The 57,671-nt window shown below is 69.1% G+C and carries 45 protein-coding genes (1 of these 45 running past the window's edge); 31 read left to right on the forward strand and 14 right to left on the reverse strand.

Annotated elements, in window-relative coordinates:
- From KXR53_RS31685 to KXR53_RS31695, 3 genes are all read left to right on the forward strand, one after another.
- Positions 1 to 225 (forward strand): cupin domain-containing protein (locus KXR53_RS31685; RefSeq protein WP_437379609.1); only part of this gene is annotated, 225 nt, incomplete at its 5' end.
- Between the two features lie 165 nt (positions 226 to 390).
- On the forward strand, positions 391 to 7,800 hold the full coding sequence (locus tag KXR53_RS31690) for an SDR family NAD(P)-dependent oxidoreductase (protein WP_437379610.1): 7,410 nt from the start codon (positions 391 to 393) through the stop codon (positions 7,798 to 7,800).
- A 7-nt stretch (positions 7,801 to 7,807) separates the two neighbouring features.
- A complete protein-coding gene (locus KXR53_RS31695) occupies positions 7,808 to 9,208 on the forward strand; it encodes an aminotransferase class I/II-fold pyridoxal phosphate-dependent enzyme (protein WP_437379611.1) in 1,401 nt (466 codons plus the stop codon).
- Here the strand turns inward: KXR53_RS31695 and KXR53_RS31700 are convergent.
- The 4 genes from KXR53_RS31700 to KXR53_RS31715 are packed head-to-tail and all read right to left on the reverse strand — an operon-like array spanning position 9,162 to position 14,767.
- A complete protein-coding gene (locus tag KXR53_RS31700; RefSeq protein WP_437379612.1) occupies positions 9,162 to 9,950 on the reverse strand; it encodes an SDR family NAD(P)-dependent oxidoreductase in 789 nt (262 codons plus the stop codon). The two genes, KXR53_RS31695 and KXR53_RS31700, sit on opposite strands and share 47 nt — an antisense overlap.
- Positions 9,947 to 11,239, reverse strand: coding sequence for a capsule biosynthesis protein (locus tag KXR53_RS31705; RefSeq protein ID WP_437379613.1), 1,293 nt, complete (start codon positions 11,237 to 11,239; stop codon positions 9,947 to 9,949). Before KXR53_RS31705 ends, KXR53_RS31700 begins: the two co-directional genes overlap by 4 nt.
- Positions 11,240 to 11,250: 11 nt before the next feature.
- A complete protein-coding gene (locus KXR53_RS31710; RefSeq protein ID WP_437379614.1) occupies positions 11,251 to 13,575 on the reverse strand; it encodes a polysaccharide pyruvyl transferase family protein in 2,325 nt (774 codons plus the stop codon).
- Positions 13,576 to 13,633: 58 nt separating this feature from the next.
- Positions 13,634 to 14,767 (reverse strand): polysaccharide pyruvyl transferase family protein, encoded by a 1,134-nt coding sequence (locus KXR53_RS31715; protein ID WP_437379615.1) that lies wholly within the window; start codon positions 14,765 to 14,767, stop codon positions 13,634 to 13,636.
- 346 nt (positions 14,768 to 15,113) lie between these two features.
- On the opposite strand from KXR53_RS31715, the gene KXR53_RS31720 reads away from it, so the two are divergent.
- Positions 15,114 to 16,289 (forward strand): hypothetical protein, encoded by a 1,176-nt coding sequence (locus tag KXR53_RS31720; RefSeq protein WP_437379616.1) that lies wholly within the window; start codon positions 15,114 to 15,116, stop codon positions 16,287 to 16,289.
- Positions 16,290 to 16,435: 146 nt separating this feature from the next.
- Here the strand turns inward: KXR53_RS31720 and KXR53_RS31725 are convergent, their stop codons facing one another.
- A complete protein-coding gene (locus KXR53_RS31725; RefSeq protein WP_437379617.1) occupies positions 16,436 to 17,101 on the reverse strand; it encodes a MucR family transcriptional regulator in 666 nt (221 codons plus the stop codon).
- A gap of 773 nt (positions 17,102 to 17,874) precedes the next feature.
- Here KXR53_RS31725 and KXR53_RS31730 point away from each other — a divergent pair.
- Positions 17,875 to 18,402, forward strand: a complete 528-nt coding sequence (locus KXR53_RS31730; RefSeq protein ID WP_437379618.1) for a MucR family transcriptional regulator — start codon at positions 17,875 to 17,877, stop codon at positions 18,400 to 18,402.
- A gap of 155 nt (positions 18,403 to 18,557) precedes the next feature.
- Positions 18,558 to 19,094, forward strand: a complete 537-nt coding sequence (locus KXR53_RS31735) for a hypothetical protein (RefSeq protein WP_437379619.1) — start codon at positions 18,558 to 18,560, stop codon at positions 19,092 to 19,094.
- 51 nt (positions 19,095 to 19,145) lie between these two features.
- Here KXR53_RS31735 and KXR53_RS31740 read toward each other — a convergent pair whose 3' ends face one another.
- On the reverse strand, positions 19,146 to 19,649 hold the full coding sequence (locus tag KXR53_RS31740) for a sigma-70 family RNA polymerase sigma factor (RefSeq protein ID WP_437379620.1): 504 nt from the start codon (positions 19,647 to 19,649) through the stop codon (positions 19,146 to 19,148).
- 603 nt (positions 19,650 to 20,252) lie between these two features.
- Between KXR53_RS31740 and KXR53_RS31745 the strand changes: the two genes are divergently transcribed.
- From KXR53_RS31745 to KXR53_RS31765, 5 genes are all read left to right on the forward strand, one after another.
- On the forward strand, positions 20,253 to 21,524 hold the full coding sequence (locus KXR53_RS31745) for an ABC transporter substrate-binding protein (RefSeq protein ID WP_437379621.1): 1,272 nt from the start codon (positions 20,253 to 20,255) through the stop codon (positions 21,522 to 21,524).
- Between the two features lie 65 nt (positions 21,525 to 21,589).
- Positions 21,590 to 22,507, forward strand: coding sequence for a carbohydrate ABC transporter permease (locus KXR53_RS31750; RefSeq protein WP_437379622.1), 918 nt, complete (start codon positions 21,590 to 21,592; stop codon positions 22,505 to 22,507).
- Between the two features lie 10 nt (positions 22,508 to 22,517).
- Positions 22,518 to 23,393, forward strand: a complete 876-nt coding sequence (locus KXR53_RS31755) for a carbohydrate ABC transporter permease (protein WP_437379653.1) — start codon at positions 22,518 to 22,520, stop codon at positions 23,391 to 23,393.
- 7 nt (positions 23,394 to 23,400) lie between these two features.
- Positions 23,401 to 24,513 (forward strand): ABC transporter ATP-binding protein, encoded by a 1,113-nt coding sequence (locus KXR53_RS31760; RefSeq protein ID WP_437379623.1) that lies wholly within the window; start codon positions 23,401 to 23,403, stop codon positions 24,511 to 24,513.
- The gene (locus KXR53_RS31765; RefSeq protein WP_437379624.1) at positions 24,510 to 25,532 is read left to right on the forward strand and encodes a Gfo/Idh/MocA family oxidoreductase; all 1,023 of its coding nucleotides are present in this window, start codon (positions 24,510 to 24,512) and stop codon (positions 25,530 to 25,532) included. Before KXR53_RS31760 ends, KXR53_RS31765 begins: the two co-directional genes overlap by 4 nt.
- A 176-nt stretch (positions 25,533 to 25,708) precedes the next feature.
- On the opposite strand, the gene KXR53_RS31770 is transcribed toward KXR53_RS31765, so the two are convergent.
- The gene (locus KXR53_RS31770) at positions 25,709 to 26,722 is read right to left on the reverse strand and encodes a LacI family DNA-binding transcriptional regulator (RefSeq protein ID WP_437379625.1); all 1,014 of its coding nucleotides are present in this window, start codon (positions 26,720 to 26,722) and stop codon (positions 25,709 to 25,711) included.
- A gap of 121 nt (positions 26,723 to 26,843) precedes the next feature.
- Between KXR53_RS31770 and KXR53_RS31775 the strand changes: the two genes are divergently transcribed.
- Positions 26,844 to 27,719, forward strand: coding sequence for a phytanoyl-CoA dioxygenase family protein (locus tag KXR53_RS31775; RefSeq protein ID WP_437379626.1), 876 nt, complete (start codon positions 26,844 to 26,846; stop codon positions 27,717 to 27,719).
- Positions 27,720 to 27,800: 81 nt separating this feature from the next.
- A complete protein-coding gene (locus KXR53_RS31780) occupies positions 27,801 to 29,174 on the forward strand; it encodes an MFS transporter (RefSeq protein ID WP_437379627.1) in 1,374 nt (457 codons plus the stop codon).
- Positions 29,175 to 29,176: 2 nt separating this feature from the next.
- Here KXR53_RS31780 and KXR53_RS31785 read toward each other — a convergent pair whose 3' ends face one another.
- Entirely contained in the window at positions 29,177 to 29,563 is a 387-nt protein-coding gene (locus tag KXR53_RS31785; RefSeq protein ID WP_437379628.1) for a RidA family protein, read from the reverse strand.
- Positions 29,564 to 29,698: 135 nt separating this feature from the next.
- Between KXR53_RS31785 and mtnK the strand changes: the two genes are divergently transcribed.
- The 4 genes from mtnK to KXR53_RS31805 all read left to right on the forward strand — a co-directional run bounded on the left by mtnK (position 29,699) and on the right by KXR53_RS31805 (position 34,946).
- Positions 29,699 to 30,991 (forward strand): S-methyl-5-thioribose kinase, encoded by a 1,293-nt coding sequence (gene mtnK, locus KXR53_RS31790; RefSeq protein ID WP_437379629.1) that lies wholly within the window; start codon positions 29,699 to 29,701, stop codon positions 30,989 to 30,991.
- A gap of 3 nt (positions 30,992 to 30,994) precedes the next feature.
- A complete protein-coding gene (gene mtnA / locus KXR53_RS31795; RefSeq protein WP_437379630.1) occupies positions 30,995 to 32,092 on the forward strand; it encodes an S-methyl-5-thioribose-1-phosphate isomerase in 1,098 nt (365 codons plus the stop codon).
- A gap of 140 nt (positions 32,093 to 32,232) precedes the next feature.
- Positions 32,233 to 33,348, forward strand: a complete 1,116-nt coding sequence (locus KXR53_RS31800) for an HlyD family secretion protein (protein WP_437379631.1) — start codon at positions 32,233 to 32,235, stop codon at positions 33,346 to 33,348.
- On the forward strand, positions 33,345 to 34,946 hold the full coding sequence (locus tag KXR53_RS31805; RefSeq protein WP_437379632.1) for a DHA2 family efflux MFS transporter permease subunit: 1,602 nt from the start codon (positions 33,345 to 33,347) through the stop codon (positions 34,944 to 34,946). Before KXR53_RS31800 ends, KXR53_RS31805 begins: the two co-directional genes overlap by 4 nt.
- Here KXR53_RS31805 and KXR53_RS31810 read toward each other — a convergent pair.
- On the reverse strand, positions 34,924 to 35,601 hold the full coding sequence (locus KXR53_RS31810) for a TetR/AcrR family transcriptional regulator (protein WP_437379633.1): 678 nt from the start codon (positions 35,599 to 35,601) through the stop codon (positions 34,924 to 34,926). The genes KXR53_RS31805 and KXR53_RS31810 overlap by 23 nt on opposite strands.
- A gap of 162 nt (positions 35,602 to 35,763) precedes the next feature.
- Between KXR53_RS31810 and KXR53_RS31815 the strand changes: the two genes are divergently transcribed.
- The 9 genes from KXR53_RS31815 to KXR53_RS31855 all read left to right on the forward strand — a co-directional run bounded on the left by KXR53_RS31815 (position 35,764) and on the right by KXR53_RS31855 (position 46,465).
- Positions 35,764 to 37,359, forward strand: coding sequence for an ABC transporter substrate-binding protein (locus KXR53_RS31815; protein ID WP_437379634.1), 1,596 nt, complete (start codon positions 35,764 to 35,766; stop codon positions 37,357 to 37,359).
- 33 nt (positions 37,360 to 37,392) lie between these two features.
- A complete protein-coding gene (locus KXR53_RS31820; protein WP_437379635.1) occupies positions 37,393 to 38,991 on the forward strand; it encodes an ABC transporter substrate-binding protein in 1,599 nt (532 codons plus the stop codon).
- A 245-nt stretch (positions 38,992 to 39,236) separates the two neighbouring features.
- On the forward strand, positions 39,237 to 40,835 hold the full coding sequence (locus tag KXR53_RS31825) for an ABC transporter substrate-binding protein (protein WP_437379636.1): 1,599 nt from the start codon (positions 39,237 to 39,239) through the stop codon (positions 40,833 to 40,835).
- A 77-nt stretch (positions 40,836 to 40,912) separates the two neighbouring features.
- Complete coding sequence (locus tag KXR53_RS31830) at positions 40,913 to 41,923, forward strand: ABC transporter permease subunit (protein WP_437379637.1); 1,011 nt, start codon at positions 40,913 to 40,915, stop codon at positions 41,921 to 41,923.
- A 4-nt stretch (positions 41,924 to 41,927) separates the two neighbouring features.
- Complete coding sequence (locus KXR53_RS31835) at positions 41,928 to 42,878, forward strand: ABC transporter permease subunit (RefSeq protein ID WP_437379638.1); 951 nt, start codon at positions 41,928 to 41,930, stop codon at positions 42,876 to 42,878.
- 141 nt (positions 42,879 to 43,019) lie between these two features.
- Positions 43,020 to 43,991 (forward strand): ABC transporter ATP-binding protein, encoded by a 972-nt coding sequence (locus KXR53_RS31840; RefSeq protein ID WP_437379639.1) that lies wholly within the window; start codon positions 43,020 to 43,022, stop codon positions 43,989 to 43,991.
- Positions 43,988 to 44,956 carry a peptide ABC transporter ATP-binding protein gene (locus KXR53_RS31845; protein WP_437379640.1) on the forward strand — a complete coding sequence of 323 codons (969 nt, stop codon included), beginning with the start codon at positions 43,988 to 43,990 and terminating at the stop codon, positions 44,954 to 44,956. The genes KXR53_RS31840 and KXR53_RS31845 overlap by 4 nt, the downstream gene beginning before the upstream one ends.
- A 208-nt stretch (positions 44,957 to 45,164) precedes the next feature.
- Positions 45,165 to 45,947, forward strand: a complete 783-nt coding sequence (locus KXR53_RS31850; protein ID WP_437379641.1) for a hypothetical protein — start codon at positions 45,165 to 45,167, stop codon at positions 45,945 to 45,947.
- Positions 45,948 to 45,955: 8 nt separating this feature from the next.
- A complete protein-coding gene (locus tag KXR53_RS31855) occupies positions 45,956 to 46,465 on the forward strand; it encodes a hypothetical protein (RefSeq protein ID WP_437379642.1) in 510 nt (169 codons plus the stop codon).
- An 85-nt stretch (positions 46,466 to 46,550) separates the two neighbouring features.
- Here the strand turns inward: KXR53_RS31855 and KXR53_RS31860 are convergent, their stop codons facing one another.
- Positions 46,551 to 46,754: a hypothetical protein gene (locus tag KXR53_RS31860; RefSeq protein WP_437379643.1), complete on the reverse strand. Its 204-nt coding sequence runs from the start codon at positions 46,752 to 46,754 to the stop codon at positions 46,551 to 46,553.
- Positions 46,755 to 46,904: 150 nt separating this feature from the next.
- Positions 46,905 to 47,846: a hypothetical protein gene (locus KXR53_RS31865; protein WP_437379644.1), complete on the reverse strand. Its 942-nt coding sequence runs from the start codon at positions 47,844 to 47,846 to the stop codon at positions 46,905 to 46,907.
- Between the two features lie 360 nt (positions 47,847 to 48,206).
- On the opposite strand from KXR53_RS31865, the gene KXR53_RS31870 reads away from it, so the two are divergent.
- From KXR53_RS31870 to KXR53_RS31890, 5 genes are all read left to right on the forward strand, one after another.
- On the forward strand, positions 48,207 to 49,259 hold the full coding sequence (locus tag KXR53_RS31870) for an ankyrin repeat domain-containing protein (protein ID WP_437379645.1): 1,053 nt from the start codon (positions 48,207 to 48,209) through the stop codon (positions 49,257 to 49,259).
- Positions 49,260 to 49,783: 524 nt separating this feature from the next.
- A complete protein-coding gene (locus KXR53_RS31875; protein WP_437379646.1) occupies positions 49,784 to 50,557 on the forward strand; it encodes an ion transporter in 774 nt (257 codons plus the stop codon).
- Positions 50,558 to 50,952: 395 nt separating this feature from the next.
- A complete protein-coding gene (locus tag KXR53_RS31880) occupies positions 50,953 to 51,183 on the forward strand; it encodes a hypothetical protein (protein WP_437379647.1) in 231 nt (76 codons plus the stop codon).
- Positions 51,184 to 51,369: 186 nt separating this feature from the next.
- Positions 51,370 to 52,350, forward strand: a complete 981-nt coding sequence (locus KXR53_RS31885) for a Tim44 domain-containing protein (protein WP_437379648.1) — start codon at positions 51,370 to 51,372, stop codon at positions 52,348 to 52,350.
- A 234-nt stretch (positions 52,351 to 52,584) separates the two neighbouring features.
- The gene (locus KXR53_RS31890) at positions 52,585 to 54,204 is read left to right on the forward strand and encodes a PBSX family phage terminase large subunit (protein WP_437379649.1); all 1,620 of its coding nucleotides are present in this window, start codon (positions 52,585 to 52,587) and stop codon (positions 54,202 to 54,204) included.
- Positions 54,205 to 54,510: 306 nt separating this feature from the next.
- Here the strand turns inward: KXR53_RS31890 and KXR53_RS31895 are convergent, their stop codons facing one another.
- From KXR53_RS31895 to KXR53_RS31905, 3 genes are all read right to left on the reverse strand, one after another.
- Positions 54,511 to 55,497, reverse strand: coding sequence for a calcium-binding protein (locus KXR53_RS31895; RefSeq protein WP_437379650.1), 987 nt, complete (start codon positions 55,495 to 55,497; stop codon positions 54,511 to 54,513).
- Positions 55,498 to 56,105: 608 nt separating this feature from the next.
- On the reverse strand, positions 56,106 to 57,314 hold the full coding sequence (locus KXR53_RS31900) for a class I SAM-dependent methyltransferase (protein WP_437379651.1): 1,209 nt from the start codon (positions 57,312 to 57,314) through the stop codon (positions 56,106 to 56,108).
- 309 nt (positions 57,315 to 57,623) lie between these two features.
- Positions 57,624 to 57,671, reverse strand: the final stretch of a protein-coding gene (locus KXR53_RS31905; RefSeq protein ID WP_437379652.1) for an AEC family transporter. It continues 897 nt past the right edge of the window; only the last 48 of its 945 coding nucleotides appear in the window; the start codon falls outside the window, past its right edge; it ends in the stop codon at positions 57,624 to 57,626.

The raw sequence follows: 57,671 nt of genomic DNA on the forward strand, positions 1-57,671 counted from the left end.
TCCGAGCACTGGGTCGTGCTCTCCGGCACCGCCCGCGTCACCATGGAGGGCCAGTCCCGCATCCTGCGCGAGAACGAGGCCGTCTACCTGCCGATCGGCACCGACCACAAGCTCGAGAACCCCGGCAAGATCGACCTCGAGCTCATCGAGGTCCGCACCGGTCCCTATCTCGGCGAAGACGACGTCGTCCGGTTGGAAGCGGCCGACGAGCTGCTGTTCGGATGATTCCGCTCCAGCACACCTGCCCCCGCGCAATCGTAGATTTAAAATCTATGATTGCCGGGAACAGGCGGCCGATTGAAGGTTTCGTAATTCGATTCCTGCGGTAGAGTGGTTGCCGCTGCGTTCCGCTGCCCGCCCGCCATGCCGAATCGCTGAAAGAAGACCGACATGCCAGCAGGCTCTTCGAGACTCCAGGACCAGACCGTCGCGGTGATCGGCATGGCCTGCCGCCTGCCCGGCGCGGCCGGCCTCGATGAATTCTGGTCGCTGCTGCTCCAGGAACGTTGCAGTGTCTCCACCATCGGCGGCGACCGCTGGGCGGTCGAACGGTTCTACCATCCCCGCCGGGGCGAGCCGGGCCGCAGCTACACCCTCTCCGCCGGGCTGATCGAGGCGCCGAACGGCTTCGACGCCGCCGCCTTCCGGATCGCGCCGCGCGAGGCGGAGCAGATGGACCCGCAGCAGCGGCTGCTGCTGGAGCTGGTGTGGGAGGCGCTGGAGGATGCGGGCCTGCCGCCCTCCACGCTGGCGGGCCAGCCGGTCGGTGTCTTCGTCGGCTCCTCCTCGGTCGACGCCTATACCCGGATCGTGGGGGATGCGAGCGGCATCGACACCCATTTCATGACCGGCAACACCGCCTCGATCATCGCCAACCGGATCTCCTACATCTACGATCTGCACGGCCCGAGCCTGACCATCGACACCGCCTGCTCCTCCTCGCTGGTGGCGCTCGACGCGGCGGTCCGCGCGCTGGCCCGGGGCGAGATCGACACCGCAGTGGTCGCCGGGGTGAACATTCTCGGTGCGCCGCAGGCCTTCTACGGCTTCTCCCGCGCCGGCATGCTGTCGCCGACCGGGCTGTGCCGGCCCTTCGCCGCCGCCGCCGACGGCTATGTCCGTTCCGAGGGCGGCGCCGTGCTGGTGCTGAGCCGCCTCGACGCCGCCCTGTCGCGCGGACGCCCGCCGCGGGTCATCATCGGCCCGACCGGCGTCAATTCCGACGGCCGCACCGTCGGCCTGTCCCTGCCCTCCACCGAGGCTCAGCGCCGGCTGCTGGAGCGGGTCTACGGCGAGGCCGGCATCGACCCGAACGACCTGGCCTTCGTCGAGGCGCACGGCACCGGCACCCGGGTCGGCGATCCGGCCGAGGCCGAGGCGATCGGCCGCGCCCTGGGTCAGCGGCGGGACGCGCCCCTGCCGGTCGGTTCGGTCAAGTCGAATGTCGGCCATCTCGAGCCGGCCTCGGGCCTGGCCGGCATGGTCAAGGCGATCCTGGCGATCGAGCACCGGCTGCTGCCGGCGACGCTGCATCTCGACACCATCAACCCGGATATCCCGTTCGATGCCCTGAACCTGGTGCCGGCGCAGCGGGCGATCGCGCTGGTCCCGGGGCGCGGCCCGATCATGGCCGGCGTCTCCTCCTTCGGCTTCGGCGGCACCAACGCCCATGCGGTGCTGCGGGCGCCGCGCCCGGACGAGATGCCGGCCCCCACGCCCGAGGCCCCCGCCCGCGCCCTGCTGCTGTCGGCCCATGGCGAGGAGGCGCTGCGCAGCCTGGCCGGACGCTACGCCGAGGCGCTGGAACGGCCGGAGGCGGCGCCGGCGCGGATCGCCCGCCACGCGGCCCATGAGCGGGAACTGCTGGCGCATCGCGTCGCCCTGCCGCTCGGCGACGACACCGCGGCCCAGCTGCGGCGCTTCGCCGAGGGCGACCGGACGGCGCAGGTGCTGTCGGCCCGCAGCGACGGCGCGGCCGGGCCGGTCTGCTTCGCCTTCTCCGGCAACGGCTCGCAATTCGCCGGCATGGGGCTGCGGGCTTATCGCGCCAGCCGCCCGTTCCGCGAGGCCCTGCACGAGGTCGATGCGCGCTACGCCGCCCTGGCCGGCTGGTCGCTGGCCGAGGCGCTGCAGGACCCGGCACTGGAGGAGCGGCTGCACGCCACCTCCACCGCCCAGCCGCTGCTGTTCGCGGTGCAGGTCGCGCTGACCGAGGCGCTGGCCGCCGAAGGGCTGGCGCCGGCCATGGTGATCGGCCACAGCGTCGGCGAGGTGGCGGCGGCGCTGGCCGCCGGCATGGTGACGCTGGACCAGGCGATCCGCATCATCCATTGGCGCAGCCATTGCCAGGAGCAGCTGCGCGGCCTGGGCACCATGGCGGTGCTGATGCTGTCGCGCGACGAGGCCGAGCAGGCCCTGGCCGAGGCCGGTCTCGACGGCGTCGTCGTGGCCGCGATCAACAGCCCGGTCTGCGTCACCGTCTCCGGCCCGAAGGACCAGATCGAGGCACTGCTGAAGCTGGCCCGGCAGCGCCGGGTGGCGGCGCAGCGCGTCGGGGTCGACTACCCGTTCCATTCCCCGCTGACGGCGCCGATCGAGGCGCCGCTGCGCGCGGCGCTGGCCGACACGGTCTCGGCCGACGGCCGGATCCCGTTCATCTCCGCCGTCACCGGCGGGGCGCTGGCCGGCGCCGCGCTGGACGCCGAGTACTGGTGGCGCAACATCCGCCAGCCGGTCGATTTCGCCGCGGCGGCGCGGACGGCGCTGGAGCTCGGCGCCGGAATCTTCGTCGAGATCGGCCCCCGGCCGGTGCTGACCGGCCATCTGCGCGACATCGCCAAGGCGGCGGAACGCGAGGCCGCCATCCTGCCGACGCTCGACAATCGGCCCGACAAGCAGGCGATCGAGGACGGACAGGACCCGGTCCAGCGCAGCGTGCTGCAGGTACTGCTGCGCGGCGGCGCCGTCGACCGGCGGCCACTGTTCGGCGACCGGCCCGCCGGGCGGCGCCAGCCCCTGCCCCATTATCCCTGGCAGCGCCGCGACCTGCGCCAGGCCCCGACCACAGAGCGCATCGACATCTCCCTGTCGCGGCCGGCACATCCGCTGCTGGGCACCCGTCTCGGCGACGGCACCTCGGAGTGGCACGGCCTGCTCGACCCCGATCTGCTGCCCTACCTGGCCGAGCACAAGGTGGCGGGCGAGGTGGTGGTGCCCGGCGCGGCGCTGCTGGAGATGGCAGTCGCCGCTGGCCGGCAATGGTTCGGGGTCGACGCCATCGAGGTCGAGGATTTCGACATCCTGCAGGCCCTGGTGATCGCCGAGGCGACGACGCGTGAGGCTTGGCTGCGGCTGGCGCCGAGCACCGGCGCGGTCGAGATCCTGAGCCGGCAGCGCCTGGCGGAGGAGGAATGGACGCTGCACGCCCGCGGCCGGGTCGGCCCGAGCCCGGTCACCGCCGCCCCGGACGGCGACTCCAGCAAGGCCGGCGAGGCCCTGCGCGCGATCGACCCCGAAGCGATCTACGCCGCGGCGGGGTCGGCCGGGCTGGACTACGGCCCCAGCTTCCGCCGCGTGGCTGCCATCGCCACCGACGACGACCGGACGATCACGGTCGAGCTGGCGCCGGAGGCCGCGAATAACGGCCTCTACACCGTGCCCCACGCGCTGCACCCGACCACGCTGGATGCCGCCTTCCACGGGCTGTTCGCGCTCTATGGCGGGCTCGGCGGCGGCGACGGCGGCGCCTTCCTGCCGGTCCGCTTCGCCGCGCTGCGGGTCTACGACTCCGTACCCGTCACCCGGGCCCGGCTGGATCTGCGCCGCGCCACCGCCCGGTCGATCCTGGTCGACATCGCGCTCGAGGATGCGGCGGGCATGGTCGTGGCCGAGCTGCGCGGCGCCCGCTTCCAGCGCAGCGCGCTGCGCCTGTCGGCCGGGGACGAGCTGCTGTACCGCTCGGTCCGGCAGCCCTGGGACGACAGCGGCGCCGGCGTGACCGCGGCCGATCTCGACCAGGCCGCGGCCGGGCTGCTCGGCCGGCACGAGACCGGCGACGACTGGCTGCTGCTGACCGCCTGGGCGCGGTCGATGGCGCATCGCGCGGTGCGGGCCGTGGCGGGGTCCTCCCGCTTCACCGTCGACCGCCTGTGCCGCAGCGGGCGGCTGGCCGCCGCCGCGGTGCCGCGCTTCGAGGCGCTGCTGAAGATCCTGTCGGAATTCGGCCTGGCGACGGGGCAGGAGGGCACCTGGCATCTGACCTCCGCCCGCCTGCCGGCGCCGCCGGCGATCCTGCGCTCGATCCTGGCCAGCCATCCGCAGCGCGGCGCCGAGACGGTGATGGCCGCCCGGCTGTCGCGCGACCTGGTCGCCGCGTTGCGGACCGGGCAGACCTTGCGCTTCTCCAAGGGCGTCGAGGCGCATGCCCGCGCGGCCTCGCCGCTGCTGCCGCTGGCGGCGGAGCTGATCGGCCGCTTGGCCGCCGGCCGCGCGGCGCCGCCGGCGTTGCTGCTGGTCGACCCGGAGGGCGAGCTGGTGCCGCTGCTGCTGCCGCTGATCCGCGGCGGCGCCCTGACCGTCGCGGTCACCGGGCCTGAGCCGAAGGCGCTGGCCGCCCTCGCCGCGCGCAGCCCGCGCCTCGCCGGCCTGCGGATCCTGGACGATCAGGCCGCCGTCCCGCCGGGTCGCTTCGATCTCGCCCTGTCGGCCGGCGCCGCGCCGGCGGGAGACCAGGCAAAGCTGGGTCAGCAGATCGCCGAGCTGCTGCGCCCCGGCGCCCCGGTCGTCACCATCGACACCATCCCCGACGTGGTCACCGCCCTGCTGCTCGACGGCATGGAGGACGGCGCCGCGGCGGCCCCGGACGGGTTGGCCGGCCCGCTGGAGCAGGCCGGCTTCCGGCCGGCGTCACGGCATCGCGCCGGCACGCCGGCGGCGGCGGCGCAGCTGGTGGTCTGGGATCGGCCGGCCGGCGCGGCCGCCGAGATCCCCGCCGCCACCGCCCGGTCGATCCTGATCCGCCCGCCTGTGGCCGGCACCGACACCGAGCTGATCGGCGATCTCGCCGACCAGCTGCGCCGGGCCGGCCATCCGGTCCGCATCGATGCGGCCGCGGTGCCGGCGGAGGGCGACACCGTGCTGCTGCCCCTGATGCTGGATGCGGCGCGCGACCCGGTCGCCTTCCTCACCAGCGCCATCCTGGCGGTGCGGGCGGAGGCCGAGACCCTGCCGGCCGGCAAGATCACCCTCTGGCTCGTCGTCCGTTGCGGCAAGGTGAACGGCAAGGCCGATGGCGGCCGCAGCCTGGCCGAGGCGCTGGCGGCGGCCGGCCGCACCCTGGCCAACGAGTATTCCGGCATCGCCGTCCGTTTCGCCACGCTGGCCCCGGCCATGGCGGACGACGCCGCCACGGCGGCGCTGGCCCGGCTGATCGGATCGGCCACCACCGAGACCGAATTCGAGATCGCCCGCGACGGCATCTTCGTCAGCCGGGTGGAGCCGGTGCGGCCGGTACCGCAGGAGACCCCGGCGCAGGATCGCGCCGCCCGCCTCGCCCTGGCCGCCCCGGGCAGCCTGGGCCGCATCGGCTGGACCGCGGCCGAGCGCCGGGCCCCGGCGCCGGACGAGATCGAGATCGAGGTCGCGGCCAGCGGGCTGAATTTCCGCGACGTGATGTTCTCGCTGGGCCTGCTGCCGGACGACTATCTCGAGGACGGCTTCGCCGGCCCGACCCTGGGCTTCGAATGCGCCGGTATCGTCTGCCGCGTCGGCGAGGCCGTCACCGGCCTGCAGGAGGGCGACCGGGTGATGGCCTTCGCCCCGGCCGCCTTCGCCACCCATGTCACGGTGCCGGCCCAGGTGGCGATGCGGGTGCCGGACGGGATCGACCTGGCGGCTGCGGCGACCATGCCGGTCGCCTTCATCACCGCCTGGTACGCGCTGGTCCACCAGGCCCGGCTGGGCCGCGGCGAAAGCGTGCTGATCCACGGAGCCGCCGGCGGCGTCGGCCTGGCGGCGCTGCAGATCGCCAAGCTGCGCGGCGCCACCGTGGTCGCCACGGCCGGCAACGAGGACAAGCGTGCCCTGGCGCAGTTGCTGGGCGCCGACCTGGTGCTGGATTCCCGCTCGCTCGCCTTCGCCGACGAGATCCGCTGGCGCATGGGCGGCGTCGATGTGGTGCTGAACTCGCTGTCCGGCGACGCCATGCGCCGCAGCCTGCGGGCGCTGAAGCCCTTTGGCCGCTTCATCGAGCTGGGCAAGCGCGACTTCGTCGCCGACACCGCGGTGGGGCTGCGCGCCTTCGCCCGCAACGTCTCCTATTTCGGCGTCGATGCCGACCAGCTGCTGAATGCCCAGCCGGGCCTGACCCGGCGCCTGCTGCGCGACCTGGACCGGCTGTTCGGCCAGAGCCGCCTCACCCCGCTGCCGCACCGGGTGTTCCCGGCCGAGCAGGCGGAGGAGGCGTTCCGGCTGATGCAGGGCGCCGGTCATATCGGCAAGATCGTGATCACGCCGCCGCGCGAGATCCCGGCGGCGCCGGCGGCGGAGGCCCGGTTCCAGGCGCAGGACACCGGCTTCCACCTGGTCACCGGCGGCACCGGCGGCTTCGGCTTCGCCGCGGCGCTGTGGCTCGCGGAACACGGGGCGAAGACGGTCGTCGTCGCCTCCCGCCGCGGCGCGCTGGGCCCGGCCGAGACGGCCGAGGCCGAGCGGCTGGCGGCGCGGGGCATCAGCATCGTGGCGGAGCGGCTGGACGTCACCGACCGGGCGGCCTGCGAGAAGCTGCTGGCGACGCTGGAGCGCCGGCACGGCCCGCTGCGCGGCATCATCCATGCGGCGATGGTGCTGGATGACGGGCTGCTGCGCGACCTCGACGCGGCGCGGATCGAGCGGGTGCTGGCGCCCAAGATCAAGGGCGCGATCCATCTCGACCTGGTCAGCCGCACCCGCACGCCGGACTATTTCGTGCTGTTCTCCTCCGCCACCACCCTGATCGGCAATCCCGGCCAGGCCAACTACGTCGCCGCCAACGCCTATCTGGAGGCGCTGGCGCGCACCCGCCGGGCCCAGGGCCTGCCGGCCCTCGCCGTGGCCTGGGGCGCGATCGCCGATGCCGGGGTGCTGGCCCGCGACACCGCCAAGGGCGACGCGCTGAAGCGGCGGATCGGCCGGTCCTCGCTGAAGGCCGCCGAGGCGCTGGAGCAGCTGGGCCGGCTGCTGGCCCGGTCGGCGGAGACGCCGGAAGAGGCCGTGGTCGCCTGCGCCCGGATCGACTGGCAGGCCGCGACCCGCGAGTTGCCGATCCTGGCCACGCCGCGGCTGGCGTCGATGGCCGACGGCCGGCGGGCCGAGGCGGCGGAGGCCGAGGTCGATCTGGCCGTCCTGATCGCCGGGCGGACCGACGCCGAGGCGCAACAGGTGGTGACCGAGACCATGCTGGCCGAGATCGGGCGGATCCTGCGCATGCCGCCGGCCGATATCGACGCCGACCGGCCCTTCGCCGAGCTGGGCATGGATTCGCTGATGGGCCTCGAGCTGGATGCGGCGATGCAGAGCCGCTACGGCATCGACCTGCCCTTCCTGTCGATCGGCGCCGGCCTGACCATGAACGAGCTGAGCGGCCGCATCGTCGCCAAGCTGCGCGGCGGCGCGCCGGCCGCCGCCCCCGAGGCGCTGCCCGCCAGCGAGGAGGTGCAACTGATCGCCAAGCATGTCGAGATCGATGCCGAGGCGGAGACCGCGGTGCTGGTGCGTGAGGCCGTGCGCGAACGGGCCAAGACCACCCGACGAGTTCTGGGATGAAGTTGTGATGAGTAAGAGCCGTCTGTCCAACGCCGCGCTGCGCTCGCTGATCGACGAGGTGCGCGACAAGGCCGCGGCGCCGGTCGAGGTGCCGGCGGCGCCGGCGCAGCGCCAGTACGACACCGCCTTCGAGACTCTGCCGGGCTACGAGGCGCTGCGGATGCAGCGCGCCGCGGCCGATATGCTGGGCATCCCGAGCCCGTTCTTCCGCACCCACGAGAAGCGCGCCGGGGCGGTGTCGCGGATCGCCGGGCGCGAGGTGATCAACTTCGCCTCCTACGACTATCTCGGGCTGAACGGCCATCCGGCCGTGGCCGCGGCGGCGAAGGCGGCGGTCGACGAGTTCGGCACATCGGTCTCGGCCAGTCGCCTCGTGGCCGGCGAGCGGCCGTTCCACACGGCGCTGGAGCGGCGCCTGGCCGAGGTTCACGGCGTCGAGGACGCGATCGCCTTCGTCAGCGGCCACGCCACCAACGTCGCCGTGATCGGCCAGATCACCGGTCCGGCCGACCTGATCCTGCACGATGCGCTGATCCACAACAGCGTGATCACCGGCGCCCAGCTGTCCGGGGCGCAGCGGCGGGCCTTCCCGCACAACGACCTGGACACGCTGGAATCGATCCTGACCGCCGAGCGCGACCGCTGGCAGCGCGTGCTGATCGTGGTCGAGGGGCTGTATTCGATGGACGGCGACACCATCGACCTGCCCCGGCTGGTGGAGATCAAGCAGCGCTTCGGCGCCTGGCTGATGGTCGACGAGGCGCACGCCCTCGGCGTGCTGGGCCCGACCGGGCGCGGCGTCGCCGAGGCCGCCGGCGTCGACCCGCGGCAGGTCGACATCTGGATGGGCACGATGTCCAAGACGCTGGCCTCCTGCGGCGGCTACATCGCCGGGTCGCGCGCCCTGGTCGAGTACCTGAAGCTGATGGCGTCGGGCTTCGTCTACAGCGTCGGCATGCCGGCGCCGGCGACCATGGCGGCCCTGACCGCGCTGGAGCTGATGATCGCCGACACGGATGGGCGGGTGGCCCGGCTGCAGGCCAATTCCCGCCATTTCCTGGACCGCGCCCGCGCCGCCGGCCTCGACACCGGCCTGGCCCAGGGCCATGCGATCGTCCCGATCATCCTCGGGGATTCGCTGCAGGCGGTGCTTCTGTCGAACCGGCTGCTCGAGCGCGGCGTCAACGTCTCGCCGATCGTGCATCCGGCGGTGCCGGAGAAATCGGCCCGGCTGCGCTGCTTCGTCACCTCCGAGCATGACCGCGACCAGATCGACCGCGCCGTCGCCATCATCGCCGAGGAGCGCGAGCAGCTGCGGCACGAAGCGCCTGTGGCCGCGAAGCTGGGCGCCGTCGCCGAGTCTAAAGAGCGTGCGCGTCGATCTCGAAGCGCAGGAAGCGGTCGATGAAGGCGGCGCGGATCGGGCGCGGCGCCAGCCGGCCCAGGCGGATCAGCCAGACCAGCGGCCAGGGGAAAGCCACCCAGGCGCGGCCATGGGCGACGCGGCCGGCGATGTGCTTCGCCGCCCGCTCGGCGCTCCACTGGAGCGGGCGGGGGCCGCGGTAGCGGTCGCTCATCCCGGTGGCGATGAAGCCGGGGCAGACGATGGTCACCCGGATCCCGTCCGGGCGCAGCCAGGCCAACAGCGCCTCGCCCCAGGCGACGAGCCCGGCCTTGGAGGCGGAATAGGCCGGCTGGTCGGCCAGCGGCATCAGCGCCGCCAGCGAGGCTATCAGGACGATGCGGCCGTCCCGGCGCCGGCGCATCGGCTCGATCAGCGGCGACACCGTCGCGATCGCGCCTTCAAGGTTGATGCGCAGCTGCGCCGTGACCGAGGCCTCCGGCTCGCAGCCGCGGCCCGGGGCCAGCCCGGCCTCGACCCCGGCATTGGCGATCACCACCGCCACCGGATGGCGGGCGTCGAAGCCGCGCAGGAAGTCGCCGAGCCGGGCGCCGTCGCGCACATCGATCTCGGCCGTCTCCACCACTGCGCCGCGGCACCGGCAGGATTCGGCGACCTCGGCCAGCCGCGCGGGGTTGCGGCCGATCAGGGCCAACGCCACGCCCGGCACCGCATAGTGCCGGGCCAAAGCCGCGCCGAGCCCGTGCGACGCCCCGGTCACCACCACAGCTCTCGGCACAGCCGTCATGCCGTCTCCCCGATCCGCGCGGCCGCATCCTGCAGCGGCCGGACCGTGCCGTCGAGGATGCGGCGGCAGGCGCCGTCGACCGCGAGATCGATGCCCCGCAGCGAGAAGAAGCTGCCGCGGATCTGGGTCCGCGCCACCACGACGCGGCGGAACGCCTCCAAGAGGTCGCGTCGCGGCGGCTGCCCTTCGGCCCAGAAGCGGTCGAGCCCACCCTGGAAGCCGAGGCCCGGCAGGTCGAACACGGCGGTGCCGAGCGCCTTCACCGGCTTGCCGCGCTCCATCGCGATCAGGCCGACCGTGGAATTGACCACGACCACGCCGCGGGCGCCGTCGACCAGCTGCTGCAGGTCGCCGCCGTCGATGAAGTCGACCCGGTCGGCGACGCCGTGCGCCGCGGCCAGCTCCGCGATCCGCCGGCGCTTGAGGACGGGGCGTATGTCGAGCGGGTGCAGCTTCACCACCAGGCGGCTGTCGCGATCGGCGCAGCGGGCGAAGGAGGCGATGGTCTCGGCCGCGGCCTCCAGCGTGTCGCGGAAGCGGGAATGGGTGCGGATCTGGAAATCGGTGTCGAGCTGCAGCGGATGCAGCCAGTAGCGGCCCGCCTGGTTCCGCAGGCGAAGCATCGTCCGTTCCGCCTGCCGGCGGGCCCAGGGAAAGCGGAGGAAGCGGCCCAGCCAGCCGGCATATTCCACCAGCGGGTGGTCGAGGGCGTGGTGCTGGTAGTGCGGGAAGGCCGGCATCAGTGTGACCAGCCCGGCGGTCCACAGCACGTCCCACACCGCCCGGTGCAGGAAGTAGGACGGCACCGGCCCGGCCTCGGGGGCCGGCTCCAGCGACTGGGCCATGGCCAGGATCGTGGCCGGGCTGCGGGGCAGGTCGGAATGGCCGTTCACGCCCCAGGGCTCGCAGGTGATCCAGCCGGGGCGCAGGTAGCCCTCCTCGAGCAGATGCAGCCGCAGGCCGCGCCGGCGGGCCAGCTCCACCGCCACGGCATGGTGCGGCCGGCAGTCGCCGAACAGCACCAGATCGGTGACCTGCTCGGATTCCATGAGATCGGCCAGGAAGCCGTGCCACTCCGGCAGGCGGCCGCGGAAGGCGATGGCGGGGCGGCGCCAGAAGACGACGTCGCCGCCGCAGATATCGACCTTGACGATACGGGCGCCGGCGGCCTGCAGCGCCGCGGCCAGGCGCCGGTGGAACGGCGATGCGGGGCCCTGCAGGAACAGGACCACGCGCGGCGACGCGCCGCCGCGCGCGGCGGCGGACGGGCGTTGCGGCCGCCCGTCCATGCTCACCACCCTCAGAACGGGATGCGGGCGTAGACGTCGCCCGACACCGGCCACAGCTTGTCGTCGAAGGACACCGCCTGCGCCACCGGGAAGGCCTCGAACAGGTCGCGGCCGTCGTAGCGCAGCGGCTGCCAGGTCTCGTCGATCCAGGTGATCACGTCTTCCCACGGCGTCTCCAGGCTGCGGTCGCGGCAGAAGGCGATGACGCCCGACTTGCCGACGCCGGAGTAGAAGTCGCGGATGCGGTGGTCGATCCGGTTCTCCGGATCGTCGACGTCGAGCAGCAGCCGGCCGCCCTCATAGGTGCCGAACCAGCCGCAGGGGATGCCGTAGGTCTCGGCGATCACCATGCCGTGCAGGCTGGTCGAGATGATGCGCCGGCAGGACACGATCTCCTCCACCTTGGCGGCGAAGGCATCCACCTTCGGCGCGGTGTAGGTGTTGATCAGCCGGATCGAGCCCGCCAAGCTGGGCGGGATGTTGTAGCGCTTCAGCGCCTCCTTCACCCCGGCCTGCGGGTCCATCGCGGCGAGCTCGGAGATGTGCAGGATCACACCGAGCTCGTGCGTCTTCTTGACGTGGTTCATCGGCATGATCCGCGGCAGGAACCAGACCGGGTCGCCGAACACGTCGGGCACCTTGATGCCCTGGCCGCGCAGCACCTGCGCGGTCTTGCGGCCGCGCACGCCATGCACCACGAATTCGGTGTTCTGCGGCCGGATGTACTGCCGGATCGAGCGGTCGACCGGGTTCAGCGTCGCGTCCATCCCGGTGCCCCAGAAGTGCAGCACGCCGTTCTTCTGGGCATGGCCGATGGTGCCGACCGCCACCATCCGCTCCGACGCGTCGTCGAAGGCGGCGCGGCGCACCGGCAGCCCAGCGATGGCGGCGACCACCACGGCGCTGAGCGCGTCGCCGAGATTGGCGTGCGGATGCTCGCTGGTGGAGGCGACCCAGGACAGCGGGATCGACAGCCGCTTGGCGTTGAAGCGCAGCAGGGTCTCCATCCGGTCGCGCGACACGGCGTCGGTCTTCGCCACCGCCGGGGCGGCGACCGGGGTCGGCACCGGGGCGGGCTCGGCGACGGGCTCCGGCGCCCGGGCGATGGCGGCGGATCCGGCGGTCATCGGCGGGGCGGAGGCGGCAGGCGCCACGGACTTCGCCGGCGCCGGAGGCGGGGAAACGGTCATGGCGGAAACAACCTTCAGGGCAGGGGCCGGCTTCGCGACCGGAGCCGCGACCGGAGCCGCGGCCGGGGCCTCGGCCTTGGCCGCACCGGCCCGGGCCAGGGCGACGCGCTTGCGGTCCTCGCGGCGCAGCTCGTCCACGGAATGCTGCAGCACGAGGCCGGACAGCACCGGATGGTCCCACACGGTGCCGCCGGCCGGCGCCGCCAGCGGCTTGACGTCGAGCGGGAAGGCGTTGATCAGCGCGTCCTCATCGATCGACACCGGCTCCCACACGTCGTCGATGGTGTCGATCACGTCCTGCCAGTCGGTCGCGATCCCGCGCGGCTGGGCGTAGGCCCAGATCTTCTCCTTGCCGATGCCGGTGTAGAGATCGACGATCCTGAGATCCGTCGTCCCCTCCGGATCGAGCTCGGTCAGCGTCAGGCCGGCCTCGTTGCCCTGCGGCGAGAAGTACAGGCAGGGGATGCCGTAGCTTTCGGCGATCACCATGCCGTGCAGGCTGGTCGATACGATCCTCTTGCAGGCCAGGATCTCGTCGACCTTGTCCTTGAGCCCGCCGATGCCGATCGGCGTCACCGTGCTGATCAGATGCACCCGGTCGGCGAATTCGGGCGGCAGCTCGAAGCGCTTGTAGTCGACCCTTGGCCGCGCCTCGGCGAAGGAGCGGTCTGCCAGCTCCGACAGATGCAGGATGACGCCGAGATCCCACTTCTTCTCGACCTTCGGCTTGTAGAAGCGCGGCAGCAGCCAGACCGGATCGCCATAGACGCCGCCCTTGGGCTTGCCGCCGAGCAGCCTGGCCGAGACTGGCCCGCGACTGGCCGGCACGTGGAACACGGACTCCGGCGGCAGCGTGAGCGGGATTCGCTCGGCCACGGGGGCCGACGGATTCTTCCAGTTCGAACTGCCGGTGCCCCAGAACCAGACTTCGCCGCCCTCGAACCCATGGCCGATCGTGCCGACCGCGGCGAGACGCGCCGATTTCGACCGGGTCGGGACGCGGGCGATGTCCAGGCCGGACACCAGGGCCACCATGACCGGACTGAGCGCATCACCGAAGTTCAGATAGTCCATCTCCTTGGTCGAGCCGGCCCAGGAGAGCGGGATCTGTCCCGCGTCGCGCGTGGCCCGCAACAAGCTGTTCATCATGCGCCTCGTCCACTTCGATAGGGTCGGTTTCGGATCGCCCAACCGGGCTTCGGCCTCACGCCCGGTCCGCCAGGGGCCGCCGCAGCAGCGCCGCCATGCGCTGCAGCGGCCCGCCGGCCGCCCGGCTTTCGGCGGCAGGCCGGATCACCGTCTGCGGCCGGTGCTGCAGCGGCAGGCGCTGCAGCACCGGATGCTCGAACACGGTCTCGCCCCGCCGCGGCTGCAGCGGGTTCAGGTCCAGCGGGAACGCTTCCAGGAGCGGCGCCGTGTCGAACTCCGGGCGCTGCCAGGCCTGGTCGATCGCCGCCATCAGCGCCGGCCAGTCGGTACGCTCGCGGCGCGGCTGGCCATAGACCGGAATGGCGGTGCGGCCGAGCCCGCGATAGAGGTCGACGATCCTGAGATCGAGCGTGCCGTCGGGATCGAGCTCGGCCATCCTCAGGCCGCGCGGCGCCCGGGGCGAGAAGTACAGGCAGGGAATGCCGTAGCTTTCGGCGAAGACCATGCCGTGCAGGCTGGTCGAGACGATCCGTTCGCATTCCAGGATCTCGTCCAACCGGGCCCGCATCCCGCCCAGGCTGATCGGCGTCACCGTGTGGATCAACCGGACGTCGCCGGCCAGCTCCGCCGGTACCTGGTAACGGATGTGCTCCGCCTTCGGCCGGACCTCGAAGGACCGGTCCTGCAGATCGGCCAGGTGAATGATGACGCCGAGCTTCCACTTCTTCCGGCGCGGCCCGGGATAGAATTGCGGCAGCAGCCAGACCGGATCGCCGTAGACCGCCGGGCCGACGGCGTTCTCCTCGCCCAGGATCCGGCGCGACACCGGCCCGCGCGTCGCCGTGACGTGCAGCCGCGTGCCGGGCAGCGGCGCCACCGCGACGCGCTCCTCCGCCGGAGCGGACGGGTTGCGCCAGCGCGAGCTGCCGGTGCCCCAGACCACGATTTCGCCGTCCTTCAGGCTGTGGCCAATGGTGCCGACCGCCGCCATCCGCAGGCGCGGCGATTCATGCGCGACATGCTCGACCGGCCGCCCCGACAGCAGCGACACCATCACCGCGCTCAGGGCGTCGCCGAGATTGACGTAGTCCTGCTCGCGCGTCGCGGCCACCCAGGTCAGCGGTACGATCTCCCGCTGCCTGACCGATGCGGCCAAAGCGCGAATGGTCTCGTTGCTCGGCACAGCCATCGGTCGCCCGTGATTCCAGTTTCGCCGTCAAAGGTTTTAAGACGGAATCGGCGCCGGTGTCATGCGTTTTGCGGCGCGAAATCGCACTGCGAAGCAAAATTTTGCGTCGCACCGGCATCGGGACACCTTTAAGTTCGGGTATGAATTCCTCTTCCGGATCAATACGATATGCCGAGCGAACGTGAAGTCGGTTTTCCCGGAGATCGGCCGGACGATTCTCACATTCCTCGCCGCGCAAAACCTACGAAAACTTTCGTGCGACATCCCGCCGCCTCGCCGGAGAGACGGTTTCGACGATGCTGGCCGTGGGGGAGCCAAGCCCGACAGCGCAATCATGAGGCAGCGTATGCAGATCCGTTTCCGGCTCCTTCCGGCCACCCTGGCGCTGGTTCCAGCCGCCCTGGCGCTGGCCGCCGGCCTGGCCGCGGCGCCGCCGGCCCGGGCCCAGGCCGAATCCGACAAGCTGATCGACTTCATGATCATGGATGTCTGCGTGGACCAGCAGGACCGGATCCTGCCGGGGCTGGCGCCGGGCGACGCCGACTGCACGCGCCGCCGCAACATCCGCGCCGGCGAGGCGGTGCCCTACCACCTGCACAACTTCGGCGCACCCGGCGACCCCTGCCCGCAGCGCCTCGGCACCGTGTCCAAGGACAACATCCCGATCGAGAAGCGCGGCGTCACCCGTATCGTCAGCTTCTACGACCGCGGCGTCGATCACAGCTGCCCCGACGCCGACCCGGGCGCGCCCAGCTTCGGCAAGCTCGACGCCGGGCGCGAGGGCGGCTCGGTGCAGTGGGTCGACGAGCGCTGGGGCTACATCATGGGCAGCTGGAGCCCGGTCGCCCTGTCCTACTGGCTGACCCCGTCCTGCGCCGGGGCGCCCGACACCTCAGGCCGGTTCCGCTACGGCTGGGTGATCGGCCCGGCGACGCTGCCGCCCGAAGGCCAGGGCGGCTTCGAGGTGTTCCAGAGCAAGCTGGTCACAGCCAAGGACGGCCGGGAGCCGGAGGCCGGCTGCCCGAAGCGCTTCGCCCGCCCCTTCACGATGTGGATGCGCGACCGCTTCACGTACAAGGACGGCAAGACGCTGGACAGCCTGATCTCGATGCGCTTCTCCGGCTCCAGCAAGGACGGCGACGGGCCGGGCCGGGCGCCCCAGGTCGAGATCACCTACTGGACCAAGGAATTCGGGCTGACCCGCTGGGAGAAATGGGCCCGCGACGACTGGGTGCATCCGCGCAAACGGCAGGCGGCCGCCACCCTGGGGCGCACCCTGTTCGCCCGCGACACCTGCAGCCGCCCCTATGTCTTCCGCACCAGCCCGGTGCCGGGGCTGACGATCGAGGACAGCGGCAGCAAGGACGATTACGGCCGGGTCCTGACCGATGCGCGGACCGGCGAGAGCCATGCCTGGCACATGTCGCTGTGCAACGACTACAGCAACGTCGTCAAGGATCCGGCCGGCGGCCTCGTCCCGCCCTGGGGAGAGGGGCTGAGCGACATCTTCTGGGCGGAGTAGGCGAAATTCGCCCCGGCGGCCCTGACGCGGTCTTCTGCGCTTCCGGTGTTCACGGACCTCATGTCCGCTGCGCTCCGGTTCTCGAAAACCACGCCAGCCGACTCACCGGAACGAATTTCGAGCCAGACTCTCGGAGCTTCCGGCGCTCAGCGCCGGAAGCCGTCGGTCCGCGGCCCTTCCGACCGGCGGTCGGGGATCGCCCCGGCCTTCGCCCAGTCGTGCCGGACCCCGGCCGGAGCCCCGCGGCGATGCCGGCGGCGCGACCGCCCGGCCTCGACCCGCCGGCTTTCCTCCTGCAGCCGCAGCGTGATCGGACCATGCGTCGAGCCGTCCGGCTCTGGCGCCAGCCGCCGTCGCCACACCACCCGCTCGTGATGCGAGGCCGGCGGCAGCATCGGATAGGCTGCGGGCAACCCCCAGCGCCGGCGATACTCGGCCGGGGTGAGCCCATGCACCTCATCGAGGTGGCGGCCGAGGTCGCGGCAGCTCCGTCCGTCCTCCAGGCAGACCAGGAAGCCGAGCCCGATGGTCTCGGGCAGCGGCACCGGCGGCACCCGAACCGGCGTCGCGACGGGGCGACGCTGTTCGGCCGGGCGCCGCGACGGGCCGGAGAGATCGTCGAAGGTCGCCAGGATCCTGCCGACCAGCAGGGGATCTTCAGGCGCGGATGCGGGCTGGCGCGACCGGAAGGCCCGGGCGATCTCTGCGGCGAAATCCCGATGATGCGACATGAGGCGGCGGGGATCGATGTCCGACCCGGTCTGGTCCCGGCTCGCCTTTCGGCTCGCTTCGTCAAGCTGATCAACACGCATTCATTCGTCCTTCTGACGCACAGCTTTGATGCCGGCTCGACCCGGCAGAACCACTGCCGGCGAGGGCCCGCGAAGGCGCGCCATCGCCGCCCAACCGTGATTCCCCGGTCGGCCGACCGACCGACGTGGTGAAACCCCTCCCTTGGACTTCCTGTCGTTGATTGCAACCCGCCCGATGCATATTCGGATATTGTACGGCCCGAATCGCGAGATCAGCCTACCAGCAAGCGTGAGACAGGTTAATCCTTAAAAACTATTGCTGAAGACCGTTTCAAGATTAAGTCGCACAGCCAATCCTGCCGGCCAAGCCGACGCAAGAGATGGCACGATGTTGCGCAAGGCCGAAACCACACCCGGACTCCCGACGACCGCAGCCCGCCACAGGCTTGTCGCTGCCAATATCGGTAAAATATGCCGGGATTTCGACGCAAAGGCTTTCGGGATCTGTCCACAACTGGCCGGACGGGGCGAGGCCGCGCCGCGGCTCCGCCGATTCCAGGTGATCTCTACAACCTATGGATTGCAGTCCTTCAAGAATCGGAGACCGTCGGGGGCGCTCGTCGGCGGCTCCACGGTCCCGAGACCTGCCTTTTATGCCGCAGCCGCCGATCGATTCAGCATTGCGTTATCGTCTTGCGGAAATCGTACGAAACATCCTAAAATTGAAACTAGATTTTTTGCCATCCAGTGGAGGGAGGCGATCCGAATCCTTCGGCGGCCGCATTTTAGACGCGCCTCGCCCACGGACGGATCGCTAACTAAGAAAGAGCATCATGGCCCGCCCAAGCGAAACCGAGATCCTGAGGTTCACCAAAGAAATCGTTGTCGCCCATGCGTCCCGCAACACGCTCGACAGCGAGAGCCTTCTCGACCTGATCCGAAACGTCTACACCACCCTCAGCGCCACGCAAGGCCCGGCTGCCGAAGAAGGCGAGGCCGAGCGCGTGGAGGCCGCCCTCGTCCCGGCCGAGGCCGGCCAGGAGGCTGCACCGCTGGTCCCGGCGGTGCCGATCGAGGAATCGGTGACCCCGGACTACATCGTCTGCCTCGAGGACGGGCGCCGCTTCAAGACCATGAAGCGCTGGCTGCGGGCGACCTACGGGCTGAGCCCGGAGCAGTATCGGGAGAAATGGGGCCTGCCGCCGGACTATCCCCTGACGGCGCCCAACTACACCAAGGCGAAGTCGGCCGACGCCAAGCGGCAGGGCCTCGGCTCCGGCCGTCCCGCCCGCGTGGCCCGGGCCAGCCGGCCGGGCCGGCAGCGCGCCGCCCGCCCGAGCGAGAAGAAGACCAAGCCGTAGCCTGAGCCTGCGGCCGGCCGCCGCGGGACGCGGCCGGGTCCGGGAAGAAGTCTGCTCCGGCCTGACTTGAACGCGTCTGCGGCAAGGCTTTCGGACTCGACAGTCCGGCGTTATGTTCTATATTCGTTCCAGCCGTCACCGCGACCTGGACCGTCATGGGACATATCCAGCAACTGGCCTTCGCGCTCGGGCCGATCGAGATCAGGCCGGCCGCGCCGGCGCGGCCCCGGCCGAGCCCCCAGCCGGCCAAATCGACGACGACCGCCATCCAGCCGCTGCTGCTGCCGGAGGCGCCCGCCCCCTCTCCCGCCGCGCCCGCTGCGGAGGCCGTCCCCGCCGCCGTGACGCCGGCGCCTCCTCCCCCCGCAGCCGAGCCTGAATTCCGCCCGCCTTCCGCCCTCGATGCCCCGCCGGTGGCCGAGGACGCAGCGCCGGTGGAGGCCGCGCTGTATGTGGTGACCGGTTTCGCGCGGGGGCGCGAGCGGCGGCGAAGCGGATGGCGTCGACTGCCGGAGCAGGGTTTCGCCAGTCGGCGCCTGGCCGAAGCGCATGCGGCGCGGCTGCTGGCCTGCGGCCGTGCCGACGGCGTCATCCTGGCCCGGCAGACGGTCGGCGCGGAGATGGAGGCGATGGACGAGCCGGTGATCCTGGAGCGCCGCGGTGAGCTGCCGGCGGAGCTGCTGGAGGGCTGACACGGGAAGGACGTCGCAAGGGCCGCCTTCGCGACGCTCGGAGCAAGTCCGTCAATGGACGCCGCTCAACTGCCGCAGGCTCTGCCGCGCCCGGCCGAGACGCGAGCGGATGGTGCCGACCGGGACGCCAAGCGCGTCGGCCGCCTCGTCATAAGAGGCGCCGCCCACCGCGACGATCTCGAGCACCTCACGATGGTCATGGCTGAGCCGTGGCCACGAATCCTGGATCCGGGCGATGTCCACCCTCTGCTCCTGGTTGACCGGAACCGCGACCTCGCAATCCTCGATCTGGAATTGGCTGGCGGCGCGGCGGGATGCGCCGACGAATTTCGATAGGAAGATCCGGCGCATCATCACCACCAGCCAAGCCATCAGGTTGGTGCCGGGCCGCCAGAGATGGAATTTGCAGAAGGCGCGCATCAACGTCTCCTGCAGCAGATCCTCCGCATCCACCGGATCGCGGGTCAGCGACGCCGCGTAGCGCCGCAAATCGGGCATCTTCGGCGCCACCAGGGATGCGAAGCCGGCCGACGGGTCTCCCTTGATCCTGGTCATCGTTCTCCGCCCTCTCCTGCCCCGGCCTTTGGCCGAGCAAATTCTTTCCGCTCCCCGACGAGAGAGCACGAGCTCTCCGGCGGATGATGCGCGGTGATCGGCCGATCGATTGCCGATCTTGGAGTGAATTGAACCTGTAACCCTCGACAAGTTCCCAGGTTCCGCCGAATTTTCGGCGAAAACATTCCTTACCAGATGATCCTAACATCATAGGATGCTCCCCAATCAACTGAATACACTCGTTCCGCTTCGTCAGTTTTAACATATGATAAGAACTCGATTATTATGTCTGATGTAGCAAATACAACATTTGTTGGCATCCGCGCGGCGGATACCCGCTGCCGACCCTGGGGCTGGCATGTCCCGTCGCGGTCGACGAGACCGCTCCCGGCAAGTCGAACTTCGGGCCGCAAACATTCGTCAGACAAAGGGATTCCGGCTTCCGCAGCGGCGGCCGCCTGGCGTATGGAGACGATACGCCGCCGGACCGCCTGGTCCGGAGGAAAGTCGAGGTTCGGGCCAGGCCCACCGAGATCCGCCGCGTTCGACGGCGGAAAATGCCTGCGCGTCCTTGCGTAGGCGTCGAACAGGAGAAGGCAGGGAATGCTCAAGACCTATCTGACGGCGACGGCGGCAAGCCTTCTGGCCCTGACCGTTGCGGCCTATGCCCCCTCCGCGGCCGCGCAGGCCAAGGAGGAGGTCGAGGTGATGCACTGGTGGACCTCCGGCGGCGAGGCAACCGCCCTCAACGTTCTGAAGGAGCAACTGCAGAAGGAAGGCGTGACCTGGAAGGACGCGCCGGTGGCCGGCGGCGGCGGCGACGCGGCGATGACCGCGCTGCGGGCCCGGGTGACCGCCGGCGACAAGCCGACCTCGGTGCAGCTGCTTGGCCTCGCGGTTCGCGACTGGGCGGAGCAGGGCGTGCTGACCGACCTGACCCCGCTGGCCGAGAAGGAGCATTGGGCCGACCATGTCCCGCCGGCCGTTCAAGCCTTCTCGATCTATGACGGCAAGTGGGTCGCCGCGCCTGTCAACATCCACCGCACCAACTGGCTGTGGATCAACAAGAAGCTGCTCGACCAGGTCGGCGGCAAGGCGCCGACCAGCTGGGACGAGTTCCAGTCCCTGGCCAAGAAGTTCAAGGACGCCGGCATCACCCCCTTGGCCCATGGCGGGCAGGCATGGCAGGAGGCGACCATCTTCGACGCCATCGTCGTCGCCGTCGGCGGCAACGACTTCTACAGACAAGCTTTCGTCGACCTCGACCCCGAGGCGCTGGGCAGCGACACCATGCAGAAGGCGTTCGACCAGCTGCGCGTGCTGCGCGGCTGGGTCGACCCGAACTTCTCCGGCCGCGACTGGAACCTGGCCTCGGCCATGGTGATCAACGGCGAGGCCGGCATGCAGGTGATGGGCGACTGGGCCAAGGGCGAGTTCATCAAGGCCGGGCTGAAGCCGGGCGTCGACATCGTCTGCGTGCCCTATCCGGGCAGCGAGAAGGCGTTCATCTTCAACAGCGACCAGTTCGCCATGTTCAGCCTGGACGACAAGGCCCGGCAGGACGCGCAGCTGAAGCTGGCCAGCGCGATCGAGAGCCCGAGCTTCCAGGAGAGCTTCAACCTGGTGAAGGGGTCGATCCCGGCCAACACCGAGGTGAAGCCGGACAAGTTTGACCCCTGCGGCCAGAAGTCGATGACCGACCGCGACGCCTTCAAGGACACCGGCGGCATGCTGCCGAGCCTGGCCCATGGCCACGCCGCCTCGGCCGCGGTCAAGGGCGCGATCTACGACGTCGTCACCAATTTCTTCAACTCGAACCAGTCCTCCGCCGACGCGGCGAAGGCGCTGGTCGACGCCGTCGCGCTCGCCCAATAAGCTGCATGGGGGCCTGGTTTCCGGCCCCCGTTTTTCCCCGCCCCTGCTGTTTCGAGGGCCTGCCGATGGCCGCGATCTCCGAGCCCGCCGCCGCGGGTCGCCGATCCCCATTCGATTGGCTCCAGGCGATCCTGCCCAAGCTCGTCCTGGCGCCGTCCTTCGCCGTGACCATCGTCTGCGTTTACGGCTTCATCCTGTTCACGCTGTACCTGTCGATGACCAACTCGACGATGCTGCCCAGCTACCGCTGGGTCGGCTTCGTCCAGTACGCCAAGCTGTGGGCCGATCCGAAATGGACGGTCTCGCTGATCAACCTGGCGATCTACGGCGTGCTGTACATCACCATCAGCACCGGCATCGGCCTGCTGCTGGCGATCCTCCTCGACCAGCGGATCCGGATCGAGGGGGCGCTGCGGACCATCTACCTCTATCCGATGGCGATCTCCTTCATCGTCACCGGCACCGCCTGGAAGTGGATCCTCAACCCCGGACTCGGCCTCGACAAGCTGATGCACGACCTGGGCTGGACCAGCTTCACCTTCGACTGGCTGATCAACGGCGACATGGCGATCTACACCATCGTCATCGCCGGGGTGTGGCAGTCCTCCGGCTTCGTCATGGCGATGTTCCTGGCGGGCTTGCGCGGGGTCGACAACGACATCCTGAAGGCGGCCGCGATCGACGGCGCCACCCTGCCGCAGACCTACCGGCGGATCATCATCCCGCTGATGCGGCCGGTGTTCCTGTCGGCCTTCGTGGTCTCGGCCCATCTCGCGATCAAGAGCTTCGACCTGGTCATGGCGCTGACCGCGGGCGGGCCCGGCACCTCGACCTGGATGCCGGCGCTGTACATGTACAGCCTGACCTTCACCCGCAACCAGATGGGCCTGGGCGCCGCCAGCGCGGTGATCATGCTGGCCACGATCAGCGCCATCATCGTGCCTTATCTCTATTCCGAGCTGCGGGGTGCCCGCCGTGACTGACGCACCACTCATGGTTCCGGGCCCGCGCTCGACCTTGCAGGTCGCGCTGCGCTGCCTGCTCTTCGCCATCCTCGGCGTCTTCGCGCTGATCTACCTGTTCCCGCTCTTCGTCATGATCGTCACCTCGCTGAAGACGCTGGACGAGGTTCGCGCCGGCAACCTGCTGTCGCTGCCGCAGAACCCGACGGTGGAGCCCTGGATCGGCGCCTGGAGCACGACCTGCGTCGGGCTGACCTGCGAGGGGCTGAAGGGCTATTTCCTGAACTCCGTCCTGATGACGGTGCCGGCGGTGGCGATCTCGGCCGTGCTCGGCGCCCTCAACGGCTATGTCCTGACCAAGTGGCGCTTCCGGGGCGACAGCATCGTCTTCGCCCTGATCCTGTTCGGCTGCTTCATCCCGTTCCAGATCGTGCTGCTGCCGATGGCAACGACGCTGGGCTGGCTCGGCCTTGCCTCCTCCACCCCGGGGCTGGTCTTCGTCCACGTGGTCTATGGCATCTGCTTCACCACGCTGTTCTTCCGCAACTACTACGCCGCCTTCCCGGATGATCTGGTGAAGTCGGCGATGATCGACGGCGCCAGCTTCTTCCGCATCTTCTGGCGCATCCTGCTGCCGAATTCGGTGCCGATCATCGTGGTCACGGTGATCTGGCAGTTCACCAACATCTGGAGCGACTTCCTGTTCGGCGTGTCCTTCGCCGGCGGCGGCACCTCGATGCCGGTGACCGTGGCGCTGAACAACATCGTCAACAGCTCGACCGGGGTGAAGGAATACAACGTCCACATGGCCGCGGCGATCATCGCCGCCCTGCCGACCCTCGTCGTCTATGTGCTCGCCGGCCGCTACTTCGTGCGCGGCCTGATGGCGGGCGCGGTGAAGGGATAACCGCACCATGGCCTCTCTTTCGATCCGGAACGTGATCAAGCGCTACGGCGCCATCGAAATCCTCAAGGGCATCGACATCGACATCGATGACGGCGAGTTCCTGGTGCTGGTCGGCCCGTCGGGCTGCGGCAAGTCCACTCTCTTGAACATGATCGCCGGGCTCGACACCATCTCCGACGGCACCATCGCGATCGACGGAAAGCGGGTGAACGAGCTGCATCCGAAGGACCGTGACATCGCCATGGTGTTCCAGTCCTACGCCCTCTACCCGAACATGACGGTCGAGCAGAACATCGGCTTCGGCCTGGAGATGCGGGGCGTGCCGAAGGACGAGCGGGCCCGGGCGATTGCGGATGTCGCCAGGCTGCTGCAGATGGAGCATCTGCTGAAGCGCAAGCCCAGCCAGCTGTCCGGCGGGCAGCGCCAGCGCGTGGCGATGGGCCGGGCGCTGGTGCGCAACCCCAAGATCTTCCTGTTCGACGAGCCCCTGTCCAACCTCGACGCCAAGCTGCGCGTGGAGATGCGGACCGAGATCAAGAAACTGCATCAGCGGCTGAAATCGACCATCGTCTATGTCACCCACGATCAGATCGAGGCGATGACGCTGGCCACCCGCATCGCGGTGATGCGGGCGGGCGAGCTGCAGCAGCTGGGCACGCCGCGCGAGATCTACGACCGGCCGGCCAACACCTTCGTCGCCGGCTTCATGGGCTCGCCGCCAATGAACCTGATCAGGGCCAAGATCGTCGACCGGGGCGGCCCGCACGCCGCCATCGACCGGATGCAGGATGGCGAGATCGTGCTGCCGCTGCCGGCCAATGACGGGCTGCGCGGCGCCGCCGGGCGCGAGATCATCCTGGGCCTGCGCCCCGAGAACATCACCGACCCGCAGAGCGCCGCGGTCGCCGGCCCCGGCCCGGTGCTGGAGACCGACTGCCTGATCGAGGTGACCGAGCCGACGGGCCCGGATCTGATCGCCGTGGTCGAGATGGGCGGCAAGGAGGTGCTGGCCCGGCTGCGCCCCGACGCCGAGGCCCGCCCCGGCCAGCGCAGCCGGCTGGTCTTCGACATGGGCAAGGCCGTGGTGTTCGACGCCGGCACCGAGGCGCGCATCGCATGACGCCTCTCCGCATCGGCCTGATCGGCTACGGCCCCGCCGCCCGCGTCTTCCACGCGCCGCTGATCGCCGCCTGCCCCGGCACCGAACTGGCCGCGGCGGCGGTGCGGAATCCCGAGGCCGTCACCGACGCCCCGCCCGGCCTGGCCATCGTCACGGTCGACGCCCTGCTGGCCGATCCCGCGGTCGAGGCGGTGGTGGTGGCGACGCCGAGCGGCAGCCATCACGAAGTGGCGCGCCGGGCGCTCCTGGCCGGCAAGCATGTCGTGGTCGACAAGCCGGTCACCGTGACCGCGGCGGAGGCCGACGATCTGATCGCGCTGGCGGCGGAGCGGCGGCGGGTGCTGAGCGTGTTCCACAACCGACGCTGGGATGGCGACTTCCTGGCGCTGCGCGAGCTGGTCGCGGAGGGCCGGCTGGGCGCCGTCCACGCCTATGAGTCGAACTACGACCGCTTCCGCCCGACCGTGCGGGCGCGCTGGCGCGAGCAGGCGGTGCCCGGCTCCGGCCTGCATTACGACCTCGGCTCGCATCTGATCGACCAGGCGCTCGTGCTGTTCGGCCGGCCCGACCTGGTGCGGGCGGAGCTGCGCGCGATCCGCCCGGGCGCCGAGGCGGTGGACGACGCCGTCATCACCCTCGGCTTCGGCCCGGTGCGGGCCCTGCTGCGCTGCCGCGCTTTGGTGCCGGAGCCGCAGCCGCGCTTCGTCGTCCATGGCCGCAACGCCAGCTTCCGCAAGGACGGGATCGACCCGCAGGAGGACCATCTGCGCGCCGGCACCGTGCAGACCGAGCCGGAAACCGGCTGGCTGACCATCGGGCAGGAGACCGGCACGGCGGAGGCGCAGCCCGTGACGGTCGCGCCCGGCGGCTATGGCGCCTTCTATGACGGCTTCGTCGCCGCGGTGCGCGACGGCGCGCCGCCGCCGGTCGACCCACGCGACGCCCGCGACGTGATCCGGGTGATCGAGGCGGCGATTCAGAGCTCCACCACAGGGCGCGATGTCCGGCTGGAGTGGTAGGGCCAGGTCTGGTCCTGAACCCTCTCCTCCGTCATCCCGAGCGCGGCGCAGCACGGAGTGATGCGCCGCAGAACCGTGATCTCTTCGAGGCTGCGTCGAGATCCCGTGTCTGCGCAGCGGCACTTCGCGCCGCAGCGCGCACGGGATGACGCTGAATTGATGGACTCGCTGGCGCCTCAGCTCGACTGGCGTCGGACCAGGGAGAAGCCGAGGTCGATGATCCGGCCTTCGGCCGGCTGCGCGCCCTTGCCCAGCCGGGCCAGGATCAGATCGCCGGCGCGGCGCCCCATCTCATAGGCGGGGATCCGGATCGTGGTCAGGGCCGGCTGCAGCTGCCGGCCGATCTCCAGGTCGCCCAGGCCGACGATGGCGATGCGGCCGGGCACCTCGATGCCGCGCCGCTGGCATTCCAGCAGGCCGCCGACTGCCATCACGTCGGTGGCGAAGAAAATGCCGTCAAGATCCGGGGCGCGCGCGAGCAGCCGGTCGAGTGAGACCCGCCCGGCCTCGATCGACAGATCGGCGGGGGTCTCGCATTCGGGCGCGGCGGCGCCGGCGTCGACGAGGGCCTGCGTGAAGCCCGACAGCCGCGCCGCGGCCCGGCTTTCGGCCGAACCGACGAAGGCGCAGCGCCGCCGGTCGCGCCCGATGAGGTGCCGCGCCACCTCAACGCCGGCCGCGAAATTCGAAAAGCCGACGGCCATGTCGATCGGGTCGTCCGACAGCTCCCAGGTCTCGACCACCGGGATGCCATGCTGGCGCAGCAGAGTCCGCACCGCCTCGTCCTGCACGGCGCCGACCAGCACCAGCGCCTCCGGCCGGCGCCCGACCAGCGCCCGCACCAGCTGGCGGCGCTTCTCCTCGGAATAGGCATAGTCCGCGATCACCGGATGCAGCCCGGCGCCCTCGGCGGCGTCGGTGACACCCCGCACCGTCTCGGAGAAGACCGAGTTGCCGATGGTCGGCACCAGCACCGCCAGGATGCCGCTGCGGCGCGAGGCCAGGCTGCTGGCCGACAGGTTGGGGACGTAGCCCAGCGATTCGACCGCCGCATTGATCCGCGCCAGCGTCTCCGGTGACACCCGCCCCTCGCCGCGCAGGGCGCGCGACACCGTCATCGGGGAGGTGCCCGCCAGCGCCGCCACATCCTCGATGCGCGGCTTCCGTTTCGATGCTGTCTCGTCTCGCATGAAGCAGACCTTGAAGCGAAGCCGCAGCCGATTGCAAGCCGGCCGCAGGCGTTGACGACCCTGCGCGGTAACGCTACCGTTCCATCACGGTAGCGCTACCGAGCCCCAAGGGAGAAACGCCATGATCAAGGACGAGGAGGTCGCTGCGTATCGCAGGGACGGGGTGGTGGTGGTCGAGGACGTGCTGGACGCCACGCAGCTGGCCGAAGCCCGGCGGGTCGTGGCCGAGTTCATCGAAGGGTCGCGCGCGGTCGCCGCGCACACCGATGTCTACGATCTCGAGCCCGGGCACACGCCCGAAGCGCCGCGGGTGCGCCGGATCAAGACGCCGCACAGATACCATCCGCTGTTCTGGGACATCGCCCGGTCGCCCCGGCTGGTGGTGATCCTGCAGCGCCTGCTGGGGCCGGGCGTCCGGCTGCACGGGTCGAAGATCAACCTGAAGTCGCCGCAGTTCGGGTCTCCGGTCGAATGGCACCAGGACTGGGCCTTCTACCCGCACACCAATGACGACATCCTCGCCGTCGGGGTGATGCTCGACGACTGCACGGTTGAGAACGGGGCGATGCTGGTGCTGCCCGGAACGCATCAGGGCCCGGTCTACGACCACCATTCCGACGGTTATTTCTGCGGCGCCATGGACCCGGAGGCCTGCGGGCTGGACTTCAGCAAGGCGGTGCCGGCGGTCGGCCGCGCCGGGTCGATGAGCTTCCACCATGTCCGCGCCGTGCACGGCTCGGCCCAGAACACCTCGGACAAGCCACGTGCGCTGCTGCTCTACGAGTTCGCCGCGGCGGACGCCTGGCCGCTGATGGGCGTGCCGGACCTGGCGGAGTTCGACCGCCGCCTCGTGGCCGGCGAGCCTAGCATCACGCCGCGGCTGGCCGACGTGCCGGTGCGCATGCCGCTGCCGCCGGCGCCGCGCCAGGGTTCGATCTACGAGAACCAGAGCACGGCCAAGTCGCGCTATTTCGCGGACCGCAAGACCGCTGCTTGAGCAGAGCCCGTCCCGCACGGGGCTGGGCCGCTCGAACCATCAATAACCGGCCCGAGCCGGAGCGAGGGAGAGGGACGTCCCATGGGAAATGCACCCCCGCAGGGGGCGGGCGCGCCGAAGCGCCCGCTGACCCGGGTCATGTTCGCCGCGGCCGTGGGCTCGGCGCTGGAATGGTACGATTTCTTCATCTACGGCACCGCCGCTGCCCTGGTGTTCGGCGAGCTGTTCTTCCCGAAATTCGACCCCAATGTCGGCATGCTGGTGTCGCTGGCGACCTTCGGGGTGGGCTTCCTGGCCCGGCCTTTCGGCGGCCTGCTGTTCGGTCATCTGGGCGACCGCTGGGGGCGCAAGCCGGTGCTCGTCGTCACCATTCTGATGGTCGGCGGCAGCACCTTCCTGATCGGCCTGTTGCCGACCTACGACCAGATCGGCCTGTGGGCGCCGCTGCTGCTGGTGCTGATGCGCCTGCTGCAGGGGCTGGGGGCCGGCGCCGAATATGGCGGCGCGGTGCTGCTGGCGGTGGAATACGCGCCGGACGGGCGGCGCGGCTTCTTCGGCAGCTTCGCGCCGATGGGCGTGACCATCGGCAACCTGCTGGCCGCCGGCGTGTTCGGGCTGGTCACCCTGCTGCCGCATGAGGACCTGCTGGCCTGGGGCTGGCGCATCCCGTTCCTGATCAGTCTGCTGCTGCTGGGCTTCGGCGTGTTCATCCGGATGCGAATCGACGAGACGCCGGTCTTCGCCGAGACGCAGGAGCGGCAGCCGCCGATCCGGGCGCCGGCCCTAGCCGCGCTGCGCCGCCATCCACGCAACTTCGCCGTCGTGGTCGGGGCGCGAATGGCCGAGAACGGCCTGGGCTACCTGTTCCCGGTCTTCGGCCTCAGCTACATCATCAACACCCTGCACCTGCCGCGCGACGTGGCGCTGCTGGGCGTGTTCGGCGGCAACTTCGCCGAGATCTTCGGCATCCTGTTCTTCGGCTGGCTGTCGGACAAGGTCGGGCGGCGGCCGGTCTATATGGGCGGGGCGCTGTTCTCGGCGGTGTTCGCCGTGCCCTTCTTCATGCTGCTGAACACCGGCGACACCACCGCCATCCTGCTGGCCTTCGTGCTGATCATGGGCATCGGCGGCGGCGCGATGTTCGGGCCGCAGGCGGCCTATTTCGCCGAGCTGTTCGGCCCGCGGCTGCGGTTCAGCGGATTCGCCTTCGCGCGGGAGCTGGGGTCGATCCTGGCCGGAGGCCCCGCCCCGGCCCTGTCGGCGATGCTGGTGATCTGGTTCGACGGGGCGCCCTGGGGAGTCGCGCTGTACGTCATCGCGCTGTCGCTGATCACCGTCGCCGCCGTCTGGTGGGGACCGGAGACCAGCGAGAGCGACCTGCGGAAGGACTATTCGACGGCGGAGGAGCGACGGCCGGAGCGGACGCAGGCGGTCCCGGTCCGGCCGGTCGCCTAGGCTCAGGCCGCGGCGATCACCTCGATCTCGACCAGCCAGTCCGGCGACAGCGTCTGCGCCACCAGGGCCGTGGTCGGCACGACATGGCCCTGGAGCGCGGCGATACGCGCGGCCTGGTTGGCCTCGGCATAGGCCGGGTCGCGCAGATAGCTGGTGATCCGCACGATGTTGCGCACGGTCATGTCGGCGCTGGCCAGGATGGTGCGGATGTTCGACCAGATCAGGTCGAGCTGCTGCTCCAGCGTCGTGCCGGGGACGCCCTGGGCGTCGAGGCCCATGGTGCCGGCGACGTAGAGGATGCGGTTCGGCTGCCGCACCTCCAGCGCATGGATGTAGTCGGGCGTCGCCGGATAGATGCCGCTGGTCGGGTTGTGCGGAACGGTCTGCATGACTTCCCCCTTTCGCTTGCCCGCCCTGCATCGCATCGATCGGGACCGCCCGGCAACCCGCTGCGCTTGACAGCAGGGGAGCCGGCTTCCGACACTCCGCCCGCTCAAGAGCAAGAACATGGCGGAGGCTGGAGCATGAGTGAGGCGCAGGAGAGCCGGCTGACCGGCGGGCCGGACTATCGGCCGCTGAACGAGGCGTCGATCCGCCCCTATCTCGCCGGCCTGCCCGCGCTCCGCGACCGGCTGGGCGGCGACCCGGCCGGCTGGCACGTCACCGAGGTCGGCGACGGCAACCTGAACCTGGTGTTCATCATCCGCGGCGCCGCCGGCGGCCTCGTGGTCAAGCAGGCCCTGCCCTATGTCCGGCTGGTCGGCGACAGCTGGCCGCTGCCGCTGGACCGCGCCTGGTTCGAATGGCACGCACTATCCGAGCAGGCCCGGCATGTGCCGCATCTGGTGCCGAAGCTGCACCATTTCGATGCCGCCATGGCACTGATCGTGATGGAGTGGCTGACACCGCACATCATCCTGCGCAAGGGGCTGATCGCCGGCACCCGCTATCCGCATCTGGCCGGACACATGGCGGAGTTCCTGGCCCAGACCCTGTTCAAGACCTCCGATCTGCACGCCCCCGCTGCCGAGAAGAAGGCGAAGATGGCGCCGTTCTGCGCCAACACATCGCTGTGCAAGATCACCGAGGACCTGGTGTTCACCGATCCCTACCGGATCGCGCCTCTGAACCGCTGGACCTCGCCGCAGCTGGACGGCATCGCCGCCGAGTTCCGCGCCGACGCCGCCGCCAAGGTGGCGGTGCAGGAGCTGAAATGGGCCTTCCTGACCCGGGCCGAGGCGCTGGTGCATGGCGACCTGCACACCGGGTCGATCATGGTGACGGAGACGGACAGCCGCGCCATCGACCCGGAATTCGCCTTCTACGGCCCGATGGGATTCGACATCGGCGCCCTGCTGGCCAATTTCTTTCTGGCGTATTTCGCACAGGACGGGCACGCGACGGCAGAGGACGACCGCGCCGACTACCGCAGCTGGCTGCTGGTCCAGGTCGAGGCGATCTGGGCCGGGTTCGAGAAGCGGTTCCTGGAGCTGTGGCGCGCCGAAGGCAAGGGCGACGCCTTCGCCCGCGACCTGTTTGCCGACGGCGACGGCGCCCTGGCGCTGGACGCCCACCGCAAGGCCACCATGGCGCGGCTGTTCCGGGAGACCGTGGGCTTCGCCGCCGCCAAGATGATCCGGCGCATCCTGGGCTTGGCCCATGTCGCCGATCTCGAGACCATCGCCGACCCGGACCTGCGCGCAGCCTGCGAGACCAAGGCGCTGCGCCTGGCCCGCGCCTTCCTGGTCGAGCGCGACCGATTCACCGGCCCGGCCGATCTGCGCCACGCGGCCGAGACCGTTTTCCGCGAGGGTTGAGCCATGAAAATCGACGGACGTCCCTATCGCACCATCTGGCCGGCTGAGGACGGCTGGCGCGTGGTCATCATCGACCAGACCAAGCTGCCGCACGGCTTCGAGACGGTCGTGCTGGAAACCATGGAGCAGGCGGCCCACGCCATCCGCAGCATGCAGGTGCGCGGGGCGCCGCTGATCGGCGCCACCGGCGCCTACGGCCTGGCGCTGGCGCTGCGCGCCGACCCGTCCGACGCCAGCCTGGCCGCCGCTTATGACCGCCTCCTGGCCACACGGCCGACCGCGGTCAACCTGCGCTGGGCCCTGGACGATGTGCGCGGCCGGGTGGCGGCGCTGAAGCCGGCGGAGCGTGCGGCTGCCGCCTATCGCCGTGCCGCCGAGATCTGCGACGACGACGTCGCCACCTGCCGTGCCATCGGCGAGCACGGCCTGGCCGTGTTCCGCGAGACCTGGGAGCGGAAGGGCCGGCCGGAGCGACTGAACGTGCTGACCCATTGCAATGCCGGCTGGCTGGCCACGGTCGACTGGGGCACCGCCCTGGCGCCGATCTACATGGCCCATGACGAGGGGCTGCCGGTGCATGTCTGGGTCGACGAGACCCGGCCGCGCAATCAGGGGGCCAGCATCACCGCCTTCGAGCTGGGCCGCCACGGTGTTCCGCACTCGGTGATCGCCGACAATGTCGGCGGCCATCTGATGCAGCACGGCATGGTCGACCTGTGCATCGTCGGCACCGACCGCACCACCGCGACCGGCGACGTGTGCAACAAGATCGGCACCTATCTGAAGGCCCTGGCGGCACATGACAACGGCGTGCCGTTCTACGTCGCCCTGCCCTACACCACGATCGACTGGACCCTGACCGACGGCATCCGCCAGATCGAGATCGAGCAACGCGACGCACGCGAGCTGACCCACGTCACCGGCCGGACCGAGGACGGGCGGATCGAGACGGTCGGCATCCTGCCGGAGGGCAGCGCCGCTGCGAACTGGGCCTTCGATGTCACCCCGGCGCGCTACGTCACCGGGCTGATCACCGAACGCGGCGTCTGCCCCGCCAGCCGGGAGGGGCTGGCCGGGCTGTATCCCGACCAGGCGGCATAGGGACTCTGCCTCCCCGTCGGATCGTCGCCCCCTGATCTCATCCCTCGTCTGACCAGGGCCGCTTGACCGGCTTTTGATAGGTACGGTACTGTATCGTACCTATTTGATGCTGCGAGCGCGCGAAGGAGACGAGGCTGCCGATGAAGCGCATTGCCAAGCGTGTGGCTGCCGGGACCGCTCTTCTCTCCGTCATCGCCGCCGGCGGCGCCTGGGGATGGGCCTGGTGGGACGAAGGCCGATCCAGGGAATGGACCGACAACGCCTATGTCCGCGCCGACATCACGGCGATCAGCCCCAAAGTGTCCGGCTATGTGGCCGAGGTGCTGGTCGACGACAACCAGATTGTCGAGGCCGGGGCGATCCTGCTGCGGATCGCCGACGAGGATCATCGGGCCCAGCGGGACCGCGCCGCGGCCGCCATCGCGCAGGCCGAAGCCGCCGCCGAGAATCTGACCCGCCGGAAGGCCCTGCAGCTGGCGAAGATCCGCGAGGCGGAGGCGACGATCGATGTCGGCCGGGCCGATATGGAGCTGTCGCGCCGCGAGCTGGCGAGGGCGACCCGCCTGGTGGGCCAGGGCTGGACGCCGCAGCGCAGCCACGACACCGCCACCGCCGACGCCGAACGCGCCCGTGCCGCGCTGGCGCAGGCGGAGGCCGCCGCAGCGGCCGCGCGCGAGCAACTGTCCGTCCTCGAATCCGAGGCCCAGCAGATCGCCGCCCGGGCGGCGGAGGCGCGCGCCAATCTGCAGCTCGCCGAGATCGCACTGTCGGACACGGTGATCCGCGCGCCCGTCGCCGGCGTCGTCGGGAATCGCCGCGTCCATGCGGGCGAGTATGTGCGGCCCGGCGCCGCCCTTCTCTCCGTGGTGCCGGTCGACGCCGTCTGGGTGGTGGCGAATTTCAAGGAGACCCAGGTCGCCCGCATGGCGGTGGGTCAGCCGGCGGAGATCCGTGTCGACGGCTATTCGGACGCGATCATCACAGGACAGGTGGACAGCCTGGCGCCGGCAAGCGGCGCCGCCTTCAGCCTGCTGCCGCCCGACAACGCCACCGGCAATTTCGTCAAGATCGTCCAGCGCGTCCCCGTCAAGATCATGCTCCCCGCCGGTCACGGCCTGCTCGGCCGGCTCGTGCCCGGCCTGTCGGTCGATGTCGCCGTCGAGGTGGGTTCCGGCCCGGGCACGGCGGCGGCTTCCGAGAGCGGACCTGCCCGGGCCGGCGCCACGATCTTCCGGACGGCGGATGAAGCATCGTGACCGCGGCGGCCGATCCCGCCCCGTCGCCGGCCGGACCCACGGCACTGCCGGCGCGTCGGTCATGGCTGCTTCTCGGTTTCCTGACCGTCGCCGCCGCGATGGATGCGGTGAACAGCACCGTGCTGGTGGTCACCCGCGGCCATGTCATGGGCGGCATCCATTCCACCCAGGACGAGGTCGCCTGGGTCAACATCGCCTATCTCGCCGCCAAGCTGACCGCCTTTCCGCTGGCGGCGTGGCTGACATCGCGTCTGGCGCCGCGCCGGCTGCTCGCGGGCGCGATCCTGGTTCTGCTCGCCGGCGCCCTCGGGGCCGCCGCAGCCGGCGGCCTCGACGTCCTGGTCGCGTGGCGGATCGCGCAAGGCGTCGCCGGCGCCGTCTTGCTCGTCGCCGGCCAGTCGCTGCTGTTCGAGGTCTTCCCACGGTCCCGGCAGGGGCTGGTCCAGGCCGTCTTCGCCTTCGCCACGACCATGGCGCCCACGACCCTGTCCCCGGCCCTGCAGGGCTGGACCGTCGACACGCTCTCCTGGTCCTGGATGTTCCTCGCCAACGTGCCGCTCGGTCTGGCCGGCCTGGCGGCCGTGCTTCTCGCTCCCAGCCGCCGCGATCGGCCGGAGGCGAACGGCCGGCTGGACTGGCTCGGCCTCCTGCTTCTGGGTGCGGCGATGACCGCCTTCGTCTACGTCACGCAGGAGGGCAGCCGTTACGACTGGTTCGAGGAACCCGAGATCGTGGACGTCAGCCTCGCCGGGCTGGGCGCCGCCGCCGTATTCCTGGCATGGCAGGCCCTGGCGCAGAAGCGCGGGGCGCTGATCGGCTTCGCCGTCTTCCGCGACGAGCACTTCAGCTTCGGCTTCATCGTCAGCTTCGTCGCCGGCGGCGCGCTGTTCGGCAGCGCCTTCGTCATCCCGGCCTTCGCGACCAGCGTCCTCGGCCTGTCGCCGACCTATGCCGGGCTGCTGCTCCTGCCGAGCGGCGCGCTGGTCTGCATCGGCCTCCTCGCCGCGGGCGCGCTGATCCAGTTCAAGGGGCTCGATCCGATCAAGCCGGTTCCCTTCGGCATCATCTGCTTCATGACCTCGATGTGGATGCTGTCGGGCTCGACCTCCCAGAGCGGCCTGCCCGACATGGTGCCGGCCCTGCTGCTGCGCGGCCTCGGCCTGGGTCTCCTCTTCGTCTCGCTGACCGTGGGCACGCTGCGCGATCTGCGTCCGGAGGTGCTGCCCCAGGGCGTGGCGCTGTTCAATATCGGCCGTCAGATGGGCGGTCAGATCGGCGTCGCCAGCCTCGCCACCTATCTCGATCACCAGAACGCGCTCAACCGCACGGTGCTGGCCCAGCATCTCGCGCCGGGAAACCCGGTGCTCGCCGAACGGCAGGAGGCCTTGGCGGCGTTGCTGACCGCGCGGGGCTATCCCGCCGAGGAAGCCGGCGCCGCAGCGACCGCCGTCATCCAAAAGGCCTTCGTGCAGCAGGTGTCGACGCTGTCCTTCAACGAATGCTTCCTGGCGATCGCGTTGCTGTTCCTGGTCGCGGCGCCGGTCCTGGTCGCGACCAAGCTCACCCTCGCCCGCCTCATGGGGCATGTTCCGCACTAGCTCCGCGGGCGCCATTCAGGAACATACGGACCGCGGATTCGACGGCCGCCCGGGCTTCGGCGGGCGTCAGTGGCGGCCGCAGCCCGAGCACGACCTGGAGATGGAGGTCGTCGCGGATCATTCCCAGGAAATGCTCGGCCAGCCGCTTCGGGTCGCCGGCCTCGATCCCCCAATCCCTTCCCTTCTCCTCCAGCACGCGCGCGAGATTCGCGCTCGTCCGGCCCGGGCCGGCCTCGAAGAACACCTTGGCGAGGTCGGGAAAGCGGCTGCCCTCGCCCACGACCGTGCGATAGAGCTGCAGCGCCTCGGGCGACATGATGACGCCGAGATAGCGCTGCCCGACCTCTTGCAGCGTCGTCTCGAGATCCGCCCGGGCAAAGTCGGCTTCGGCCAGGGCCCCCATGGCGTGACGGGCGATCTCCCGCACCACCGTCGCGAACAGTTGCTCCTTGTTGCCGAAATAGCTGTAGATGGTGCGCTTCGAGCCCCCGACCTTCGCGATGATCTCATCCACGCTCGCCCCGGCGAAGCCGGAGGTGAAGAACACCTCGGTGGCCGCCCGAAGAAACTCCTCCTGGCGGGCCTCCTGCCGCGCGGCGCGGAGAGCCGTTGTTCCCTTGCTGTTCCCGGCTGTCGGGCGATGTCTTTCCGTCATGGCGACCATCCCTTTGCCCCGGAGCCGCGACGGCAAGGCTCACCAGAGCGTTCAAAAGAGCAAAGCTTCCGCCCAGCCTAGACGGTACCGTACCGTTTGACGATCTGCAGTTGACCGGATCGCGACACGAAGACCGATCAACAGCCATACAGGGAGAGCTTCATGTCCCGCTTCCTCACCGCCACGGCGCTGGCGCTCGTCCTGACGGCCGGCATCGCCTCGGCCGAGGCCAAGACGCTGGTCTATTGTTCCGAGGGCAGTCCGGAGAACTTCAACCCGCAGATCAACACCACCGGCACCAGCCTGGACGCCTCCGTGCCGGTCTATGACGGGCTGGTGGCGTTCGAGCGCGGCGGCACCAAGGTGGTGCCGGCCCTTGCCGAATCCTGGGACGTGTCGGACGACGGCACGGTCTACACCTTCCATCTGCGGAAGGGCGTGAAGTGGCATTCGAACGAGACGTTCACCCCGACCCGCGACTTCAACGCCGACGACGTGCTGTTCTCGTTCAACCGGATGTGGAAGGAGGACAGCCCCTATCACAAGGTCTCCGGCGGGTCCTACGACTATTTCGGCGACATGGGGATGCCGACGCTGCTGAAAGCGATCGACAAGATCGACGACTATACCGTCCGCTTCACCCTGACCCGGCCGGAGGCGCCGTTCCTGGCCGACATGGCGATGAACTTCGCCCAGATCCTGTCGGCCGAGTACGCCGACGCGATGATGAAGGCCGGCACGCCGGAGGATGTGGACCAGATCCCGATCGGCACCGGCCCGTTCCGCTTCGTCCAGTACCTGCCGGATGCGATCATCCGCTACAAAGCGTTCGACGAGGCGTGGAGCGGGCGGGAGAAGATCGACACGCTGGTCTTCGCCATCACCCCGGACGCCTCGGTCCGCTACGCCAAGCTGAAGGCCAATGAGTGCCAGGTGATCCCGTCGCCGAACCCAGCCGACCTGGCGGCGATGCAGCAGGACCCGGTGGTGACGGTGATCGGCCAGCCCGGCCTGAACACCGGTTATGTCGCCTTCAACGTCACCAGGAAGCCGTTCGACAACGTCCGCGTGCGCCGCGCCGTCAACATGGCGGTGAACAAGCAGGCGATCCTCGACGCCGTCTACCGCGGCACCGGCCAGGCGGCGAAGAACCCGATCCCGCCGACCATCTGGTCCTACAACGACAACATCCAGGATTATCCGTACGACCCCGAGACGGCAGAGAAGCTGCTGGCCGAGGCCGGCTACCCGGACGGCTTCGAGACCGATCTCTGGGCCATGCCGGTGCAGCGGCCCTACAATCCGAACGCCCAGCGCATCGCCGAGATGATGCAGGCGGACCTGGCCAAGGTCGGCATTCGGGCGAAGATCGTCTCGTATGAATGGGGCGAGTATCGGAAGCGCGTGCAGGACGGCGAGCACCAGATGGCGCAGTTCGGCTGGGGCGGCGACAACGGCGATCCGGACAATTTCTTCAACAATCTCCTCGGCTGCGATGCCGCACGTGAAGGCGGCGGAAATATCGCGAAGTGGTGCGACCGGTCTTTCGAAGAGCTCATCCAGAAGGCGAAGGTCACCGCCGACCAGGCGGAGCGTGCGAAGCTCTACGAACAGGCGCAGGCGATCTTCCACGAAGAGGCGCCGTGGCTGCCGATCGCCCATTCGGTGGAGTACCAGGCGATCCGCAAGGAGGTGCTGAATTACGTCATCACCCCAGTGCGCATCCACGACTTCCGCGGCGTCGATATCCGGGAGTAGCCTGCCTGCCTCGATTCGTAGGGAGACAACCCCATGTCCCGCTTCCTGTCCGCCACGGCGATGGCGCTGGCCCTCGCCGCGGGGATGGCCGCGTCGGCCCAGGCCAAGACGCTGGTCTACTGCTCCGAGGGCAGCCCGGAGAACTTCAACCCGCAGATCAACACCACCGGCACCAGCTTCGACGCGGCGCTGCCGATCTATGACGGCCTGGTCGCCTTCGAGAAGGGCACCACCAAGGTGGTCCCGGCGCTGGCCGAGTCCTGGGACGTGTCCGACGACGGCACGGTCTACACCTTCCACCTGCGCAAGGGCGTCAAGTTCCACGCCAACGAGACCTTCACCCCGACCCGCGACTTCAACGCCGACGACGTGCTGTTCTCGTTCAACCGGATGTGGAAGGAGGACAGCCCGTACCACAAGGTCTCCGGCGGCTCCTACGACTACTTCGGCGACATGGGCATGCCCACGCTGCTGAAGGCGATCGACAAGGTCGACGACTATACGGTCAGGTTCACCCTGACCAAGCCGGAGGCGCCGTTCATTGCCAATCTGGCGATGAACTTCGCCTCGATCCTGTCGGCGGAGTACGCCGACGCGATGATGAAGGCAGGGACGCCGGAGCAGGTCGACCAGGTGCCGATCGGCACCGGGCCGTTCCGCTTCGTCCAGTACCAGCCGGACGCGCTGATCCGCTACAAGGCCTTCGACCAGGCCTGGAGCGGCCGCGAGAAGATCGACAACCTGGTCTTCGCCATCACCCCGGACGCGGCGGTGCGCTACGCCAAGCTGCAGGCCGGCGAGTGCCATGTCATGCCGTACCCGAATCCGGCCGACCTGCCGGCGATGCAGAAGGACCCGAACCTGACCGTGCTGAGCCAGCCCGGGCTGAACACCGGCTATCTGGCCTTCAACGTCACCAAGAAGCCGTTCGACGACGTCCGCGTGCGCCAGGCCATCAACATGGCGGTGAACAAGCAGGCGATCCTGGAGGCGGTGTACCAGGGCACCGGCCAGGCGGCGAAGAACCCGATCCCGCCGACCATCTGGTCCTACAACGACAGCATCCAGGACTATAAGTACGACCCCGACGCCGCGAAGAAGCTGCTGGCCGAGGCCGGCTATGCCGACGGCTTTGAGAGCGACCTGTGGGCCATGCCCGTGCAGCGGCCCTACAACCCGAACGCCCAGCGCATCGCCGAGCTGATTCAGGCGGATCTCGCCAAGGTCGGGATCAAGAGCAAGATTGTTTCGTACGAGTGGGGCGAGTACCGGAAGCGCACCCAGGCCGGCGAGCACCAGATGGCGCAGATGGGCTGGGCCGGCGACAATGGCGATCCGGACAACTTCTTCGCCAACCTGCTGGGCTGCGATGCCGCTCGGGTGGGCGGATCGAATATTTCGAAGTGGTGCAACCAGGATTTCGAAAAGCTCATCCAGAAGGCCAAGGCCACGGCCGACCAGGCCGAGCGCGCCAAGCTGTACGAAGAGGCCCAGGTGATCTTCCACGACCAGGCGCCCTGGCTGCCGATCGCCCATTCGGTGGTGTATGAGCCGATCCGCAAGGAGGTCTCGGGCTACACGATCATCCCGGTCGGGCTGCACGATTTCCGCGGCGTCGACATCGCGGAGTAAGCAACAAACGGGCGGGAAAGCAGCGGCCCGCTTTCCCGTCCGTTTCTTTTTGAGCCGCCCAAGTTACGATCCGCCGGATGGCGTCCCCAGGGCGGGCCTATATTGGGAAGCGATTCATTTTGCCCGACATATTCGGCCAGTTGACATCGCCCCCCGCCCCTGCGGTAATCCCGTGCAACCCACGGTTTGGGCAATACAGCTATGCGGCAAGCCCAGGCCGAAGGACCACCATAGGGGAGAGTTTCATGTCCCGCTTCCTGTCCGCCACGGCGATGGCGCTCGTCCTCGTCGCGGGGGCGGCGGTGTCCGCCGATGCCAAGACGCTGGTCTATTGCTCCGAGGGCAGCCCGGAGAATTTCAACCCGCAGATCAACACCACCGGCACCAGCTTCGACGCGGCCGGCCCGATCTACGACCACCTGGTCGAATTCACCAAGGGCACGACCAAGACCGAGCCCGGCCTGGCGGAGTCCTGGGACATCTCGGACGACGGCACGGTCTACACCTTCCATCTCCGCAAGGGGGTGAAGTGGCATTCGAACGACAAGTTCACGCCGACCCGCGACTTCAACGCCGATGACGTGCTGTTCACCTTCAACCGGATGTGGAAGGACGACCACCCCTACCACAAGGTCTCCGGCGGCCAGTACGACTACTTCGGCGACATGGGCATGGGCACGCTGCTGAAGTCGATCGACAAGGTCGACGACTACACGGTGAAGTTCACCCTGAACTCGCCCGAGGCGCCGTTCATCGCCAACCTGGCGATGGAGTTCGCCTCGATCCTGTCGGCGGAATATGCCGACGCGATGATGAAGGCCGGCACGCCCGAGCAGGTCGACCAGGTGCCGATCGGCACCGGATCCTTCCAGTTCGTGCAGTACCAGCCGGACGCGCTGATCCGCTACAAGGCCTTCGAGGGGGCCTGGAGCGGCAAGGAGAAGATCGACAACCTGGTCTTCGCCATCACCCCGGACGCCGCGGTGCGCGCCGCCAAGCTGAAGGCCGGCGAGTGCCACGTCATGCCGTATCCGAACCCGGCGGACGTGCCGGCGATGCTGAAGGACCCGGCGCTGAACGTGCTGAGCCAGCCCGGCCTGAACACCGGCTATCTCGCCTTCAACACCACCAAGAAGCCGTTCGACGATGTGCGCGTGCGCCGCGCCGTCAACATGGCGGTGAACAAGCAGGCGATCCTCGATGCCGTGTATCAGGGCGCCGGCGAGGCGGCGAAGAACCCGATCCCGCCGACCATCTGGTCCTACAACGACAGCGTCCAGGACTACAAATACGACCCTGAGGCGGCGAAGAAGCTGCTGGCCGAGGCCGGCTATGCCAACGGCTTCGAGACCGATCTGTGGGCGATGCCGGTGCAGCGGCCCTACAACCCGAACGCCCAGCGCATCGCCGAGATGATGCAGGCGGATCTGGAGAAGGTCGGCATCAAGGCGAAGATCGTTTCGTACGAGTGGGGCGAATATCGGAAGCGCCTGCAGGAAGGCGACCATCAGATGGGCCAGCTGGGCTGGACCGGCGACAACGGCGACCCGGACAACTTCCTGTACAACCTCTTGGGCTGCGACGGGGCGCGGCCGGGCGGCTCGAACATCGCGAAGTGGTGCTACAAGCCCTATGACGAGATCGTCAAGAAGGCCAAGACCATCTCGGACCAGGCCGAGCGCACCAAGCTGTACGAGCAGGCGCAGGTGATCTTCCACGAGCAGGCGCCCTGGCTGCCGATCGCCCATTCGGTGGTCTACGAGCCGACCCGCAAGGAGGTCTCGGGCTACAAGGTCAGCCCGTTCGGCCGCCACGACTTCAGCGACGTCGACATCACCGAATAGAGAGAGGTAAAAGGGGGAGCCGGGCGGGGGAGCAGGGGGATGCTCCTCCGCCCGCATCTTTTCCCGGGCACGAGATCATGTTGCGTTTCATCCTGACCCGCTTCGCCATGGCGGCGGTGACCTTCCTGGGGATCACCGCCCTCAGCTTCTTCCTGATCCGGGCCGTGCCCGGCGACCCGATCCAGGTGCGGGCCGGCGAACGCGGCATCTCGCCCGAGCGCCATGCCGAGCTGATGCACGAATACGGGCTGGACCGGCCGGTGTCGGTGCAGTTCGCCTCCTATATCGGCCAAGTGCTGCAGGGCGACCTCGGCGCCTCGACCACGACGCGGCGGCCGGTGCTGAGTGAGTTCCTGAAGCTGTTCCCGGCGACGCTGGAGCTCGGGATCTGCGCCATCCTGTTCGCCGTGATCATCGGCCTGCCGGCCGGCATCCTGGCCGCCACCAACCGGGCGTCCCCCATCGACCACGGCATCATGGGCGCCAGCCTGACCGGCTATTCCATGCCGATCTTCTGGTGGGGGCTGCTGCTGATCCTGATCTTCTCGGTCGGCCTCGGCTGGACCCCGGTCTCCGGCCGGATCTCGGCCCTGTACTATGTCGAGCCGAAGACCGGATTCATGCTGATCGACAGCCTGCTGTCGGACGAGAAGGGCGCCTTCCGGTCGGCGCTGAGCTATCTGATCCTGCCGACCATCGTGCTGGGCACCATCCCGCTCGCGGTGATCGCGCGCATGACCCGGTCGGCCATGCTCGAGGTGCTGAACGAGGACTACATCCGCACTGCCCGGGCCAAGGGCCTGGGCGTCCGCCGGGTGATCGGGCTGCACGCGCTGCGCAACGCGCTGATCCCGGTCGTCACCGTGATCGGCCTGCAGGTCGGCACGCTCCTGGGCGGCGCGATCCTGACCGAGACCGTCTTCGCCTGGCCCGGCATCGGCAAATGGCTGGTCGATGCGATCGCCCGCCGCGACTACCCGACGCTGCAGGGCGGGGTGCTGCTGGTCGCCACCCTCGTCATCGCCGTCAACCTGCTGGTCGACCTGGCCTATGGCCTGCTCGACCCCCGCATCCGGCATGTGAAGTAAGCCGATGACCGCCAGCCCCGATCCCAACGCGCCGCTGATCGCCGGCGACCCCGTCCTCACCCCCTACGCCCCGGCCCCGGCCGTGGCCGCGAAGCCGCCCGGCCCGCTCCTGGAGTTCTGGCGCTCCTTCAGCGCCAACAAGGGGGCGCTGACCGGCCTCATCGTCATCGTGGTGATCGCGCTGGTCGCCATCTTCGCCGACATGATCGCGCCGCATTCGCCGATCGACCAGGACCGCACCGCCTTCCTGGTGCCGCCCTTCTGGCAGGAGGGCGGCAGCCTGGCCTATCCGCTGGGCACCGACGACATCGGCCGCGACATCCTCTCGCGCCTGATCCACGGGGCGCGCCTCTCCATGATGATCGGCATGATCGTGGTCACGCTGTCGCTGGCCATGGGCCTGCTGCTGGGCCTGGTGGCGGGCTATTTCGGTGGCGTGCTGGACACTGCGATCATGCGCCTGCTCGACATCATGCTGGCGCTGCCCAGCCTGCTGCTGGCCATCGTCGTCGTCGCCATCCTCGGCCCCGGCCTGGTCAACGCCATGATCGCGGTCTCGATCGTCACCCTGCCGCATTATTCGCGGCTGATGCGCGCCGCGGTGCTGAGCCAGATCCGCCGGCCCTATGTCACCGCCTCGCGCGTCGCCGGCGCCGGCACCCTCAGGCTGATGTTCGCCACCATCCTGCCGAACTGCATGGCGCCGCTGATCGTGCAGGCGACGCTGGGCTTCTCCACCGCCATCCTCGACGCCGCGGCGCTGGGCTTCCTCGGCCTCGGCGCCCAGCCGCCGACGCCGGAATGGGGCACGATGCTGGCCTCCTCCCTGCAGTTCCTGCAGCGCGCCTGGTGGGTGGTGACCTTCCCCGGCCTTGCCATCCTGATCACGGTGCTGGCCTTCAACCTCTTGGGCGACGGCCTGCGCGACGCCCTGGACCCGAAGCTGAAGCGCTGATGCCGACCTTCGTACCGATTGTTCCGTCATCGCGAGCCGGCGAAGCCGGCGTGGCGATCCAGGCCGGTGCCGCTGGATGGCCACGCCCCTGCGGGGCTCGCCATGACGATGTGAGTTCATGCCAAGGGACCCCGGTCTGACATGGCCCTGCTCGACATCCGCAACCTGACGGTCGAGTTCCCGGCCGGCAAGGGACTGTTCCGCGCCGTCTCCGGCCTCGACCTGTCGATCGACTCCGGCGAGATCCTGGGCATCGTCGGCGAGAGCGGCTCCGGCAAGTCCGTCACCATGCTGGCGCTGATGGGCCTCGTCGCCTTCCCCGGCAAGGTCACGGCCGACCATCTCAGCTTCGACGGCCACGACCTCCTGAAGATGTCGCCGCGCCAGCGCCGCAAGATCATCGGCAAGGACATGGCGATGATCTTCCAGGAGCCGATGACCAGCCTGAACCCCTGCTTCACCGTCGGCTTCCAGATCATGGAGGCGCTGAAGGTGCATGAGGGCGGCAGCCGCCGCGCCCGCCGCGAGCGGACCATCCAGCTGCTGTCCCAGGTCGGCATCCCGGCGCCGGAGACCCGGATCGACGCCTTCCCGCACCAGCTGTCGGGCGGCATGAACCAGCGGGTGATGATCGCCATGGCGATCGCCTGCCGGCCGAAGCTGCTGATCGCCGATGAGCCGACCACGGCGCTGGACGTCACCATCCAGGCGCAGATCCTGCAGCTGCTGGTGCAGCTGCAGCGCGACCAGGGCATGGCGCTCGTCCTGATCACCCACGACATGGGCGTGGTGGCGGAGACGGCGCAGCGCGTCAACGTGATGTATGCCGGCGAGCTGGTAGAGGAGCGCATGGTCGACGGCCTCTTCGGCCGGCCGCGCCACCCCTATACCGGCGCCCTCTTGGAGGCGCTGCCGGAGCGCAGCGCCGGCCACCGCCGGCTGCCGACCATCCCCGGCGTGGTGCCCGGCCCCTATGACCGGCCGGCCGGCTGCCTGTTCAACCCGCGCTGCCGCAACGTGCTGGACCGCTGCCGGGCCGAGCACCCGGAGCTGACGCCCGACCTGGACGGGCGGACGCGCTGCTTCAATCCCCTGCAGGAGGCGCAGTCGTGAGCGCCGTCGTCGAAGCGCGGCAGCTGAGCCGCTTCTACGAGGTCAAGACCTCGCCCTTCCGCGCGGCGCAGACGCTGCGCGCCCTGACCGAGATGTCGTTCACGCTGGAGCCGGGCAAGACCCTGGCGGTGGTGGGCGAGAGCGGCTGCGGCAAGTCCACCCTCGCCCGCGTGGTGACGATGATCGAGCCGCCGAGCGAGGGCGAGCTGACCATCGACGGCATCCCGGTGGCGACGGCGGACAAGGCGCAGCGCCGCCGCCTGCGCAGCGCGGTGCAGATCGTGTTCCAGGACCCCTACGGATCGCTGAACCCGCGCAAAAAGGTGGGCACGATCCTGGAGGAGCCGCTGAAGATCAACACCAGCATGAAAGCGGCCGAGCGGCGCCAGGCGGCCGAGGCGATGCTGGCGAAGGTCGGCCTCCGGCCCGAGCATTACGACCGCTATCCGCACATGTTCTCGGGCGGGCAGCGCCAGCGCATCGCCATCGCCCGGGCGCTGATGCTGCGGCCGAAGGTGGTGGTGGCGGACGAGCCGGTCTCGGCCCTCGACGTCTCGATCCAGGCCCAGGTGCTGAACCTGTTGATGGACCTGCAGGAGGAGTTCGGCCTGGCCTACCTGTTCATCAGCCACGGCCTGTCGGTGGTGGAGCACATCGCCGACGATCTGGTGGTGATGTATCTCGGCCGGCCGGTGGAGCACGGCACCAAGGAGACGATCTTCCGCCATCCGCGCCACCCCTACACCAAGGCGCTCTTGGCCTCGACGCCCTTCGTCGACCCGGCGAAGCGGGCCGAGCGGGTGGTGCTGAAGGGCGAGCTGCCCTCCCCCCTCGCCCCGCCCCCCGGCTGCGCCTTCCACCGCCGCTGCCCGTATGCCACCGACCTCTGCCATTCGGTGCGCCCCGAGCTGCGGCCGGTGGATGGGCGCATGGTGGCTTGCCATCATGCGGAGCAGGTGGGGTAGGAGCCGGCAACCCCTTCCCGGGCCTCGGCCGGTATCGCCGGCCGGGCCACCGGCCCCGGATCGAACCGACGATCAGGATCAAAATCCGACGACGGGCGTAGTATCTTGGCATTCAGGCCTTCTGGCCATCGGATGACGCCGGATCGGGGAGCACGGGGTGGACAGCTGGGGCAGGCACAGCCGATCGCCGCATCGGGAAGAGAATGTCGTGATCCTGAGCGCCCGGGATCTGGCGGCGATAATCGTCGGCACCAATGACGGGCTCTCGCAGGGGACGCTGAAGATCCTCGACCTTCCCGGCCTGACGGCGCTGCTGCGGGATTCCACGGTCGCGGCCACGCTCATGCGCGAGCTGGGCGTGACGGGCAGCTACTACTTCCGGGAGGTCTCGGGCGAGACCTATGTGATCTTCCGGGGCTATCCGGGCCAGCGCACGGTCCTGCAGGGCACCCGCTACCTCGACCGCAACCCGCTGATGCTTCGCTTCGGGATCTCCAAGCCGATCCTGGGCGTGGCGATGCTCAGCAACGTCATCTTTAACATCGTCGCCTACACGACGATCGAGGTCTTGCGGTTCCTCGTCTCGGACGAGCAGAGTCTGAGCCGGATGCTCGCGTCGATCGTGACGAATGTGAGCATCGGGCTGATCGCGACGGCCACTGCCGTTCTCGCCGCCAGCTTCGTTTCCGGCACTGTCGTGATCCTCGCCATCGGGGTCCCTCTTGCGGCGGGGCTTGCCGTCGGCGCGGCATTTGGGTACGCGGCGGATGCTCTCGGGATCTCCGAAAGACTGGCCGAGCTGATGGAGCGGACCGGCATGGCGGTGGAGAACGGCCTGGTGGAGGTGGTCGAGCTGGTGGATCAGTCGCTGCTGGACGGCCGGATCGCCGCCGGGATCGCCCGCGGAGCGGAGCAAGCCCGGCGGGATGCTCTCGGCCGGATGGGCCTGGGCCGCATGCCCGGCGGCGGCTTCGGCTGGCCGCGCTGGTAGCCCCCGGCATGGGCGTCTACGGGGCGGGGGCCTGGCTGCGCGCAAAGGCGTGGCGCGGCCATCTCTTCTTCGGGGTGCTGGACGTGATCGCGATCGGGCTGGTGGCCGCGGTCGTCCTGCAGATCGCGAAGGCCTATGCCGGCCTGAACGCCGGCGCGGAGGCCGTCGCCCTGCCCACCGGGCGAAGCGCGGCGGGGCTGTTCGCATGGTGTCTGCCGGCCCTCCATGCCGCGATGACCTGGACCGGGTCCTTCCCGGGGCAGGCCGCGGGGCGGCGGCAGCCCTCCGGGCGCCGCCGGGGGGCCATGGGGCCAATGGCGGCCGTGATCTTTGTGCTGGCGATCGCATCCGCCGTGGCCGGGGTCTCGACCGCCGACCGGCTGCAGGCCCGGGCCGAGGCCGCCGGCTACACCCCCTGCGGCCGCGAGGCCGGACGCATCCGCCAAAGCCCGTACCAGACGGGCTATGCCAGATCCGAGTATGCATGCCGGGCGGCAGGGTACGAGGCGGGGGACTGATGCCGCGGCCGGTGGACGGGCGCATGGTGGCTTGTCATCATGCGGAGCAGGTGGGGTAAGGGGGAATTACGGTGACAGTGCATTCTCAGCGGCCGGCCTCCGCCCCGCCTGGCGGGAGCGAGGATGCGGCTGCTCGGCGTTCGAGCCGGTCCAGGACGTCTTGGTCGCCGAGCGGGCTGCCGATCTGCTCGGCCCGCCGCAGCCGCGTCGACGCCGCCTCGTCCTCGCCGGCGGTGAGAACCGCGGCGAAATCGGTATGGCGCGACAGCACGGGCTTCACGGTCGTCAAGCCATCGGGCGCGACCCGCGCCTAGTGGACCGGCGCGCTGGACCCGAGCCAGTCCGCTGCCCGGACGACCAGCCCAGCCTGCACCGGGTAGAGCGCGACGTAACGGCCCAGGTGGATTTGGGCACTGTCACCGAGATCAAATCCAAGCTGTCAGTAATGCACTGGAGGCTGACCCTTTGGTTTTAATCTCCGGCGCAGCCATATGGCTATGCCGGATATAGCCGGCACTGCGGCTACGACGAAGGTCCAGACCGGATTCACGTTCGAAATCACATCTTTGACGCTCTGCCACGCCCCAACATTGACCGTGATATTGTCCTCATAGGTCTTCAATGTATATGGCGCACCATCATCGATGTGCACGAACACACTCAGCGTGAGAAGTTGGTTCGGCCCCTCCAAGATTGGAGTTACCTTCCACTGCCATGTCGTGGCAGAGAGGTCGGATATTTTCTTTTTAACCAATTCTTTCGGTTCAACGACTAAGCCTTCGCTGCCGCTAAGTTCGACAGACATTTCTGGAGTAACTGGTACCGATCCGGTGGCAGTCTCCCCTTGTGCTGCCTTTGGCAAGGTCGGAGCCTCTCCAGTTGGAGCAGCAAGCCGGAAGAAGACTGTCGTTGGCTGGTCGCGCCACATTTCTCGAACTCGATTGTAGATAAAATCTCCCTTATCAAGGCCTCCGACTAATTCCTTCAGACTTCTTACGTGACGGGCCGACACGACTTTGGCGGAACAGAGGCCATCCAGACAAACCTGCTGCAATGCATTCTCTATCCGAGATATAGTCGATGGAACCTGGAGAGATATACTGATGCTTTTTCTACCATCCGAAATAATTTGAATCTCATCTGGTCCGCGATGAGCAATTGCCATATCTCTATCGTTTGAAATATTATAATTGAATACAACTGCCGATGGCAAAACAACCAACAAAATCACCACAACAAGAGAGAAGTATTGGATTAACCTTGATTTTATTTTAAAGAATTTATTAAACGCCACTACAGAAGCAGTCAATATTATGGCAGACACTAAGAGAATCCAAAAAAGTGGATTAGAAATCATGCCTAAAATAGATGACCGCATCATGATGCTCCACACTAATATGAGAGAGCAATCTTAGAATATAGCATAAGCTCAATCCTCCGATATGGAGAACTCATTCCTACCATAAATGATATCTGCGGGTTACGTATGGCACTAATTTTCCAGGCAGCACTAGTGTGGACTGAATCCTGGACTGCACCCCAGCAATGGGACAGTGGAATTAGGGGTGACAGCGCATCCCTAGCGGCCGATTTCCGCCCCCGACCAGCCAGAGCCAAGCTGTGGCGGTGGTCGCCGTGGCGTCTAGTACCGCCTGGATGGCCACGCCCCTTCGGGCCTCGCCATGACGGTTCTTTTCGGGGAACCTTGTCGAATCGCGAGATCCCGAGATCGAGGCTGTCCGTGCCCAAAGCCCTGAAGAAGCTGTTGCCGAAGAATTTCGAGGACCTGCTCGCCAGCGGCGACCTCGCGGCACTGAAAGCGGTGTTCGAGACCTGCGAGCCGGATGCCCGCGGCGGCTACGCCAAGCAGACCGCGCTGGCCTTCGACGCCTGCCCGGACGAGCTGGCGCGCTGGCTGGTGGCCCGGGGCGCCGATCTCTCGGCGGCCGACACCTGGGGCAACACGCCTCTCCACACCCGGGCGCGCAGCCGGCGGGGCCGCATCGAGGTGCTGCTGGAGCTGGGGGCCGACATCCACAGCGCCGGCGCCCCGGTCGGCACGCCCCTGCATGCGGCGGCGGACTCCTTCCATGTCGAGAATGCCCGGCTGCTGCTGGACCGCGGCGCCCGGGTCGACGCCGTCAACAGGGAGGGGCTGACCCCGCTGGAGCTGGCGCTGCGCGGCTGCAGCAACATCAACCTGGCGGACATGGCGGCGCTGGCGGAAACCCTTCTCGCCGCAGGCGCCGCCCGGACGCCGCGGATGAAGGGGCTGGTCGAGCAGATCGGCCAACGCTTCGAATTCCACCGCGGCAACTTCAACCCGGAGGCCGTCGACGCCGCCAGCGCCGCGCTGGACCGGCTGTACGCGCTGTTCGACACCCCACCGGTTCCCCGCCGCACCTTGCACGACGGCACATTGCCGATCACCGTCCGGGCGACCCGATGGCAGGAGCAGCACCAGGAGCTATGGGAGCTGCTGGTCCCCAGCAGCGGTCCTGCGGCCACGGTCCAGGGCGAGGTGATCCGGATCACTGGCCGCATCTGGGGTGAATTCGAGCGCAATGGCGGCGCCAACTGGGATGTGGATTACGGCAGGATGGCCGAGGCGCTGCTCGGGCATGTGCAGATGGGCCATCCGCTGCCGCCGGCGCACGTCGCGGAGATCGCCGGCATCATCGCCGAGATCCGGCGCATCTCCGGCAACACCGGGCGCCTGGCCGAGCTGGCGGTGGCCTGGGTGCTGGCGAACCCGACGCCGGTCAAGCTGGAACCGCCGCCTTACAGTCGGTAGTTCGTCAGGAAATGGTGCAGCAGGTTGTTGCACGATTGCCGTGGGGCGCGGCATCACGCCCGTCGCGGCAGGGACGCGCATCGCGGTTTTCGACATCAACTCTTCCCCTCCCCGTCATCGCGAGCCGGCGAAGCCGGCGTGGCGAACCAAAAGGCCAGTGCCGCCTGGATGGCCACGCCCCTTCGGGGCTCGCCATGACGGGTCGACAGTCCGGGCCGCCGGTATGACGGGATCGGCTGGTGCAGGCGCTGTCGCAAGCTCGTGCTTTGGGCATTCGCGCGCGGACCCCTCCCCCTGCCCCCCTCCCGCAAGGGGAGGGGGAGAAGAAAGGGCAGGTTCCGGCTCTGTTGAACAAGCCCCCGCATGCGGCCACGCCGGGCCTGCGGCCGGGTGAGGTCGGTGCCGTGGCGCGACTTGCCGCCGATGAAGGTGAAGCCGAGGATGTCGGAGGCCCGCGGCCCGCCGCGCCGTGGCGGCCGAGCCCAGGCGGCATCCAGGCGCAAGCAACCACTCGGAGGGCAATCATGGACTGGAGGAAGCATGTGCGAACCGCCCTCGACGGGCGGCATCCCGGGCTGGGGCATCGGGTCGAGCTGGGCCTCCACGCGCTGATCCTCTATTCCGCCCTGTCGATGGGGATCGAGACCCTGCCCGGGCTGCCGGGCTGGGCGATGACGATGCTGTTCGCCTCCGAGATCGTCGTCGTCGCGGTGTTCACGATCGAGTACGCCTTGCGCCTCGCCGCCTCCCCCGCCCCGGGCGCCTATGCGCGGAGCTTCTTCGGCATCGTCGACCTGCTGGCGATCGCCCCCTTCTATCTCGGCCTCGTCTTCGCCGGCATCGGCATCGACCTCCGCGCCGTCAGGGCGCTGCGGCTGCTGCGCGTCGTCCGGCTGCTGAAGCTGGCCCGCTACACCAACGCCATCGACCGCCTGATCTCCGCCTGGCGCGCCGTGAAGGAGGAGGTCGCCGTCTTCGGCATGGCGGCGGTGATCGTCCTCTATGTCTGCGCGCTGGTCATCTACCAGTTCGAGCACGACGCCCAGCCCGAGGCATTCACATCGGTTCTCGACGCGATGTGGTGGGCCGCCGTGACGCTGACCACGGTCGGCTACGGCGACATCTATCCGGTGACGCCCGTCGGCAGGCTGTTCACCGTGCTCATGCTGTTCGTGGCGCTGGGCATCATCGCCATACCGACCGGGCTGGTCGCATCGGCGCTGAGCGCGATCCGGGCCAAGGAAGCCGCCGCCGAGGACAGGGAGGCGGCGCGGCCTTCGGGGACAGTCCGCGACTGAGAGACCGCCTGGAAACGCTGCCGGTGCGGCCGCCCCCGGGGCCGGCGCCGCCTGGATGGCCACGCCCCTTCGGGGCTCGCCATGACGGCTCCGGGATTGCGGTGCCAGCGCGCTTCAGCGGATGTCCACTCGACGTCATGCACTGTCAGCGAAATCAGGTCACACTCAGCGGGCGCGACCGGGAACGGCCGCCCCCGCCTGCCTTCGTCTTCTTCTGCGGCCAGTGCCTTCAGGCTAACCCAATCTGTCGAGGCGCTGTCGGCGTCCTCCTTGCGGTTATCACGCCCCGCAAGCTGAAGGGGCTGGTCATGAGGATCGCCCGCGCTCTGCTCCTGGCGACCAAATCCGACCGAAACCATGTATGATACGACTGCGAGGAACCAGCGGGTGGCGCGATGGCGCTCATGATGGGTGCCCTTTACGAGGCACTGCGCTCGGCCAACGTGCCGGAAGACAGAGCCAGGCGCGCGGCAGAGGAGGCAGCTGGCGTCGACACCCGCACGGCGAAGCTGGAATCGGACGTGGCAACGCTGAAGTGGATGGTCGCGTCGGTGATCGCCCTCCAGATCATGACCTTCGCCGGCCTGATGTGGTTGCTGTGGGAGGGTTCTCCGACGGTCCCGTGACAGGGTCCGGATGCCGATCACGGCCGGTCCAGGCTTCCGCGAGTGCCTTCCGAGAGCGGAGGTTGTATCGTCCGGGCCGGAGTCGACCCGGAGCGGTCACCCGCGCCGTCGGCCCCCCCTCAAATCCGCGGTCAGGATCTCCCATATGGGACAGGCAACGAGAACCGAATGCGACCGGAAAGAGAGATGAACACCTTCAGCCGCCGCGCGGGCAGAATCGTCGCGAGCCTCGTCATCGGGCTGGGCGTCCTCCTGATGGCCGTCGACCAAGCCGACGCCCGGCGCACGAACTCGGGCGGCTTCGGCAGCCGCGGTGAGCGCACGTTCCAGGCGCCGCCCGCCACCCCGACCGCGCCCGGCGCCGCGGCGCCGATCGACCGCACCATGACGCCGCGCACGCAGGCGACCCAGCCGAACCAGTCGCAGCAATCGCCCGGCGTCCAGGCCCCGGGAGCCGGGAGATTCGGCGGCTTCGGCGGTATTCTGGGCGGCCTGGCGCTTGGTGGCCTCATCGGCGTTCTGCTCGGGCACGGCATCGGCGGTGCCGCCGGGCTGGTCGGATTGGTTCTGCAGGTCGGCCTGGTTGTCCTGGCGGTCATGGCGTTCAGACGCTTCTTCGGCCGCCAGCGCGGGCCGGCCTTTGCCGGTCCGTCGATGTCCCCCATGCGTCGGGAGGCCTCAGGCGATCCTGCCGCACGGCCGGCGGGTTCGGGGTATTCCGGGCCGGCGGGGCGGGCCGCGCAGGGTGTCCCGCGGGACGGGGTCGGCCTCGGCCAGTCGGACTTCGCCGCCTTCGAACGCCTTCTCGGCGAGATCCAGGCCGCTTACGGGGCCGAGGACTTCGCAGGCCTGCGCGCGCGCACGACCCCGGAGGTCATGTCGTACTTCGCCGAGGAGCTCGGCGGGAACGCGACCCGCGGCGTGAAGAACGAGGTCTCGGACGTCCGCCTGCTGCAAGGCGATCTGGCCGAAGCATGGCGCGAGGGCGATACGGACTACGCGACCGTCGCCGTCCGGTATTCGAGCGTCGATGCCACGCGCGACCGGAAGACCGGGCGGATTGTCGAGGGTGACCCGGACAGGCCGACCGAGACCGTCGAGGTGTGGACCTTCGCACGGAAGCATCGCGCCGATTGGAAACTGTCGGCGGTTCAGGCGGCCGCTTGACGCTTTCGAGGACGCCAACCGTCCGACCTGTTCCGACCGACGCCAGGAATGCCCTTCGGGGCTCGCCATGACGGGTCGGGGGCCGAGGCCGCGCCCCCCTTCGGAAGCGGCCGTCGGCCTGTGTTCTCTTTTTGTTCTTGACGTGATGCCGCGTCGCGCCGCATAGTTCAGGCATCTCGAACAGTTGCGCCCGCCCGGCCCCGCCGCGGCGGGCTTTTTCGTGCGAGGTCGAGGATGAAGGCGGTCGCGCCATGGGCCATCTGGGTCAAACCGAGCTGGCGCCGGTTCGCGCAGCACTTCACGCGCTTCGGCGACGCCACCCTCGCCGCCGAGCATGTCGGCTACAGGGGGAGCAACGCCAGACACCAAGGCGTTGCGCTGATGACCAAGCCCGGAATCCTGCTGGCCTGCTTCGAGGAGATCGAGCGGCGGCGGCAGTGCAAGGGGCCGGCCCCGCACGACGACGCGGTGCGCAAGCTGATCGACGCGGCCGCGGAGTGCCTTCGCCCCGGCGCGGTCAAGGGCCGCTCCGCCCGCTGGCTGCCGAACCTGCAGCAGGCGTATCGGGAGTTCTGCCGTGACCGCGGGCTGACGGAGGACGGGCTGTTCCCGGAGGAGGTGGTGGACGCTATGCCGGCGCCGGCCGCGTTCACCCTGCCGCCGCCCGACCTGGCGCCCGCCTTCCTGCAGCTGCTGGAGCGGTCGCGCTACAAGGGCGTCCATGGCGGCCGCGGGTCGGGCAAGTCGCATGTCTTCGCCGAGCTCTTGGTGCGCCGCTGCGTCGAGGCGGCGCCGGTGCGGGCGGTGTGCATCCGCGAGGTGCAGCGCTCGCTCGACCAGTCGGTCAAGCGGCTGCTCGAGGACAAGATCCAGGCGCTGGGCCTCGGCCCTGCCTTCAAGGTGCAGGCCGACCGCATCCTCGGGCCGCAGGGCGGCCGGATCATCTTCCAGGGCATGCAGAACCACACGGCGGAGAGCATCAAGTCGCTGGAGGGCTACGACATCGCCTGGGTCGAGGAGGCCCAGTCGCTGTCGCAGCGGAGCCTGGAGCTGCTGCGCCCGACCATCCGCAAGAAGGGGTCGGAGCTGTGGTTCTCCTGGAACCCGACCCGGCCGGACGACCCGGTCGACCAGCTGTTCCGCGGCGGCCCGGCGCCGCCCGGCACCGTGCTGATCGAGGCCAACTGGACGGCGAACCCGCATTTCCCGAAGGTGCTGCAGGCCGAGATGGAATGGGACCGCGAGCGCGACCCGGACAAGTACCAGCATGTCTGGCTCGGCGGCTATCGGCGGGTCAGCGAGGCGCGGGTGTTCACCAACTGGCGGGTCGAGGCGTTCGCGACCCCGGCGAACGCCCAGTTCCTGTTCGGCGCCGACTGGGGCTTCGCCCGCGACCCGACGGTGCTGGTGCGGTGCTTCCTCAACGGCCGGACGCTCCATGTCGATCACGAGGCCTATCGGGTGGGGTGCGAGATCGACCGCACCCCGGCGCTGTTCGACACGGTGCCGGAGGCGCGGCGCTGGCCGATCGTGGCCGACGGCGCCCGGCCGGAGACGATCAGCTACCTGCAGCGGCACGGCTTCCCCAAGCTGCGGCCGGCGGTGAAGGGCGGCGGCTCGGTCAAGGAGGGCGTCGAGTTCCTGAAGAGCTGCGACATCCTGGTGCATCCGCGCTGCCGGCACCTGATCGACGAGCTGGCGCTGTTCAGCTACCGCACCGATCCGAAGACCGGCGAGATCCTGCCCGAGCTGGAGGACCGCGAGAACCACGCCATCGACGCCCTGCGCTATGCGCTCGAAGGCCAGAGGAAGCAGTACGGCAGCTATGACAGCAGCCTGAAATGGGTGGGATGAAGAGCGCCCCCGCCCCCCGGCTGCGCCTTCCACCACCGCTGCCCCTACCGGGGCGATACCTGCCCTGGTTCGCCTCATCGCGCGATTGCTGCGATGCTGACGGACGCGGCTCGGGCGGGTCAGGCGCCCGAGCCGGTCGGGACCACGGCATGAGGTCCGCGGCGGTCGGAGTCCGCCGCCGATCAGCGCGGCCGATTGATCGGCGGTGACCCTGCGACGAAGCGGATCGATGACCGCCCGTCGGTCCAGGAGACTGCGGAACCCGCCGCGGACGCAGATGCCGGCGCCGCCCGTCCAGTGGACGACTCACACGAAGAAGATGTCGTCACCCACCGTCAGAGACGTTGCGCCGATCACGGTGAGGGTGTTTCCACCACCGAAATTGAGACGCAAGCCGTTGTTGCCGACGGGATCCACGTTGTTGTCAGAAGCGTCGATGACGTTGTTGTCCGGATTGTTGTCGACCCGGTTCTCCGTGGCAATCGAGTCCGCCGATCCCACGAATATGCGATCGTCCTCGAGTTTCGAGAAATCGAGAACACGATCCCTGTTGTCGCCAATGCCAGGCTCGATGATGTAGGTGAAGTCGTCTTCCCGATTACCGCCGCGAAGATCATCGTTGCCGCGGCCGCCGACGAGCTGATCGAATCCCGCCCCGCCGATCAACTCATCATCGCCACCCTGTCCGAAGATCAGGTCGTCGCCGGCACCGCCGCGGAGGTCATCGTTGCCGGCACCACCGAAGAGATGATCGTTGCCGCCTTCGCCGCGAACATCATCGTTGCCGTTGCCGCCGCTGAGGCGATCGTTGCCGGCACCGCCACCGAGGTCATCATTGCCGGCTTCACCGCGGAGATCGTCATTGCCGCCGCCGCCGTCGAGAGTGTCCCGGCCGTCGCCGCCGTGGAGCAGATCGTTGCCGCCTTCGCCGCGGAGGTCGTCAGCGCCGGCGCCGCCGTCGAGAACATCCCGGCCGTTGCCGCCCCTGAGGTCATCGTCGCCGGCATCACCGGCGAGGTGATCGTCGCCGCCTTCGCCGCGAAGATCATCGTTGCCGCCGCCGCCGCTGAGGTCATCGTCGCCGGCACCGCCGCGGAGGCGATCTCTGCCGGCTTCACCGAAGAGCTGATCGTCGCCGCCTTCGCCGTTCAGGTCATCGGCGCCGTTGCCGCCGAAGACCACGTCGTCCCCTCCGCGGGCAAAGACGGTGTCGTTTCCTGCCAATGCAAAGATGAGGTCGCTTTGCGGCGTGCCTGTCAGGGTATCAGCGACGTCGGAACCGAAGATAGGCATGGTTTTCCTCCTTAGACGGAAGTCCTCCTGAGTGGACGTAGAGAGAGCGCAAGCGCCGGCGATCGTCGCGCGGCGCATCAATGTGCGTCAGCCCGGCTGCCATGTGGCGCCGCTCACGCGAAGCTGGCGGACAACGCTTCTGTCATGGGCGCTTGGACGTCAGCCCGTCAGCCCGTCGAGTGAGTTTCGTGCTCCGTTCCGTGGCCCGCGGCCGGCAGGCTGCCTACGGGGAGTTCCACGACGAGGCGGCCAGTTGGTCTCGGCCGCCGGAGAGCCACTCGGAATTCCACCACCGGAGGGCATGCGAGTACCCTCGGGGTATAGGCTAGGCCGTCCTCGGCAAACCGCAAGCCCAACTCCGCCTCGCTCCGCCTTCATCAATTCGGATGATGCGAAGGGCCCGGAATCCATCAAAAGAGGTAGTCAACCGATCCCGGTCGGAGCGGCTCGATCCAGGCCCGGGCGCTGAAGCTGCCGATGGATTTGTCCCGTGCACGCAGCGGCGCGGAACGCCGCTGCGTGCACGGGATCTCGGCGCATCACTCCATGCTGCGCCGCAGAACCGGGATGACGGGGTGGCCAAGAGCCCGATGACGAACTCGCTGGTATCAGGCAGCGACACCGCCGGCTGAGCGCTGATACAGAACCGGCGTCGGGAACGGCAGCAGCGCCCGGCCGCCGCGGTCCAGATAGGGCGCGATGCGGTCCAGCATGCCCTGGTAGGACGCGCTGGCCAGCAGCACCACGCCCACCCCGCCGGAGTTCACGCTGTCGGGCGACTGGATCGTCAACCCCAGGCCTTCCAGCTCGATGTTCCACTTCTTCGGGTTGCCGTCGTAGATCGCGACGATCTCGGACTGGTCGAGCGAGGTGGAGCTGAGCAGGTTGGTGAAGTAGTTGCCGATGCCGTAGACGGCCATCGGCAGCCCCTGCCGGCGGACCTCCGCCAGCACGGCGTCGTAGCGGGCGACATAGTCGCGGTACTTCCGGCGGAAGTCGTGTGCCAGGTCGATGTCGACGGCCACGTCATCCGGCGCCGGGACGGTGGCGGCGCCCGTGTTGCGGCAGACGGCCCGGAGGATGCCCTTGTGCGAGGTCACCGCGCCGTCGAAGCCGTGCCGCCGCATGGCCCGCAGCAGGGAGGTCGCGGTGAAGTAGTTCGGATGCTCGTACATCCAGAACGGCGCGCCTTCCGCCATCACGATCCCGCAATCCGGGACCTCCAGGGCCACATGGCCGTTGGTCCGCACCACCTTCTGCAGGCCGGAGAGGAAGGTGTCGGGCTCGGTCACGTGCTCGAGCACCAGGCGGGCGCTGACGAAGTCGAAGCTGTCCGCCGGGAAGGTGTCGGGGGTGAAATAGTCCAGCGTCGTCTTGATGCCGAAGGCGCGCTCGGCCTCGGCCGCCGCGGCGGCGTTCGGGTCGCAGCCATGGACCGTCATGCCGGCCGCCTGCAGCCTGGCCAGGAACCGGCCGTCATAGGACCCGATCTCCAGCGCGTGGCCCGACATCGGCACGCCGCTGGCGACGAGGAACTCCAGGAATTCCCGGTGGCGCTCATCCATCTCGGGATCCGACGCGAAGGTCGGGTAGGAGCCGTAATATTTGCTGTAGATCTCGTCCAGCGCCTCGCGGTTCGGCGGCAACAACTGCATCGAGGTGCCGCAGGAATGGCACAGGCCCACGGTCATCGGCACCGTGCGCCAGATGCTTTCGAACTCGGTCGGCCGGATCAGGTAGCTGTATTTCTCGATTTCGACCAGGACCTCCAGCTCGGAGGAGCCGCAATGTGGGCATCGGTCGATGGTTTTGTTCATGGCAAATGATCCCCCATCAATAAGAATAATTACGACTACACCGCCCTATGTCTTCGCACGAACCGAACCGTTCGCGGTCGGCTATGACCGGCTCATGGCGGACACGCTCCCGCACACCCCCTCGCTGTCCGCGGCGCAGAGTGTAACCGTCTGCCACGGCGGCAAACCATGGAATTGTGATGACAGTGCACTGCCGGCGTCATGAGCCGGCGCCGTCTGGATCGCCACGCCCCTTCGGGGCTCGCGATGACGGTGGAATGGACCGGCGCGCAGCGGTCCCGTCCTTTACCCGACGGGCGGTCCAGACGCTCAGTGCCATACCGCGAGCCCCGACAGAACATAGAGCCAGACCAGCAG

The organism is Inquilinus limosus (assembly GCF_051487185.1).
In the GTDB taxonomy this organism is placed as follows: Bacteria; Pseudomonadota; Alphaproteobacteria; order DSM-16000; family Inquilinaceae; genus Inquilinus; species Inquilinus limosus_F.

Excerpts from the sequence above, each read along its gene's own strand:
- KXR53_RS31740 (WP_437379620.1), bottom strand. The coding sequence starts at position 19,649 with ATGACCAGGATCAAGGGAGACCCGTCGGCCGGCTTCGCATCCCTGGTG.
- KXR53_RS31775 (WP_437379626.1), top strand. The coding sequence starts at position 26,844 with ATGATCAAGGACGAGGAGGTCGCTGCGTATCGCAGGGACGGGGTGGTG.
- KXR53_RS31825 (WP_437379636.1), top strand. The coding sequence starts at position 39,237 with ATGTCCCGCTTCCTGTCCGCCACGGCGATGGCGCTCGTCCTCGTCGCG.
- KXR53_RS31900 (WP_437379651.1), bottom strand. The coding sequence starts at position 57,314 with ATGAACAAAACCATCGACCGATGCCCACATTGCGGCTCCTCCGAGCTG.
- KXR53_RS31820 (WP_437379635.1), top strand. The coding sequence starts at position 37,393 with ATGTCCCGCTTCCTGTCCGCCACGGCGATGGCGCTGGCCCTCGCCGCG.
- KXR53_RS31695 (WP_437379611.1), top strand. The coding sequence starts at position 7,808 with ATGAGTAAGAGCCGTCTGTCCAACGCCGCGCTGCGCTCGCTGATCGAC.
- KXR53_RS31815 (WP_437379634.1), top strand. The coding sequence starts at position 35,764 with ATGTCCCGCTTCCTCACCGCCACGGCGCTGGCGCTCGTCCTGACGGCC.
- KXR53_RS31875 (WP_437379646.1), top strand. The coding sequence starts at position 49,784 with ATGGACTGGAGGAAGCATGTGCGAACCGCCCTCGACGGGCGGCATCCC.
- KXR53_RS31715 (WP_437379615.1), bottom strand. The coding sequence starts at position 14,767 with ATGGCTGTGCCGAGCAACGAGACCATTCGCGCTTTGGCCGCATCGGTC.
- KXR53_RS31770 (WP_437379625.1), bottom strand. The coding sequence starts at position 26,722 with ATGCGAGACGAGACAGCATCGAAACGGAAGCCGCGCATCGAGGATGTG.
- KXR53_RS31730 (WP_437379618.1), top strand. The coding sequence starts at position 17,875 with ATGGCCCGCCCAAGCGAAACCGAGATCCTGAGGTTCACCAAAGAAATC.
- KXR53_RS31760 (WP_437379623.1), top strand. The coding sequence starts at position 23,401 with ATGGCCTCTCTTTCGATCCGGAACGTGATCAAGCGCTACGGCGCCATC.
- KXR53_RS31710 (WP_437379614.1), bottom strand. The coding sequence starts at position 13,575 with ATGAACAGCTTGTTGCGGGCCACGCGCGACGCGGGACAGATCCCGCTC.
- KXR53_RS31720 (WP_437379616.1), top strand. The coding sequence starts at position 15,114 with ATGCAGATCCGTTTCCGGCTCCTTCCGGCCACCCTGGCGCTGGTTCCA.
- KXR53_RS31840 (WP_437379639.1), top strand. The coding sequence starts at position 43,020 with ATGGCCCTGCTCGACATCCGCAACCTGACGGTCGAGTTCCCGGCCGGC.
- KXR53_RS31885 (WP_437379648.1), top strand. The coding sequence starts at position 51,370 with ATGAACACCTTCAGCCGCCGCGCGGGCAGAATCGTCGCGAGCCTCGTC.
- KXR53_RS31690 (WP_437379610.1), top strand. The coding sequence starts at position 391 with ATGCCAGCAGGCTCTTCGAGACTCCAGGACCAGACCGTCGCGGTGATC.
- KXR53_RS31725 (WP_437379617.1), bottom strand. The coding sequence starts at position 17,101 with ATGCGTGTTGATCAGCTTGACGAAGCGAGCCGAAAGGCGAGCCGGGAC.
- KXR53_RS31880 (WP_437379647.1), top strand. The coding sequence starts at position 50,953 with ATGGCGCTCATGATGGGTGCCCTTTACGAGGCACTGCGCTCGGCCAAC.
- KXR53_RS31700 (WP_437379612.1), bottom strand. The coding sequence starts at position 9,950 with ATGACGGCTGTGCCGAGAGCTGTGGTGGTGACCGGGGCGTCGCACGGG.
- KXR53_RS31890 (WP_437379649.1), top strand. The coding sequence starts at position 52,585 with ATGAAGGCGGTCGCGCCATGGGCCATCTGGGTCAAACCGAGCTGGCGC.
- mtnK (WP_437379629.1), top strand. The coding sequence starts at position 29,699 with ATGAGTGAGGCGCAGGAGAGCCGGCTGACCGGCGGGCCGGACTATCGG.
- KXR53_RS31865 (WP_437379644.1), bottom strand. The coding sequence starts at position 47,846 with ATGATGCGGTCATCTATTTTAGGCATGATTTCTAATCCACTTTTTTGG.
- KXR53_RS31830 (WP_437379637.1), top strand. The coding sequence starts at position 40,913 with ATGTTGCGTTTCATCCTGACCCGCTTCGCCATGGCGGCGGTGACCTTC.
- KXR53_RS31765 (WP_437379624.1), top strand. The coding sequence starts at position 24,510 with ATGACGCCTCTCCGCATCGGCCTGATCGGCTACGGCCCCGCCGCCCGC.
- KXR53_RS31735 (WP_437379619.1), top strand. The coding sequence starts at position 18,558 with ATGGGACATATCCAGCAACTGGCCTTCGCGCTCGGGCCGATCGAGATC.
- mtnA (WP_437379630.1), top strand. The coding sequence starts at position 30,995 with ATGAAAATCGACGGACGTCCCTATCGCACCATCTGGCCGGCTGAGGAC.
- KXR53_RS31810 (WP_437379633.1), bottom strand. The coding sequence starts at position 35,601 with ATGACGGAAAGACATCGCCCGACAGCCGGGAACAGCAAGGGAACAACG.
- KXR53_RS31745 (WP_437379621.1), top strand. The coding sequence starts at position 20,253 with ATGCTCAAGACCTATCTGACGGCGACGGCGGCAAGCCTTCTGGCCCTG.
- KXR53_RS31835 (WP_437379638.1), top strand. The coding sequence starts at position 41,928 with ATGACCGCCAGCCCCGATCCCAACGCGCCGCTGATCGCCGGCGACCCC.
- KXR53_RS31780 (WP_437379627.1), top strand. The coding sequence starts at position 27,801 with ATGGGAAATGCACCCCCGCAGGGGGCGGGCGCGCCGAAGCGCCCGCTG.
- KXR53_RS31785 (WP_437379628.1), bottom strand. The coding sequence starts at position 29,563 with ATGCAGACCGTTCCGCACAACCCGACCAGCGGCATCTATCCGGCGACG.
- KXR53_RS31755 (WP_437379653.1), top strand. The coding sequence starts at position 22,518 with ATGGTTCCGGGCCCGCGCTCGACCTTGCAGGTCGCGCTGCGCTGCCTG.
- KXR53_RS31855 (WP_437379642.1), top strand. The coding sequence starts at position 45,956 with ATGGGCGTCTACGGGGCGGGGGCCTGGCTGCGCGCAAAGGCGTGGCGC.
- KXR53_RS31895 (WP_437379650.1), bottom strand. The coding sequence starts at position 55,497 with ATGCCTATCTTCGGTTCCGACGTCGCTGATACCCTGACAGGCACGCCG.
- KXR53_RS31705 (WP_437379613.1), bottom strand. The coding sequence starts at position 11,239 with ATGGACGGGCGGCCGCAACGCCCGTCCGCCGCCGCGCGCGGCGGCGCG.
- KXR53_RS31800 (WP_437379631.1), top strand. The coding sequence starts at position 32,233 with ATGAAGCGCATTGCCAAGCGTGTGGCTGCCGGGACCGCTCTTCTCTCC.
- KXR53_RS31750 (WP_437379622.1), top strand. The coding sequence starts at position 21,590 with ATGGCCGCGATCTCCGAGCCCGCCGCCGCGGGTCGCCGATCCCCATTC.